Annotated in this window: 58 protein-coding genes (2 of these 58 only partly in view); 35 read left to right on the top strand and 23 right to left on the bottom strand. The window is 72.1% G+C overall.

The features are described from left to right. Window positions 1–670, bottom strand: the 5' portion of a protein-coding gene (locus BS80_RS29105; protein WP_035803648.1) for a PP2C family protein-serine/threonine phosphatase. Its footprint begins 509 nt before the window's first position; only the first 670 of its 1179 coding nucleotides appear in the window; its start codon is at window positions 668–670; the stop codon falls past the left edge of the window. An 83-nt stretch (window positions 671–753) separates the two neighbouring features. Here BS80_RS29105 and BS80_RS29100 point away from each other — a divergent pair, with 83 nt between their 5' ends. Together BS80_RS29100 and BS80_RS38195 are read left to right on the top strand one after the other, a co-directional pair. Continuing rightward, the gene (locus BS80_RS29100; protein ID WP_051967339.1) at window positions 754–1245 is read left to right on the top strand and encodes a MarR family winged helix-turn-helix transcriptional regulator; all 492 of its coding nucleotides are present in this window, start codon (window positions 754–756) and stop codon (window positions 1243–1245) included. A gap of 191 nt (window positions 1246–1436) precedes the next feature. Further along, a complete protein-coding gene (locus tag BS80_RS38195) occupies window positions 1437–1907 on the top strand; it encodes an STAS domain-containing protein (RefSeq protein WP_051967338.1) in 471 nt (156 codons plus the stop codon). 39 nt (window positions 1908–1946) lie between these two features. Here BS80_RS38195 and BS80_RS29090 read toward each other — a convergent pair whose 3' ends face one another. From BS80_RS29090 to BS80_RS29065, 6 genes are all read right to left on the bottom strand, one after another. Further along, entirely contained in the window at window positions 1947–2237 is a 291-nt protein-coding gene (locus tag BS80_RS29090; protein ID WP_035803646.1) for a hypothetical protein, read from the bottom strand. Between the two features lie 91 nt (window positions 2238–2328). After that, a complete protein-coding gene (locus BS80_RS29085) occupies window positions 2329–2769 on the bottom strand; it encodes an ATP-binding protein (RefSeq protein WP_051967337.1) in 441 nt (146 codons plus the stop codon). A gap of 169 nt (window positions 2770–2938) precedes the next feature. Then, complete coding sequence (locus BS80_RS29080) at window positions 2939–3253, bottom strand: STAS domain-containing protein (protein WP_035803632.1); 315 nt, start codon at window positions 3251–3253, stop codon at window positions 2939–2941. After that, entirely contained in the window at window positions 3250–4605 is a 1356-nt protein-coding gene (locus BS80_RS29075; protein WP_051967336.1) for a PP2C family protein-serine/threonine phosphatase, read from the bottom strand. Before BS80_RS29075 ends, BS80_RS29080 begins: the two co-directional genes overlap by 4 nt. Beyond that, window positions 4605–5420: an alpha/beta fold hydrolase gene (locus BS80_RS29070; RefSeq protein WP_035803630.1), complete on the bottom strand. Its 816-nt coding sequence runs from the start codon at window positions 5418–5420 to the stop codon at window positions 4605–4607. Before BS80_RS29070 ends, BS80_RS29075 begins: the two co-directional genes overlap by 1 nt. Before the next feature lie 108 nt (window positions 5421–5528). Further along, a complete protein-coding gene (locus BS80_RS29065; RefSeq protein WP_035804236.1) occupies window positions 5529–5936 on the bottom strand; it encodes a hypothetical protein in 408 nt (135 codons plus the stop codon). Between the two features lie 193 nt (window positions 5937–6129). Here BS80_RS29065 and BS80_RS29060 point away from each other — a divergent pair, with 193 nt between their 5' ends. The 3 genes from BS80_RS29060 (at window position 6130) to BS80_RS42095 (ending at window position 7344) form a co-directional block, all read left to right on the top strand. Then, window positions 6130–6321 carry a hypothetical protein gene (locus BS80_RS29060; protein ID WP_157536661.1) on the top strand — a complete coding sequence of 64 codons (192 nt, stop codon included), beginning with the start codon at window positions 6130–6132 and terminating at the stop codon, window positions 6319–6321. A 134-nt stretch (window positions 6322–6455) separates the two neighbouring features. Then, window positions 6456–7115: a hypothetical protein gene (locus BS80_RS41220; RefSeq protein WP_051967335.1), complete on the top strand. Its 660-nt coding sequence runs from the start codon at window positions 6456–6458 to the stop codon at window positions 7113–7115. A gap of 73 nt (window positions 7116–7188) precedes the next feature. Next, a complete protein-coding gene (locus BS80_RS42095) occupies window positions 7189–7344 on the top strand; it encodes a DUF6131 family protein (protein WP_198045647.1) in 156 nt (51 codons plus the stop codon). Window positions 7345–7525: 181 nt separating this feature from the next. On the opposite strand, the gene BS80_RS29050 is transcribed toward BS80_RS42095, so the two are convergent. From BS80_RS29050 to BS80_RS29040, 3 genes are all read right to left on the bottom strand, one after another. Further along, window positions 7526–8440, bottom strand: coding sequence for a SigB/SigF/SigG family RNA polymerase sigma factor (locus BS80_RS29050; RefSeq protein WP_083975500.1), 915 nt, complete (start codon window positions 8438–8440; stop codon window positions 7526–7528). Between the two features lie 84 nt (window positions 8441–8524). Then, the gene (locus BS80_RS29045) at window positions 8525–8917 is read right to left on the bottom strand and encodes an STAS domain-containing protein (RefSeq protein WP_035803625.1); all 393 of its coding nucleotides are present in this window, start codon (window positions 8915–8917) and stop codon (window positions 8525–8527) included. Between the two features lie 420 nt (window positions 8918–9337). Continuing rightward, window positions 9338–9703 carry a PRC-barrel domain-containing protein gene (locus BS80_RS29040; protein WP_035803623.1) on the bottom strand — a complete coding sequence of 122 codons (366 nt, stop codon included), beginning with the start codon at window positions 9701–9703 and terminating at the stop codon, window positions 9338–9340. A gap of 262 nt (window positions 9704–9965) precedes the next feature. Between BS80_RS29040 and BS80_RS29035 the strand changes: the two genes are divergently transcribed. After that, the gene (locus BS80_RS29035) at window positions 9966–10178 is read left to right on the top strand and encodes a hypothetical protein (RefSeq protein WP_035803620.1); all 213 of its coding nucleotides are present in this window, start codon (window positions 9966–9968) and stop codon (window positions 10176–10178) included. 260 nt (window positions 10179–10438) lie between these two features. Here BS80_RS29035 and BS80_RS29030 read toward each other — a convergent pair whose 3' ends face one another. Continuing rightward, window positions 10439–11143, bottom strand: coding sequence for a TetR/AcrR family transcriptional regulator (locus BS80_RS29030; RefSeq protein ID WP_035803618.1), 705 nt, complete (start codon window positions 11141–11143; stop codon window positions 10439–10441). Between the two features lie 341 nt (window positions 11144–11484). On the opposite strand from BS80_RS29030, the gene BS80_RS39810 reads away from it, so the two are divergent. The 5 genes from BS80_RS39810 (at window position 11485) to BS80_RS42090 (ending at window position 13914) form a co-directional block, all read left to right on the top strand. Then, window positions 11485–11658 (top strand): CsbD family protein, encoded by a 174-nt coding sequence (locus tag BS80_RS39810; RefSeq protein WP_083975498.1) that lies wholly within the window; start codon window positions 11485–11487, stop codon window positions 11656–11658. A gap of 52 nt (window positions 11659–11710) precedes the next feature. Continuing rightward, window positions 11711–12058 carry a hypothetical protein gene (locus tag BS80_RS29025; RefSeq protein WP_035803616.1) on the top strand — a complete coding sequence of 116 codons (348 nt, stop codon included), beginning with the start codon at window positions 11711–11713 and terminating at the stop codon, window positions 12056–12058. Between the two features lie 280 nt (window positions 12059–12338). Beyond that, window positions 12339–12608, top strand: a complete 270-nt coding sequence (locus tag BS80_RS44160; RefSeq protein WP_408607441.1) for a hypothetical protein — start codon at window positions 12339–12341, stop codon at window positions 12606–12608. A 40-nt stretch (window positions 12609–12648) separates the two neighbouring features. Then, on the top strand, window positions 12649–13611 hold the full coding sequence (locus BS80_RS29020) for a phosphotransferase family protein (protein ID WP_035803614.1): 963 nt from the start codon (window positions 12649–12651) through the stop codon (window positions 13609–13611). Between the two features lie 135 nt (window positions 13612–13746). Continuing rightward, window positions 13747–13914, top strand: a complete 168-nt coding sequence (locus tag BS80_RS42090; protein WP_198045646.1) for a hypothetical protein — start codon at window positions 13747–13749, stop codon at window positions 13912–13914. Between the two features lie 169 nt (window positions 13915–14083). Here BS80_RS42090 and BS80_RS29015 read toward each other — a convergent pair whose 3' ends face one another. Then, a complete protein-coding gene (locus BS80_RS29015; protein WP_035803612.1) occupies window positions 14084–14800 on the bottom strand; it encodes a G1 family glutamic endopeptidase in 717 nt (238 codons plus the stop codon). Between the two features lie 507 nt (window positions 14801–15307). Between BS80_RS29015 and BS80_RS29010 the strand changes: the two genes are divergently transcribed. The 18 genes from BS80_RS29010 to BS80_RS28925 all read left to right on the top strand — a co-directional run bounded on the left by BS80_RS29010 (window position 15308) and on the right by BS80_RS28925 (window position 33502). After that, complete coding sequence (locus BS80_RS29010) at window positions 15308–15553, top strand: hypothetical protein (RefSeq protein WP_198045645.1); 246 nt, start codon at window positions 15308–15310, stop codon at window positions 15551–15553. Between the two features lie 96 nt (window positions 15554–15649). Continuing rightward, the gene (locus BS80_RS29005; protein WP_035804232.1) at window positions 15650–16039 is read left to right on the top strand and encodes a cupin domain-containing protein; all 390 of its coding nucleotides are present in this window, start codon (window positions 15650–15652) and stop codon (window positions 16037–16039) included. 292 nt (window positions 16040–16331) lie between these two features. After that, window positions 16332–17462 carry a hypothetical protein gene (locus tag BS80_RS29000; RefSeq protein WP_035803608.1) on the top strand — a complete coding sequence of 377 codons (1131 nt, stop codon included), beginning with the start codon at window positions 16332–16334 and terminating at the stop codon, window positions 17460–17462. Beyond that, a complete protein-coding gene (locus BS80_RS28995; RefSeq protein ID WP_035803606.1) occupies window positions 17459–18424 on the top strand; it encodes an ABC transporter ATP-binding protein in 966 nt (321 codons plus the stop codon). Before BS80_RS29000 ends, BS80_RS28995 begins: the two co-directional genes overlap by 4 nt. Then, window positions 18421–19233, top strand: a complete 813-nt coding sequence (locus BS80_RS28990; protein ID WP_083975496.1) for an ABC transporter permease — start codon at window positions 18421–18423, stop codon at window positions 19231–19233. The genes BS80_RS28995 and BS80_RS28990 overlap by 4 nt, the downstream gene beginning before the upstream one ends. Further along, complete coding sequence (locus BS80_RS28985) at window positions 19230–20033, top strand: ABC transporter permease (RefSeq protein ID WP_035803605.1); 804 nt, start codon at window positions 19230–19232, stop codon at window positions 20031–20033. Before BS80_RS28990 ends, BS80_RS28985 begins: the two co-directional genes overlap by 4 nt. 407 nt (window positions 20034–20440) lie before the next feature. Further along, a complete protein-coding gene (locus tag BS80_RS28980) occupies window positions 20441–21709 on the top strand; it encodes a M16 family metallopeptidase (protein ID WP_035803603.1) in 1269 nt (422 codons plus the stop codon). An 8-nt stretch (window positions 21710–21717) separates the two neighbouring features. After that, a complete protein-coding gene (locus BS80_RS28975; RefSeq protein WP_198045644.1) occupies window positions 21718–22662 on the top strand; it encodes a hypothetical protein in 945 nt (314 codons plus the stop codon). After that, window positions 22659–23813: a nucleotidyltransferase family protein gene (locus tag BS80_RS28970; RefSeq protein WP_083975492.1), complete on the top strand. Its 1155-nt coding sequence runs from the start codon at window positions 22659–22661 to the stop codon at window positions 23811–23813. Before BS80_RS28975 ends, BS80_RS28970 begins: the two co-directional genes overlap by 4 nt. Further along, entirely contained in the window at window positions 23807–24667 is an 861-nt protein-coding gene (locus tag BS80_RS41215) for a polysaccharide deacetylase family protein (RefSeq protein ID WP_035803597.1), read from the top strand. Before BS80_RS28970 ends, BS80_RS41215 begins: the two co-directional genes overlap by 7 nt. Next, window positions 24664–25617: a hypothetical protein gene (locus BS80_RS41210; RefSeq protein WP_157536659.1), complete on the top strand. Its 954-nt coding sequence runs from the start codon at window positions 24664–24666 to the stop codon at window positions 25615–25617. The genes BS80_RS41215 and BS80_RS41210 overlap by 4 nt, the downstream gene beginning before the upstream one ends. A gap of 59 nt (window positions 25618–25676) precedes the next feature. Beyond that, window positions 25677–26630, top strand: coding sequence for a hypothetical protein (locus BS80_RS28955; RefSeq protein ID WP_051967331.1), 954 nt, complete (start codon window positions 25677–25679; stop codon window positions 26628–26630). Then, a complete protein-coding gene (locus BS80_RS28950; protein WP_051967330.1) occupies window positions 26627–27400 on the top strand; it encodes a hypothetical protein in 774 nt (257 codons plus the stop codon). Before BS80_RS28955 ends, BS80_RS28950 begins: the two co-directional genes overlap by 4 nt. Continuing rightward, window positions 27394–28488 (top strand): glycosyltransferase, encoded by a 1095-nt coding sequence (locus BS80_RS42085; RefSeq protein WP_035803595.1) that lies wholly within the window; start codon window positions 27394–27396, stop codon window positions 28486–28488. The genes BS80_RS28950 and BS80_RS42085 overlap by 7 nt, the downstream gene beginning before the upstream one ends. Beyond that, window positions 28475–29515, top strand: a complete 1041-nt coding sequence (locus tag BS80_RS28940; protein ID WP_083975486.1) for a phosphotransferase — start codon at window positions 28475–28477, stop codon at window positions 29513–29515. The genes BS80_RS42085 and BS80_RS28940 overlap by 14 nt, the downstream gene beginning before the upstream one ends. Window positions 29516–29565: 50 nt before the next feature. Then, window positions 29566–30669, top strand: coding sequence for a Gfo/Idh/MocA family oxidoreductase (locus BS80_RS28935; protein WP_035803593.1), 1104 nt, complete (start codon window positions 29566–29568; stop codon window positions 30667–30669). 82 nt (window positions 30670–30751) lie between these two features. After that, on the top strand, window positions 30752–31792 hold the full coding sequence (locus BS80_RS28930) for a phosphotransferase enzyme family protein (protein ID WP_035803591.1): 1041 nt from the start codon (window positions 30752–30754) through the stop codon (window positions 31790–31792). Between the two features lie 42 nt (window positions 31793–31834). Next, window positions 31835–33502, top strand: a complete 1668-nt coding sequence (locus tag BS80_RS28925) for a Rossmann-fold NAD(P)-binding domain-containing protein (protein ID WP_051967328.1) — start codon at window positions 31835–31837, stop codon at window positions 33500–33502. Here the strand turns inward: BS80_RS28925 and BS80_RS38185 are convergent. After that, window positions 33499–34209, bottom strand: a complete 711-nt coding sequence (locus BS80_RS38185; protein ID WP_051967327.1) for an HAD family hydrolase — start codon at window positions 34207–34209, stop codon at window positions 33499–33501. The genes BS80_RS28925 and BS80_RS38185 overlap by 4 nt on opposite strands. Before the next feature lie 278 nt (window positions 34210–34487). Here BS80_RS38185 and BS80_RS28915 point away from each other — a divergent pair, with 278 nt between their 5' ends. Further along, window positions 34488–36827, top strand: coding sequence for a discoidin domain-containing protein (locus BS80_RS28915; protein WP_232246684.1), 2340 nt, complete (start codon window positions 34488–34490; stop codon window positions 36825–36827). A gap of 46 nt (window positions 36828–36873) precedes the next feature. Here BS80_RS28915 and BS80_RS41205 read toward each other — a convergent pair whose 3' ends face one another. Beyond that, a complete protein-coding gene (locus BS80_RS41205; RefSeq protein ID WP_408607440.1) occupies window positions 36874–37035 on the bottom strand; it encodes a hypothetical protein in 162 nt (53 codons plus the stop codon). A gap of 133 nt (window positions 37036–37168) precedes the next feature. On the opposite strand from BS80_RS41205, the gene BS80_RS38180 reads away from it, so the two are divergent. Beyond that, a complete protein-coding gene (locus BS80_RS38180) occupies window positions 37169–37915 on the top strand; it encodes a class I SAM-dependent methyltransferase (RefSeq protein WP_157536657.1) in 747 nt (248 codons plus the stop codon). Between the two features lie 71 nt (window positions 37916–37986). Here BS80_RS38180 and BS80_RS28905 read toward each other — a convergent pair whose 3' ends face one another. The 5 genes from BS80_RS28905 to BS80_RS28885 all read right to left on the bottom strand — a co-directional run bounded on the left by BS80_RS28905 (window position 37987) and on the right by BS80_RS28885 (window position 44297). After that, complete coding sequence (locus tag BS80_RS28905) at window positions 37987–39213, bottom strand: ATP-binding protein (RefSeq protein ID WP_051967325.1); 1227 nt, start codon at window positions 39211–39213, stop codon at window positions 37987–37989. An 84-nt stretch (window positions 39214–39297) separates the two neighbouring features. Then, window positions 39298–40248, bottom strand: a complete 951-nt coding sequence (locus BS80_RS28900) for an NAD-dependent epimerase/dehydratase family protein (RefSeq protein ID WP_035803586.1) — start codon at window positions 40246–40248, stop codon at window positions 39298–39300. A gap of 94 nt (window positions 40249–40342) precedes the next feature. Further along, window positions 40343–42526: a tetratricopeptide repeat protein gene (locus tag BS80_RS28895; protein ID WP_051967324.1), complete on the bottom strand. Its 2184-nt coding sequence runs from the start codon at window positions 42524–42526 to the stop codon at window positions 40343–40345. A gap of 101 nt (window positions 42527–42627) precedes the next feature. Next, window positions 42628–43596 (bottom strand): LysR family transcriptional regulator, encoded by a 969-nt coding sequence (locus BS80_RS28890; protein WP_051967323.1) that lies wholly within the window; start codon window positions 43594–43596, stop codon window positions 42628–42630. A gap of 17 nt (window positions 43597–43613) precedes the next feature. Further along, entirely contained in the window at window positions 43614–44297 is a 684-nt protein-coding gene (locus BS80_RS28885) for a hypothetical protein (protein WP_035803584.1), read from the bottom strand. A 298-nt stretch (window positions 44298–44595) separates the two neighbouring features. Here BS80_RS28885 and BS80_RS28880 point away from each other — a divergent pair, with 298 nt between their 5' ends. Then, the gene (locus tag BS80_RS28880) at window positions 44596–46092 is read left to right on the top strand and encodes an IMP dehydrogenase (RefSeq protein ID WP_035803582.1); all 1497 of its coding nucleotides are present in this window, start codon (window positions 44596–44598) and stop codon (window positions 46090–46092) included. Between the two features lie 75 nt (window positions 46093–46167). Here BS80_RS28880 and BS80_RS28875 read toward each other — a convergent pair whose 3' ends face one another. Then, window positions 46168–47304: a glycosyltransferase gene (locus tag BS80_RS28875; RefSeq protein ID WP_035803580.1), complete on the bottom strand. Its 1137-nt coding sequence runs from the start codon at window positions 47302–47304 to the stop codon at window positions 46168–46170. A gap of 428 nt (window positions 47305–47732) precedes the next feature. Between BS80_RS28875 and BS80_RS28870 the strand changes: the two genes are divergently transcribed. Beyond that, window positions 47733–50480 (top strand): SdrD B-like domain-containing protein, encoded by a 2748-nt coding sequence (locus tag BS80_RS28870; protein ID WP_232246683.1) that lies wholly within the window; start codon window positions 47733–47735, stop codon window positions 50478–50480. A 119-nt stretch (window positions 50481–50599) separates the two neighbouring features. Then, on the top strand, window positions 50600–51424 hold the full coding sequence (locus tag BS80_RS28865; RefSeq protein ID WP_035803575.1) for a hypothetical protein: 825 nt from the start codon (window positions 50600–50602) through the stop codon (window positions 51422–51424). A 25-nt stretch (window positions 51425–51449) separates the two neighbouring features. Here the strand turns inward: BS80_RS28865 and BS80_RS28860 are convergent, their stop codons facing one another. After that, window positions 51450–52808, bottom strand: coding sequence for a right-handed parallel beta-helix repeat-containing protein (locus BS80_RS28860; protein WP_232246682.1), 1359 nt, complete (start codon window positions 52806–52808; stop codon window positions 51450–51452). Window positions 52809–52861: 53 nt separating this feature from the next. Between BS80_RS28860 and BS80_RS28855 the strand changes: the two genes are divergently transcribed. After that, a complete protein-coding gene (locus BS80_RS28855; protein ID WP_063772098.1) occupies window positions 52862–54076 on the top strand; it encodes a Dyp-type peroxidase in 1215 nt (404 codons plus the stop codon). Window positions 54077–54124: 48 nt separating this feature from the next. Here the strand turns inward: BS80_RS28855 and BS80_RS28850 are convergent, their stop codons facing one another. Both BS80_RS28850 and BS80_RS28845 read right to left on the bottom strand, forming a co-directional pair. After that, entirely contained in the window at window positions 54125–55216 is a 1092-nt protein-coding gene (locus BS80_RS28850) for a vWA domain-containing protein (RefSeq protein ID WP_035803573.1), read from the bottom strand. A gap of 183 nt (window positions 55217–55399) precedes the next feature. Beyond that, window positions 55400–55746, bottom strand: partial view of an SDR family oxidoreductase gene (locus BS80_RS28845; RefSeq protein ID WP_035803571.1) — the 3' end only. Its footprint extends 403 nt past the window's final position; the window shows 347 of its 750 coding nt (coding positions 404–750); its start codon lies off the right edge, out of view; its stop codon occupies window positions 55400–55402.

Genomic DNA, 55746 nt, shown 5'->3' with positions numbered 1-55746 from the left:
GGGCATTGATGGCGAGGTTGGTGAGCAGCGACGCGTCGATGCCCTCCCCCATGCCGTTGGTGACGGTCAGGGTGAGCCGGTCGCCCGTCGCCGACCAGTCGAAGTTGTCACCGTGGATGGCGTAGGCGGGCTCCAACTGGGCACCGATCGCGTACTCCTCGCCGGCACAGGCCCTGGCGGGGAGCAGCTGCCACTGCATCTCGGCGGCGAGCGTCAGGCGGTCCTTCCGGCGGGCCTGGAGGTAGAGGTCGGTGTCGCGCTCGGCCACCACGATCTGGTGGCCGAGCATCTCGGCGATCTCCGCGAGCGCGTCCCGCAGTTCGGGGGTGAGGTCGTCCTGTGCGACACCGACGCTGAGAATGCCGAGCCGGTCACCCCGTACGGTGACCGGAAGGTGCAGGACCGTCCGGCCGGCGTCCTCGCCCGGTTCGGCGAACGGCTGTTGGGATCCGAACGCCCGGCCGGGGGCGCTGCCGCCCACGGCAAGCGGTGCGGACGTGTGCGGCAGGTCGGCGACGGGCTGCAGCACGGTCTGGCTGTAGTCGGCCATCAGCAGTCGGACGTCCCGAACGGGGAAGTGCGCGAGCAGGGCGGCACGGAGGGCGTCGAGCAGAGCATGCGGAGCCGCGGCGCGCAGTGCGCGCTCCACGGTCGAGATGTTCGGTGCCATGGGGGTCGGTCTTTCCGTTCGGGAGTCCACTGATAGGGCTGCCAGGTCATTGACCCGATCTCCTCAGGTGTCAGACTGGCTTCATGGATATCGTCTCCCCGCTTTCGGGCCGCACAGACGCAGCCGCCGCGTCCTCCGTGGTGGAGCTGCTGGAGGTGCTGTGGGGCGGTGGCCGGGACCTGTCCTCCGTTCCGGTGTCGGTGTCCCAACTGCAGGTGCTGTACGTCCTGGAGAAGAACGAGGGAATCAACCTCCGCACACTGACCGAGACACTGGACTCCCGCCCGTCCTCGGTGAGTCGGCTGTGCGACCGGCTGGAGGCTGTGGGATTCCTACGGCGGTCGGCGAGCCCGAGCAGCCGCCGAGAGCTCGAACTGCATCTGACGACCCAGAGCCGCACCTTCCTCGCGGAACTGCGGGCCCGTCGCGAAGCCGGACTGGCGCAGGTACTCGACGCCATGCGGCCTGCCGACCGGAAGGCGCTGGTCACCGGTCTGCGGGCGTTCGGCGCGGCCGCCGACCAGCGGGTGGCCGACGGGGACGGTGGCGCGTCCGCCGTCCCCCACATCGCCTAGTCCGCGTCAGACACGGCCCAGTGCCGCGTCAGGTACTGGCGGCCGGTGGGCGGCGGCCCCGAGGTTCACCGCCAGAACCTTTGCCGGATGTGGATTGTTGTCTCTTGGCAACTGTTTCCCCTATGGTGGACCGTACCGCAGCTTGCGGTCCCGGGTGACCTTTGGGCCTACCCGGCGAAGGGAGGCCTTTCATGGCCGAACGACCGTCCACTTTTCGCGCCTCGGAGGGCGCCGGACCGGCACTCTCCGCCCCGCAGGACGATCACGGGGCGCCGACGGACCTGCTCACCGTTCGCGTCGCCGTGCACGCAGCCGTGGCTCACCTGCGGCTCAGCGGTGAACTGGACCTCGAGACCGCGCCCGGCCTGGCCTCGGCAGTCGAGAAGTCCCTGCTCGGCCGTCCGCGCATCGTGGTCCTCGATCTGCGAGAGGTGTCCTTCTGCGACTGCGCCGGACTGGGGAGCCTGCTCCGTGCCTACCGCCGCATCGCCGACAGCGGAGCCACCTTCCACCTCGAGCGCGCCTCACAGGTGGTGCTGCGACTCCTCCACCTCACCGGAACGGCACCGGTACTGGGACTTCCGTCAGCACGTCCGGCGGCCCGCAGCGAGGCGGTGCCCGAGCCGGCCATGGCCGCAGTGGCGGGCCACCAGAACGACTGATACGCCCCCGCGCGCGCCGGACCTCATGGTCTGCGGCCGTCAGAGCTGGACGGCCGCGCCAGGCCGCGACTCGCGCGCCACCGTCAGGCAGAGTGCCTGGGCCGTACTCCCGGCGCGACGCTCCCAGCGGACGGCTCGAACGGTGTATCCGCTCGGCCCCTCCCGCATCCAGTCGGCCGCGGCCCGAAGCAGGAGGCTCGGATCGTCGCCGCCGAACACCACTGTGCACTCGGCCTCCACGGACACCCACACCTCTGGGCAATCGTTGACGAACGCCCCGGCATGGGAACGGAGTTCCTCCAGTTCCGGGGTGTACTCGATGAAAGTCATCACGTCGGTTCCTCTCTGCCGGGTCGCATCCACTGCGCGCCTGCCCCGGTTCGGCATCTCCACACGGCGTGCCGCGCCGGACGAGGGCGTCTCAGCGAGCGGCGCGGAACGGGGTGTCGATCTCCAGCCACACCGACTTGCCGTCCTCGCGGGGGTCGGCTCCCCAACGGTCGGCGAGCTTGGCGACGATGGTCAGGCCGTGCCCGCCCGGGAGCCCCGCTGCCTGCGGCGCCCGGGGGCGCGGGAGGTTCGGGCTGGCGTCCGTGACCTCGATCCGGAGCCGGGCGGGGACGGCGTGCAGCAGCAGTTCCCGGGCTCCGCCGGCGTGCAGGACGGCGTTGGCCAGGAGTTCGCTGACGAGCAGCAGGACGTCGTCGCAGTCCTGGGCATGCCAGTCGTCGAGGGCCCGGCGGGTGAACTCCCGCCCGCGGGAGACCTGGCCGGGGACGCCGAGCAACCTCAGGCGGCGCACCTGCCCGCCAGGGGACGGGCCCGCCGATTCCGCCCCGGAGAGGCTCACGTCGCTAGCCATCTACCATCCCTCACAGATCGGTCGAAGAGGAAGAAGCGGATCGGATCTTCTACAGGCGCGTTCCCTCGGAACGCCGGGAGACACCTCGACTTCACTCCCGATGCCCGACGGACGGCGGCACGTGAGGCGATGGCGGCGGGACGCTTCTCAGGGCTGCGGCGGGGTGTCTTCAGGCCTGGAGGGTGAAGACCCGGTCGAGGCCGACGACCGAGAAGATGCGCAGGATGTTGGCCGGGACGGCGGCCAGGGCAAGGTCGGCACCCTTGGCCTGGGCATGGCGCAGGGCCGCGAGGAGGGCAGTGATGCCGCTGGAGTCGCAGAAGTCGAGGCCGGAGAGGTCGATGACCAGGCACTGGCCGGGCACGAGGATCAGCTCCTCGACGCGTCGGCGCAGCGCCGGGGCGTGTTCGTAGTCGAGGTCGCCGGTGACGCGCAGGACGGGTCCGGCGGCGGTGTCGTGACAGCTGGTGTTCAGCGGGCTCATCGTGCTGGATTCGTCGGATTCGTCGCCGGAGGAGTGGTCGGAGCAGTGGTCGCACGGGTGGCGGGGACGCCCAGCGCCAGGAGCGCGGTGTCGTCGTCGAGGCCGTCGCCGAAGCTCTTCAGCAGTCCGGTCAGGGCGGTGATCACTTCCTGCGGGCCGGCGGGGGCATGGTCGGTGGCAAAGGCGTGCAGGGCGTCGTCGCCGAAGAGGCTGGTGCGGGTCGGGCCGGTGCGGGCTTCGGTGAGGCCGTCGGTGTAGAGCAGCAGGGTGTCGCCGGGGGCGAGGGTGGTCTGCGCGGTGGTGAACGGGGCGTCGGGCAGGATGCCGACGAGCAGGCCGCCCGGGGTCGCCAGGAACTCGGCGCGGCCGTCCGCGCGCAGGACCAGGGCCGGCGGGTGGCCGCCGGAGGCGAGGCGGACCGTTCGGTGCTGCCGGTCGTGTCCGGGTTCGATGGTGCCGAAGACGGCGGTGCAGTACCGCGGGTCGCCGGCCGCCGTGTACTGCTCGTGCAGGACGGTGTTCAACGTCGCGAGGGTGGTGGCGGGTTCGGGATCGTGCAGCGCCGCTGCCCGCAGGGTGTAGCGGGTCAGCGAGGTGAGGGAGGCGGCCGCCGGTCCCTTGCCGCACACGTCGCCGAGGAAGAACGCCCACCTGTCCTCGTCGAGGGGGAACAGGTCGTAGAAGTCGCCGCCGAGCCGATCCGGGGACGCGGTGTGGTAGTAGACGGCCGACTCCAGGTCGGGCACGGCCGGCAGTGAAGTGGGCACGAGCGACTGCTGCAGGGCGGCGAGGGCCTCGGTGAGCCGGGCCCGGTCCGACTCGGCCTGCCGCAGGGCGTCCTCGGCCCGCTCGCGCTGCCGCTCGGCCTCGGCACGGGCCTGCTCGGCCTCCTGTCGACGGCGCAGGAGTTGGGCTTCGTAGGCGCGCCGGTCGGAGGCGTCGAAGACGGTGGTACGGATCAGCAGCGGCTCGCCTCCGCTGCCGTACTTGACCACGGAGGACACCAGCACCGGCAGCCGGTCGCCGCTCCCGGTCCTCATCTCCAGTGCGATGCCGCCCAGTTCGCCCTGCATGCGCAGCAGTGGCGCGAAGTGCGTCTCGTGGTAGAGCTTGCCGCCGACGGTGAGCAGGTCGGTGAAGCGCATCCGGCCCACCACGGCTTGGCGCTCCAGACCGAGCCAGCCCAGCAGGGTCGCGTTAGCCTTGGCGATGGTCCCGTCCATCAGTGTGGACAGGTAGCCGCACGGGGCCTGCTCGTACAGGTCCTCGGCGCTGTCCTCCAGCAGGGCACTGAAGGCGGCGTCGGTGCCTCGGTCGGCATCGGGTTCCGGTTCCTCGGCGGTGCGGCACATCACCGGGCCTCCTGGAGGAAGGCGAGGATCGCCTGGACGGTGGCCTCGGGCGCGCTGAGCTGCGGGCAGTGGCCGGTGGCGTCCAGGGTGACCAGGCGGGAGGTGGGGATCGCGGCGTGCACGTAGGCGCCGACCTCGCGCGGCGCGATCACGTCCTGGGTGCACTCCAGCACCAGCGTCGGGAGGTTCACACTCTTCAGGCTCTCGCGACTGTCGGACAGGAACGTCGCGCCGGCGAACACCCGGGCGATGTCCGGGTCGGTGGCGCAGAAGCTGTTCGTCAACTCCTGTCCCAGTTCGGGCCGGTCCGGGTTTCCCATGATCACCGGTGCCATCGCGGCGGACCAGCCGAGGTAGTTGGCGTCCAGCGACGCCATCAGCTCCTCGATGTCCTGCTCGCTGAATCCGCCCCGGTAACCCTCGTCGTCGATGTAGCGGGGCGACGGCGCCACCATGACCAGCGAGCCGATCCGCTCCGGCGCGCTCTGCGCGGCCAGGACCCCGACCATCGCGCTGACCGAGTGCCCCACGAACACGGCCTGCTCCAGGCCCAGCTCGTCGCAGACCTCCACGACGTCCTGGGCATAGCCCTCCAGGGAGGAGTACCGCTGCTCGCTCCAGGCCGACAGGTCCGAGGCGCCGGAGCCGACGTAGTCGAACAGCACCACCCGGTGGTGGCGTGCCAGGGCCGGGAGAATCAGGCGCCACATGTTCTGGTCGCAGCCGAACCCGTGAGCCAGGACCACCACCGGGCCGTCGCCCTCGCCGCCCTCGGGGCCGGTGAGCGTCACGTTGTTCCTGCGGCGAATGTCCATGCCAGGCATCCTGCCACGCCGAACGGCCGCCCCCGCACACCGCGAAGGCAGCGGGGATCGATCACGGCGACCGTTCGGCACATCGGCGGGCCCGCACCGGACGGGGCGTCACTGGTCGGAGTAGCTGAGGTCCCCCACCGTCCAGCTGCTGACGTCGGCGATGGCGATGCGGTACATGCCCCCGGTGTGGGGCAGGCCGTAGCTGCCCTGGAGGATGCGGGCAACGTGCAGATGCAGGTGGGTCGGTGGCGCGGCGGGTGGTGCCACGTCTTCGCCGCCCGCTGTGCCCCCCGCTTCGCCGCCGGCGGTGACGGGCGCCGTGAACAGCGCGGCGAAGGGCTTCAAGTGCTCGGAGGCGGCGAGAACTTCGGCCACCCGTTCGTGCCACAGGCTCTCCGGCGCAAGGCGGCCGGTGATGACCGCCCCTGGGACGACCACGGTCAAAGGCATCTGGTTGCTGTGCTCGGACTCCACCATCGCGGCGATGTCGACGAGCAGCCCATCGGGGTTCGACATGAACCCGAGGATAGTGCCTGCCGCAAGCCGCGCGCACCGACGTCCCGACCTGCGGCCGGCCCACGACACCGCCGGACGCGACGCGGCGTGGAAATTCCACCAACTGTGATCGCGGCATGGAAAAATGTGGGACGGCTGAGAGAGATACCGGGCGCGGCTCGGCCGCCGCCCGCCTGATCGCAGAGGGGTGGCCGTGATCCTCAACGTCTCAGGTCTGGTGTTCTTCGGCGTAGTCCTCGCCGTTCTGGTGCGTCAACGCCAGTCGACCGGGTTCACGGCCTGTGTCGCCGTCGTCTTCGGTTTCCTGCTCGCCTCCAGCTCGGCCGCGCCCGCCGTCCACGACGTCCTGGCAGCCGCGCTCAGCGCCTTCGCACCCACCCGCTGAGGAGCGCGGCCTTTCGGGCCTCGGCCCGGGGCCCGCGGCTGGAATCTGCCCGACCTGCGCCTGTAGGTCTACGGTGTTAACCTTGCTGATATTGAGATCTTCAGCGTCTGTCTACATCGTAGATTGGAGGCGTCATGATCGTCCTCCTCGGTCTCATCATCCTCATCGCCGCTGTCGTCGTCGCGGTGGCCGGAGTCGTCAGCAACACCGGCGCGTCGCACGCGATCGGCAACACGTTCTCGGTCTTCGGCTACCACGTGACGGGATCCAGCGGGGTCCTCTTCCTCTACGGGCTCGTGGTCGGGGCTCTGGCCGTCCTCGGCGTCGCCCTTCTGCTGGCCGGAGCGCGCCGCGCCACACGCCGCAGTCGAGACGCCCGGGCCGGTCTCGGTGAATCCCGGCGCCACGTGGCCGCGGTACGCCGCGAACGCGACGAACTGGCCGGTCAGCGCGAAGAGGCGCAGAGCCGGACGGCCGACGCGCAGGCCAGGGAAGCAGAAGCGCGGGTCGAGGCGGCGAACGCCCGCGTGGAGGCGGCCGATGCCCGCGCTCGGGCAGCCGAGACCCGACGCGCCTCCGCCGGCGCCTCCGTCTCTCCGGACGCCACGTCACGCAGCACGCCTGACATGCTGCCCGCCGACGACCGCGGAGCCGTTGACAGCGGAGCCGTTGACAGCGATGCCGCCGGCCCCGAACCGGTGGCGCCCGACGCGGAGTTCGGCAACCACGCCCGTCCTGCGGGCATCCACCGGTGGCGCCACCGCGTCCCCGCCGACCACAGCCCGCGCGGCTGACCACAGCCGAGCCCGCCCCGGTGTCCCGGGGCCGGGCCTCACCACCGCACACCCAGAAAGCCGGAAGATCGCCATGATCGCTCTCGGAATCATCCTTCTTGTCCTCGGAGTCCTGGTCCACATCCCGATCCTGTGGACCATCGGAGTCGTCGCCCTCGTCGTCGGCCTCGTGCTCGTCGCCATGGGCGCCACCGGACACGCTCTCGCGGGCCGACGCCACTACTGGTGACCCGCACCGCGGTTCCCACCGCGACCACCATGCCCGTGGCCGCCCCGTCCAGGACGGGGCGGCCACGGGCTGCGTACTGTCGAACCGGCGGCCACCGGCCGCACGGCGCTGGTGCACGGTGCTGGTGCTCGCAGCCCGGATCGCTCAGCTGGGCGGCACGCTGGTTCCCGAGTCCTGCGTGCTACTCCTCGATCGTCAGTTCCGCTCGGAGGCCGTTCAGGACGCGGCTGAGGATGCGGGAGATGTGCATCTGCGAGACTCCGAGCCGCTCGCCGATCTGCGCCTGGGTCAGATCCTCACTGAAGCGCATCGAGAGGATGAGTCGTTCGCGCTCCGGCAGGGCGGCGATGACCGGCTTGAGGGTCTCATGGTCGAGCGCGGCCTCGAATGCCTTCTCCTCGACGGCGAAGCGGTCGGCCAGGGTGCGCTCGCCGTCGTCGGCGTCGCCGGCCACATCCAGCGAGCGCACCGTCTGGGCACTGCTCGCCTTCTGGCCCTCGATGATCTCCTCCTGCGGCAGACCGAGGTGTTCGGCGAGCTCCGCCACGGTGGGCGCCCGGTCGAGCCGCTGCTCCAACGCATCGGAGGCCTTGGCCAGCGCCTGGCGCAGCTCCTGCAACCGGCGCGGCACATGCACCATCCAGCCCGTGTCGCGGAAGAAGCGCTTGATCTCGCCCGTGATGGTGGGCAGCGCGAAGGTGGAGAACTCCACCTCATAGGCCGGGTCGAAACGGTCGATCGCCTTGATCAGACCGATCGTGCCGACCTGCAGGATGTCCTCCGCCGGCTCGCTGCGCCCGCGGTAGCGGCGGGCGGCGAAGCGCACCAGCGCCATGTTCATCTCGATCAGCGTCCCGCGCACGTACGAGTACTCCCGCGTGCCCTCCTCCAGCCCGCGCAGCCGTACGAACAGCTCCCTCGACAACACGCGCGCATCGGCCGGGCTCACGGCGCCGGGGCCGCCCTCGTCGAGCAGCGGGGCGAACGGCTCGGGCCGGTGCAAGGGGTTCCGGTCCTGCTCGACAGCAGCAGTGGCGGGGATCGGTAGCGTCGCGCCCGGAAGGGTCGGCATGACCATCTCTCTCCTCCTTGACATCCGTGGTTGTCCGAGGCCCGTACCCGGGTTCCGTCAAAGGATGCAGAACGAAACACATCAGATCAGCTATTTCGCCCGCACGGGTCACCCCGGCACGCCCATCGGCTCCAGGCCGAGGGCGGCGATCGCCGACTCGACGTCGGCGTGGACCGGGTGGGTGAGATTGATCCCGGTCAGGCGGAAGAGCTGGTTGACGGCCGGGGTCGGGGCGGCGAGGGCCAGGCTGCCGCCGGCGAGTGTGGTCTCGCGCATGGCCCGGATGATGACGTTCAGCCCGGAGGAGTCCATGAACGGCACACCGCGCAGATCCACGATCAGGTGCCTGCGACCGTGGGCCAGTTGATTGGCCAGGTGGACGTGGAGCAACGGGCCGGAATCGGCGTCGAGTTCACCCGTGACCGACACCACGGCCAGCTCGTCCCGGCACACACAGGTCACAGTCAACTCGGTGGCGTCGTCGGAGATCGGTGCAGACATCGGTGGGCCTCCTGGGCAGTCGGGCAAAGGGCGCCGTCCGCCTGCCCGGGGCGCCGGGGATCATGCACGCGTCCGCGGGTCCGGCGGGCATGATCAGCGCAGGGCCTCCTCCCGCCAGGCGTCGGCCACGACAGCGGCCCCGGCTCCGACCCCGGGACGGGGAGGGAAGCCGGGGCCGAAAGCTGTGGCACCGAACCCGAAGGCCACACCGCGTCAGCCGCGACGCAGTGCCCTGACCACCAGAACGACAATCACGATCAGCACGACCGTGCCAAGGCTGATGTACATGGGCATTCCTCTCGTCGAAGAGATTACGAGGCCGGAGCGGAGTCCCCCGGAACTCGCGTCGTACCTGTCACCTCGTACCTGTCACCCGCACGGCGACTCTGCCCGGGCGAAGTGGCTTCGGCAGCGTGGGCTTCAGATGGCCGGGCCGCCGTAGAAGGGGGCGTAGTAGGAGCCGTAACGCTCCTTGTACTCGGTGTCCGTGTCGTGCGTCTTCGGGTCGAACTCCGGGCCGTTCTTGATCTCGTCCCTGGTCCGGTCGACATAGACCCGCTTGGCGGCGGGGTCGACCTGAATGACGATGCCGGCGGGCAGCAGGACGTGCTTGCCGAAGATCCACGGGCCGGTGTCGACCACGAAGTACGCGGCGCCGACCTCCTCGGAATGCTTGTCGACCTTGCCGATGGAACCGTCGGTGGCCTCGACGTGGAAGCCGACCAGATCGCTGCCGGCAACGTGACCCGACGTCGAACGGAACTCCCAGATCTCGATGGCGCTCATGGTGCCTCCCGTATTTCGTGGCGCCGCACCGGGCTGTTCCCGGAACCGCGTTTCCTCGTCACGGCGACTGCCCCGCCGTCTCGACTTCATCCCCCACAACGCGATCGGATCGACGCGATCGGATCAGCACGATCGGACTGACGCGATCGAAGCGGACGGACCGTCAGAGGCCGCCGCATCGGGGACGCCTGCGCATCGTATTTCGGGGCAGGCGAGGAAACAGCGGCCCGCACCTGGCAGGCCGTGATCGATCGGAGAAGCCATGTCCGAAGCAACGGCCGGCACCCACACGAACCGGCAGCACCTGCCCAGCGAGGTCTACGAGTCGGGCACGTACACCCGGAACGGCACGGACCCCACAGACCGCTCGGACCGCTCGGACCGCGAGAACCGCACCGACCGCGAGAACACCTCCGGCGCGACTCCCCGCCCCGGGGCCGACGAGCCGCCGGCCGCCGACACCGTGGCCCCCTGAACGCACCTGTTCCAGAACGGAGTTGTCGATGAGTATCAATCCCGGCCCCGCCGACCACCAGCCCCGGCAGAGCGGTCCCGCCCCGACCGTCAATCCGGGCCCTCCCCCGCACCGGAAGCAGGACGACCAGCGCCCCGAGGAGCCGGGAAAGCCCGCCCGACCCAGCAGGACGCCCGCACGCTGATCGGCGTCCGCCGACCTTGCTGCCGACCGGGATCACGCTCTTCCCGGTCGGTTCGCGATCGACGGTGCCTGCTGTCCTACGTGGTGGGGGTGAGCTTTGCGGTCAGGCCGTTGAGGAGGATGTCGAGGCCGCTTTCGAGCTCGGCGGCACCGTCGTAGGAGGCCAGAGCCGTCGCCAGTCCGCGCAGGAGGGGGAATTCGCCGATCGGCAGCCGGTGCAGTCCCAGGCGCAGCAGGTCGTCGGTCTCCTCCGGGTTGTCGACGATTTCCTGGAGCTCGTTGAGCACATGGCCGTGGAGCAGCCCGAACAGGGCCCGGTAGATGTGCAGGGCGTCAGGACCGCTGAAACCGGCCCCGGTGAGCAACGCGAGGATGGCTTCGAGTGGCCGCAGGGTGCCTGGGGGGCTCAGGGCCAGCGGGGTGGCCAGGGGGCGGGTGACCAGGAGGGGTACGACATGGGGGTGGGCCAGTGCCAGCCGGCGGTACTGCCGGGCAACGGAACGCAGTTGAGCGAGCCAGTCGGTGTCGCTGGGGTCCACGGTGAGCTGGCTGAGTACGATCTCGGCGACTCCGTCGAGCAGGGCCGCCTTGTTCGCCGCGTAGCGGTAAAGGCTCATCGGGTCGTGATGCAGCGCGCGGGCCAGACGGCGCATGGACAACTTGTCGATGCCCTCGCGGTCGATGATCTCCAGTGCGCAGGCGAGCATCCGCTCCCGGCTCAGCTTCCCACTCGGGGGTGGCTCGCACTCCTCGGCGACCGGCTCGGCCGGAGACGGGGACATCTCGCACCTTCCTACGCTGTGAGAGCAGCGATGAACATAAAGTTCGCAGACCTACGATGTAGACACCAGTCTAGTCCAGGAGTTCACTGTAGATATACGACGTAGATCGCTCGAAGATCGTCATGATCGTCGCTTCGGACCCATCATCCTGATCGCCGCGCCCGTTGTCACGCCGACTGGCAGCCCAGCGTCAGCGTCCCGGTACACCGGTGATCAGCAGCGGGCACCCCCCGGCCCGCACCTGCTCGGGCACGGCACCCGGCTCGCGTTGAACCAGCCACGGCGAGAGCACTGCACGCGCCCCGGGGCAGGACGACTCACGACACGAAAGGCAGTCAGCCATGAGCATCACCAAGAAGGTCGCCCACAAGGCAGAAGCGGCCAAGGGCGGCGTCAAGAAGACGGTCGGCCGCGCCACCGGCGACCGCAGCCTGGAGGCCGAAGGCCGCGCCGACCAGGTCAAGGGCGACACCAAGCAGGCCGGCGCCAAGCTCAAGGACGCCTTCAAACACTGACCGGCCCCCGGCTCAACCCTTCACACCCCAGGGGGATCGAAGGAGCAGCACCATGACCAGCATCTGGGGCTACAACCCCGAATCGCAGTACACACCCGGCATGAACCTCACCGGCTACAAGGTCGAGGCGAGCGACGGCCACATCGGCAAGGTCGACGACGCCACCGACGACGTCGGCTCCGCCTACATCGTCGTCAACTGCAAGCCGTGGCTGATCGGCAAGCACGTGATGCTGCCGGCCGGAACCGTCAGCCGCGTCGACCACGACGACCAGAGCATCCAGGTGAACCGCACCAAGGACCAGATCAAGGGCGCCCCGGAATACGACCCCGACGTCCACAAAAGCGACCCCACCTATCGTGAGGGCCTGGCCACCTACTACGGACCCCAAGGGCGCTGACCCGCCGATCGTGGGGGCGACCGCCCCGCACCGGCCGCCCCCGCACCATCCCGGCGCCGACAAGGAAGCCGACACCGAGCAGGGCGCCCAGAAGAACCCAGAGGACCCGCAGGACCTACCCGCCACTGCCCGGCACAGGGGCTACTGAACACCAGGCCGCGCCCGGGCGCAGCGGCCGACCGGACGTGTCCCGTCGCACTGGACCTGCTCGGCTGAAGCCCGAACTCGTCCAGGCGGCCGCCCGGTTGATCTCGCTGGCGCTGGTGCTCTCGCCCTGACGGTGGGCTCGGCGCTGCTGCTTCTGCTGGACGTGGCCGTCCGCGCGCCGGCCGCATGGATCATCACCGGCGCCGTGTTGGCCTGGTTCGGGATCTGCTGGCTCGCACTGCCCTGGACGGTACTACGCACGGCGGAGCGCCACCAACAGTCCGGCCACCACGGCGCGGAGAGACCACCACCACGTTCCCGTCCTTGCCGCAGGGTCGTGCGCATGTGTCACGTTGCGGTCACCCATCACCTGCGCGCGCTGACTCGCGGACGGGCGGCTTAAGGGTTCGCGCGTGCAGCCGTCCGGATGATGAGGTGGCACGGTGACCAATCATGATGAAGCGGCGGCTGTCCGACCGTTGACACGGGCCTGGGTGAGCCGGCACCTGGAGGCCGGCGAGCGGATCGTCGGAGCCGAGGTGCTGCACGGCGGTGCCACCGCCGACATGCGGAGGCTGACCATCGGCACGCGGGACGGAGGCACCCGGCACCTGGTGCTGCGCTCGTTCGTCGGCCCGACTCGGCAGGGGCCGGCCGAAGACCTCCTGCACAGGGAGGCCGACGCCCTGACCACGCTCACCGGAACCGGCATGCAGGCTCCCGGACTCGTCGCCGTCGATCCGACCGCCGCGCACTGCGAGTACCCCTCGCTGCTCATGACCCACCTGCCGGGCCGGACGGTCCTCGACGACGAGGGGCTGGAGTCGCGCCTGCCCCTGCTGGCCCGTCAACTCGTGGCGGTCCACGCGGTGCGGCCGGCCGTCCGGCCCCGGGAGTACGTGGCGCTGACGACCGCCGATACGGTCGTGACCCCCGCGGACGCCGACGCCACGGTCTGGGCCGCCGCGATCGACGTGATTCGCAGGCCCGCGCGGCGTTACCAAGGGCGGTTCCTGCACCGGGACTTCCAGCCCGGCAACGTGCTCTTTGACCTGCCGCCCGAGGACCCGGCCGGTGCCCGGATCACCGGCGTCGTCGACTGGGCGGCGGCCTCCTGGGGCCCGGCGGACCTGGACGTGGCGCACTGCTCCACCAATCTCGCGCTGCTGCACGGCCCGGCGTGGGGCCTGCGCTTCACCGAGGCGTACCAGGAGGCCGGCGGGATGCTGGCAGCAGCCTCGGACGAGCGGCTGTACTGGCAGGTGCGGGCGCCACTGGCGTTCTCGGAGGAAGTGCAGTCGGTGGCGCAGCCGTGGAGGGAGACAGGACGGACCGAGCTGACGACACGAGCCGTGGAGGAGCGGCTGGACGCCTATGTCACCTCCCTGATGGACGCACTGGGCTGAGCCAAGGAGGAAGAAGTGGCGCGCGCGAAGGCCGTTCTGGTCTGTGGCCCGGCACTCGTGGGGCCTGCTGCCTGCGGGCGGAGTGGAGGTGGTGCGATCCTGGTGGCTACGCACAGTGCATAGTAGAATCCAAGAATGGGAAGACAGGCGACCGTCGTGCTGTATGTGCTCGCCATGGCAGCCGTCGTGGTCGGCGTGGACGTCCTCTTCTTCAGGCACCATTTCTGGCCGAGACTGACGGTGAACGTCGGGATCGTCCTGGTGTTCGGGGCGTTCTATGTGAGGTTCTTGAAGAACCCTTGAGCGCGCTTCTCCCGCCAGGTCCGGTAGATGTCGAAGTCGCCGTTGACGCGCGGGGCGTGGAGTCGAACGACCCGGCACCTGCGTGTGCCGCAGGCCCATCGACGGCAACTCGGCGTTCGGGAGCCCGCGTGCGCTGGGGCGGCTGTGCGCCCCAGCGCACGTGCGAGTACTACTCCCGCAGGTACGTGTCGCTGAAGCTCGTGCCACTGGAGCCGAGCGCGCTGGTGCGGGCCTCGTAGGCGCCGTTCGACGGGTCGAGCGCGACCGGGTTGACGGATCCGAGCGACTTGCCGTTCACCATGGCCGAGGTGAAGTTCAGGGTGCCGAAGTTGGGATAGGCCCCGGTCGGCGACTCGATGATGACCTCGGCGCTGGCACGGCTCGCGGAGAGGGTCTTGCTCGTGCTGTAGGTCCAGCTCCGCGTGGAGTTGGTCAACTTCAAGGTGTACTTGTTGCTGCCGGCGTAGGTCACCGAGGCGGCGATCTTGTCGCCGGCCGCCACCGGGTACGAACTGACGCTCAGGTAGACCGGGTTCGCCGGGTACATCTCGTACCAGGCCTGGTGCACAGCGCTGCCGCTGGAGCAGTCGGTCGCCACCCCGGTCTGCTCCACGCTGGACGAGCCGTACCCGTCGATGCCGACCCACGGGGCGTAGAGGTCGTTGGTGGAGTTGCAGGTCGCGTTCGCCTCGGTCCAGCTCGCCGAGACGGAGGTGAAGCCGCTACCAGTGGCGGCATAGCCACCCCAGTTGTAGCCGTTGGTGTTGTAGCTCAGAGGGCGGAACGACAGCCCCTGTGCGGCCGCCACCGTGGTCGACGCGGCGGGAGCGGCGATGGTGGCTGCGGCTGCCGCGAGGGTGGCGACGCCTATCAGGAATTTGCGCATGCTGGCTCCTTCGTGGGGGACGGTCAGGATGCTCACACGCCGATCCGAGCCGTGGGGGTGGCTGGGATGAGTGGGAATACAGGATGGCCGACTGTCATGAGTCCGTCAATAGTCCTGACAGCGTTGGGGCTTGGGCGAATCGTCGTGCCAGCTCGGAGGCTTGATGAGCGCATCAGGCGTCCGGCGGCACCGGCGGTTCAGTGGACGGCCGTGGGGACGGGCAGCGGGTCAACGGTGCCGCCCGCCGCCCCTGGCCCACGACGTCCCGGGCACCCTGACCATGCGGCACCGGACCGGTCGTCAGAACGACGACGGATGGCCCGCTCCACACCCCCGGTTCCACGCCACGCCACACGCCTTCGGCGCCCACCGAGCGAGGGCCCGCTCGTCCATGGCAAACCGGTGAACGTTGCCGGCCACAGCACTACCCGAGCTCTGGATGTCGACTGTCTCGGACTCCTCGGTAGGGTCTGGGTTGTGACAGGACATCGGGACCGCCGACCAAAGATGGACCAGGATGACGGCATCGAGGACGTGACACTCCTCATCCTGGAATGGCTGGGTGAGCAGGGCGTGAATGCCATGATCAGAGTGGACGCCGAAAGGGTGGCAGACAACGCGCCGGCGTGGACGTTCGCCGCCAGCGGGGGTCCCTTGGAGCACGGCATGCGTGCTGACGGGAGGACAGTGCAGCACTGCATGTCCCAAGCCCTGTCCCAGTTGCGCAAGGCCGGACTGTCGGTTCCTTTTTGATCTTCGCCTTCGCTGCCTCAGGCTTGGATCACGGCGTTGATCCGCTTCACGCTCGCCGACGGCCACGCCGCGGTTGGCGGTTCTATCGTGAGACGCATGACCGAACGATTCACAACTGCACGTCTCGACGCCGCCCCTGAGATCACCGCGCCCGACGGTTCGGCGGTACGGCCGCTCTGCGTGCTTCCCGGGGTGGCGAGCTTCGCCCAGTTCGAGCTCACGCCGGGGCAGACCGCGAAGGCGGTGTCCCACGCAACCGTGGAGGAGATCTGGTTCGTCGTCTCAGGGGCAGGCGAGATGTGGCGCCGCCAGGACGGACGGGAGGAGGTCACCGGGCTGGAGCCCGGGGTCTGCCTGACGATCCCGCTGGGCACCACGTTTCAGTTCCGGGCAGGGCTTCAGGGACTGCGGGTGGTCGCGGCAACTGTGCCGGCGTGGCCCTCGGACAGCCCTCATGAGGCCAGATTCGAAACCGGTCGCTGGTGAACATCGCCGGAGCGAGCTCTCAATACGACGCACCATCATACATTTATCATATAAGGCATTATGATCAGTTGTCATCATGCCTTATAGCGAGAGGCCTTGACTGAATTTTTACGCCCCCAACGAAATAACAGCAGCCGCACCCTATCCATGCAAATAGTACGTACACTAGCATTGTGGCGAGTTGGGTCCCTCTTCGGATATTGAGGCCGCAATGAGCAACCGCCTTGCCACGTGCGATTCGGACGGCACATCAGAATCCTCCCCGGGGAGCGAATCCCTGTTCGGTCTGAGTGTGGCCGGCGCCTCCATCAGAGTGGAGAGCGAGATACCCGAACTCGCTGCCTGGGCCGCCCGGTTGCTCAGCCCCACCTTCACCTTCACGTCGGATCCGGGCACGGACCTGTTCACCGTCCGGGTCGTGGCGGCGGGGCCCGGTGGCGTGCCCGCCGTCGATCCTCGGGCGCCGCGGCTCCTGCTGGACGAGACGCGGGTGTCCGTCCTGGAGTACCGCGCCGAGCGGGTGGTCGTCGTCCAGGACGACGGGGAGCACCCTCCGATACTGATCAGCGCGGTCCCGGGTGTCGCGGGCGTCGAACTGGCGGTGCCCTGTGCCGAGTCCGTCGCCGTCAGACCCGTGGTGCGCTTCCTCAAGTTCGTACTGGCCGCCGGGGTGCTCGCGGGCGGGGCGGTCTTCCTGCACGGTGCGGCGATCGCCCGCGCCGGCCGGGCGTTGATGATCATGGCGCCGAGTGGAGGCGGCAAGTCCTCGCTGAGCTTCCTGGCGGGCAGCCGTGCGGGGTGGGACGTCCTTTCGGACGATCTGGTCTTCCTGGCCGGGGCACCGGGGCGCGCCGACCGGTCGATGCGCGTGCACGGGTGGCCGCACCGCCTCGGGGTGAGCACCTCCGCGCTGATGGGCCATCCGGCGCGGGCCCGCTTCGAGGAGGCGGCCCTGCGGCGGCACGGTGCGCCGGCCGGATCGTTCGAGGGGGCACGGTCACTGCCCTGGGGGAACCGCACCAGGAAGCGGATCTACCTCGATCTCGACGAGTTCAGGGGTTTGACGGGGGCGACGATGGTCGCGGAGGCGGTGCCCGCAGCGGTGGTACTGCCGCATCCGGAGCAGGAGCGGCGCGGCTGGACCATCGAGCGGGTGTCCGGCCAACCCGCCGGGTGGAGCCGGCGGTTCCTGGCGAACGCGGGCGAGCTGAAGTTCATGACCGACTTCCTCGGGTTGATCGACCGGTCCCTGTTCCCGGCCCGCGAGGCGGACGGCGGCCAGAGCTCCGACGACGATCCCTGCCGGGAGTTGGAGAGGCTTCCCGTGGTCAGCGTGCGGTACGGGCCCGACGCCAACGAGCACATGCCGCGGTTCTGGGCCGAGGTCTGCGACGCTCTGGGACTGGCGGAGGCGGCGCGGTGACCGCCGTGGAGGCCGTCGCCCTGCGGCGCACCTACGACCTCGGGCGGGGCCGGGGCGGCGGGCAGCGCGAGGTCGTGGCCCTGCACGCCCTGGACTTCCGGGTGGACGAGGGCACCGTGCACGGGCTGTTGGGCCCGAACGGAGCCGGCAAGACGACGCTGTGCAAGATCCTCGCCACCGTTCTGCTGCCCACCTCCGGCGGCGTCCGGGTGTTCGGGAACGACGTGGTGTCCCGGACCCGGCAGGTACGTCAGTCGGTCGGCGTCGTCTTCGGCGGGGAGCGCGGCCTGTACTCCCGGCTGACAGCCCGTCAGAACCTGCACTACTGGTGCGCCCTGTACGGCCTGCCGCGCCGCGCCCTGCTGGCCCGTACCGAGATGCTGCTCGCGCGGGTCGGCCTCTCCGAGCGCTCCGACGAGAAGGTCGACGGCTTCTCCCGGGGCATGAAGCAGCGACTGCACCTGGCCAGAGGCCTGGTCGGGGATCCCCGGCTGCTGCTGCTCGACGAGCCGACCACCGGCATGGACCCGGTCGCCGCGCGCGACTTCCGGCTGCTGGTGGCCGAACTGCGCGCCGAAGGCCGCACCATCCTGCTGACGACCCACGACATGGCCGAGGCCGAGGCGGTCTGCGACCGGGTGACCCTGATCGACGGCGGGCGCGCCCTGGCCACCGAGCACCCGCGGGCGCTGGGTGCCCTGGTGTCGCGCAACGAGCGGATCGAATTCGACAGCCCCACCGCCGACGCCCTGCCGGGGTTGCCCGCCCTGCCGGGGGTGGTCGCCGTGACCACCCTCTCCCCCGGCAGGTACCGGGTGGAGACCACCGCGACGGAGGCGACCAAAGCGGTCATCGGTCTGCTCCTGGACCGGGGGGCGACGTCCCTGACGACGACCCGGCCCGGCCTGGAGGAGGTCTACCTCAAACTCATCGGGAACCGCGGCATGGAGGTCGGCCGGTGACGACGGTCAGGACGATGCACATGGCGGAGCTGGTGCGGGCCGTGCGGACGTTCGCAGCGTCCTTCCGCCTCCAGTGCCTGATGATGCGCCGCTCGCCCGGCGACCTGGCCGTGCTGGTGACGGCTCCGTTCTTCAGCCTGATGTTCCTCTCCATGACGGAGCAGGCGGACCGTTCCGCCCTGGCCCCGTACGCGGTGGCGGCTCCGGTGCTCATCGCCGTCTGGAGCATGTCGCTGTTCGTGGCCGGGGACCTGATCAGCAAGGAGCGCGGCAACGGGACCCTGGAAGGCCTGGTGGCGACGCCCGCCTCACTGTCCGTCATGGTCCTGGGCCGGATCTGCGCGGCCGTCACGTTGAGCGTGTTCGCCTTCGTGGAGACCTGGCTCGTCGCCTGGCTCTGCTTCGGCGTCGTCGTACGCCTCCCCCATCCGCTCGCGCTGCTGGCGACGCTGGCGACCACCCTCCTCGCCATGGCGGGAACGGCCACCATGATGGCGGCGGTGTTCGTGCTGGCCCGCTCCGCCCGCATCTTCCAGAACACCCTCAGCTACCCGGTCTACCTGCTCGCCGGAGTGCTCGTCCCGGTGAGCTTCCTCCCGGGCTGGCTGCGGCCGTTCACCCGGGTGGTCTTCCTCTCCTGGTGTGCCGGGCTGCTACGGGACTCGCTCGCCCGGCCCGACATACCCGACCTGCCCGGCCGGCTGACGGCCGTGCTGGTGCTGGGCGCGGCCGGGTTCGGAGCCGGCCGGTTGCTGATGCGGCGGGTGCTGTGGCGGGTGCGGGTGCTGGGCACCCTGGGGCAGGCATGAGTGCCCTGGTGCAGTCGCTGCGCGTCGTCGGCTACAGCGCGCGGAACGCGGCGGCCGACTTCGCGGCCACCTACACCTGGAGGTCGTGGACCTTCGGCTGGGTCGGCCGGATGCTCTCCCAGGTCGTCTTCTTCACCCTGGCCGGGCGGGTGCTGGGGGCACCCGACCAGGCGCGTTCCCGGTTCATCGGCAATGCGGTGATGACCTGCGTGGTGGAGGCGATGATGGTCGTCGCCTCCAGCGTCTGGGAGCGCCGGGCGGGAACGCTCCCGCTGCTGGTGGCCTCGCCGGCCGACCTCGCCCCCGTGTTCTTCGGCAGGAGTCTGCAATGGATTGCGAGCGGCGTGGCGACCTCCTCGATCGCCCTGCTGGCGCTGGGTCCGTTGTTCGGTATCGACTGGACCGCCGTTCAGATCCCGGCGGTCGTCCTGCTGCAACTGCTGACGGCGGTGGGGAGCTACTGTTTCGGTCTCGTCCTCGGCGTCCTGGTGCTCAACGCCCCCCAGCTACGGAATATCGCCTCCAATGTGGCGTACCTCGCCATGATGTCCTTCTGCGGCATCCAGGTGCCGGTGGACTACTGGCCCGCGCCGATCCGCCTGCTGGCGGCGGTGCTGCCGGTCACCTACGGGGTTCGGGCGATGACGGCGCTGTCCGCCGGCGGACCGGCCGGCGCGGTCTGGCGTCCGGCGGCGGCGGTTCTCCTGCTGGGGGCCGGGTGGCTGGCCGCAGCCTTCGTGGCGTTCCGGGTATTCGCCGAGCGGGGGCGCCGTGACGGCTCCCTGGAATTCGGTCAATGATCCCACAGTGAGCCCGCGACGACCTGGCCTGAATGATAAACAGGAAAACGGAGACCGTTCTTCACCGGCACTCACCACTGACTTTCGGCTGCCATTTTTCAGGGATTTCCGAACGTCCAAACAATCTTCAACAAGACCCTTGCACGGGAAGCAGTCAGCATGCTTACCATAAAGCGTCCGCTGAATACGCGACTGCTACCAGCCGCGCATTTCACCGGTCATTTCCCACGGGAAGGAGGAGAAATGGAGCGCAACCACAAGGTCAGCCTGCGTCCGCGCCTGGAGAAGATCACGATCAAGTCCGGCACCTGACGGACCGCTCCGCCGGGGAGGGGGCCGGCCATCCCTCCCCCTCCCCGGCGGGGCGTCCACCACGCCCGCACGACGTTGTCCAAGAGAGGTGTCCCGTGCCCCAGGTCGTCGAAAACTCCCGGCGCCGCGGTCTCCCGGTCTCCGACCGGCTGACGGTGCTCAGCCGCCCCGACGAGCGTCTGCGGACGACCTCCTTCTGTCTGGCCGTGGGCTTCGGCGCCCGGCACGACCCCGCGGGCGGGAACGGGGCGGCCCACCTCCTCGAACACCTGCTGATGACCGCACCGATGGCGGGAGCGGGCTCGCTGAGCGAGTACACCGAGCGCGGCGGTGGGGAGTCCAACGCCGTCACCGGCCTGGAGACGATGCTCTTCGAGGCGCGGGTGCTCACCGAGGACGCTCCCGCGGTGCTCGAACGGCTGCTGCTCGCGGTCGCGGCACCGGCGCTCACGCCCTCCGTCCTGGCCGCCGAGCGCCAAGTGGTGCTTCAGGAGCTCGCCTCCGCTGCGGCGGACCCCAGCGACGTCGTCCAGGACGCCTTTCTCGCACGGCTGTTCCAGGGCCATCCGCTCGGGCGACCGGTCGGCGGGAGCGTCGAGGAGCTCAACCGGATCGACGCCGGGGGCCTGGCGGCGGTGCACAGCGGGGACTTCCTACGCCGTGACATGGCACTGGTCAGCGTGGGCGGGATGTCCGAGGAGGCGGTGCGGGCAGTCGTCCATGCCTCGGAGCTGGCCGTGCGGGCGGGCGGACCCCCACCGGAACAGCCCCCACCGGAACAGCGCACCGGCCACCAACTGCCGCTGCTGCGCCGCGATCTGGACGTCAGCTGGCCGCAGGACGACTTCTGCTGGCTCGCCCTGGGCGCGCGGGCCCCCCACAGCACCGCTCCACAGCGCCACGCCTTCGTCGTCCTCGCCCAGTTGCTCGGGTCGAGCCCCTCCTCCCGGCTCTACCGGGCACTGCGCGGGGAAGCCGCCTTGGCCTACGCCTTCGCCGCCTGGTCGCGCGGCTACCAGGAGTCCGGCGCCTGGCGCGTCCTGGTGGGCACCGAGACCCGCAACGGCCCGCACGTGGTGGCCGTCGTCGTCGGCCTGCTCGAACAGCTCGCCGCCGACGGACCGGACGAGGCCGACCTCGACGCGGCCCGCAGGCAGGCGGCGATGCAGCTGACCGTACGCAGCGAGAGCCCGCTGGAACACGCCCGCCTGCTGGCGCAGCGCGCCCTGGACCGGACCGCGCCGGCCTGCGTCGACGAGGAGACCGCGGCCCTGCGGCGGGTCACTGCCGACGACATCCGCCGGGCCGCAGCCGAGTTGCTCGCGGAACTGAACCTCGTCGTCCGGCCGGAGGCACGCCGATGACGCCGCCGATGACGCCGCCGGGAATCTGCGAGGAGTACCGGCAGGCCGCCGAGGAGGCCGGCCTGATCATCGACGTGGGCGGACACCCCTGCGTGGCCGGGGAGTACCTGGAGCCGCTCAGCGGCGAGCGCCAGTGCCTGGTCGAGTACGCGGACCCCGCCCTGCTCAGCGCCGCCGACGGCGCGGGCCGGCTGGCACGGCAGCTGGCCGCGCGGTTCCCCGACAGTACGCTCGCGGTCGTCCGCACCCCGGGCGACGTCCACCTGCCCGCCGGCTGGGCCCGTCACCTGACCTACGTCCAGCGCACCCGGGCCGCCTGCGCACCCGCGCGCGCCGCGCGGGGCGGCATCGTCGTCACGGCGGCCGAGGAGCGGGACGACGAGCAGGTGGCCCACTGGCTGGTGCAGGCCTTCCAGAACGCCTGCACCAGCCAGAGCGGGACCTTCGACGACGGTGCGGCGCGCGCGCAGACGCAGGGGATCCTCTCGGCCCCCGACCGGCGCTCGCTGATAGCGCGCTCCAGCGCGACAGCGACCAGGACGGCGAGCGGGACGGCAACCGCGACGGCAATCGGGACGGCGACGGCGACGGCGACCGGGACGGCGATCGGGCACGCGACGCTGCTCTGCGCCGCCCGCGACGACGTCCGGGGTGAGTCGTTCGTCGAGCTGCTGGACATCCTGGTCGACCCCCCGCAGCAGCGCAGGGACGCCACCGCCGCGCTGGTCGACGCCTGCCAGGCGCTCGCCGACGGCTTCGGCCTGCCGCTGGTCGGTCACGTGGTGCACCCCCGGCCGTCCCGGCAGCGCGCCGAGGGCCAGCGGGTCCTGGAGTCACTGTTGGACAACGGGTGGCAGCTGCGGCACTCGTACTGGTGCCGGCCGCTGCGGCCCGCAGGCGCGCGGCGGCGCGGCGCGCAGCAGCGGCACAGCGTCCCGGGTGGTGCCCGATGATGACCGAAGGACCGCTCGCCACGTTCACCCTGGACCTGGACATCCTGCGCGGCATGCTCGGCCTGGACGAGGAGTCCACGCCACGCGCGGTGGTCCGCGCCGCCCGCGCGGTCGCCCCCGGATTCGCCGCGGTGGCCCTCTCGGTGGCCGCCGCCGAGGGACACACCCTCGGCAGCGGCTCCCAGGACGAGGTCCGCCGGGCCCGCGACCGCATCGCCTACTACGAGCAGGTGGCGGCCCGCGCCGCCCGCTCGGCCACCGCCCGGATCGTCAAGGGGCCTGCGCTGGCCCGCCGTTACCCCTCGCCGCTGGTGCGCTCGATGTGCGACCTGGACCTGCTGGTGCCCGACGAGGCGGCCCTGTGGCGCGTGGTGCGCGAGGTCGCCGCCGCTCACACCCCCGACCTCCTGCATGTCTCGCTGCTGACCCGGGGAACGGACCGCGACCTGGTCGCCACCCTGTGCTGGCCCGCCCCGGACCCCCTGCTCGACCCCGACCACAAGATCGAGGTGGCGACCGTGGTCCACGCCGGCGACCTGGAGCGGATCCCGGTCCGTCGCGGGGCGCCGGCCGATCCGGCCGTCGCCGACCTGCTCGCCCTCGCCGAGGAGCGGTTCCAGCACCCCTTCGGGGTGAAGGACGCCATCGACGTGGCGGTCCTGCTCGGTTCCCCCCGGGCGCCGCAGCCGGCCGCCGTGGTGGCAGCGGCCCGCGCCTACCTGCTGGCGCCGGAGCTGCTGGAACTCGTCGACTACGCCTGCTCCCATCCCGGGCTGCTCAGCGCGCCCTCCCCCCGGCTGATGGAACCACTGCGGGCGGCGGCCCGGGCCGAGACCGCACGCCGGGCCACCACGCCGGCCCGGCCGGCAACCCCCGTCAACTCCCCCGTCAATGCCGCCGACGGCGATGTCCGCCAGCGGATGGCGCAGGGCCTGCCCGTGCACGGGCTGTACCTGCGCGCCGTGCACGGCACCGACCAGGCGGACCAACTCGTCTCCCGGATCGAGGACTTCGCGTCCGGGGTGCTGCTCCGCAGCCCGGTCGCGGACTTCCTGCTGGTCGGCCGGGAACGGGTGGACCAGCGGCTCTACCAGGCCGCGCTGAAGGCCCTGGAACCGTCCGCCGGCGAACCGGCGGGCCTGTCGTGGTGACCCTGTGCCTGCGGCTGGACGACGTCCACGGCCGCACACCGCTCACCGTGCTGCGTGCACTGGACGACCGGGTCTGGGCGGGGCGCCCGGTCGTGTTGGGGACCATCCCGTTCCCCGCCCACGGCTGCCTGGGCCCGGCCGCCTCCCTCCGCGAGATCACCGGCGGCCGCTCCACCGCCGCGCGGCAGGCCCTGCTGGACTACCTGGACGACCGCCGGGCCCAGGAACGCGCCGAGATCGCCCTGCACGGCCTGACCCACGCCGACCACCGCTCCCCGGCCGGTCCCGCCGTCGCCGAGTTGGTGGCCCCCTCCCCCACACGGGTCGCCCGGCTGACCGACTGCCTGCACAGCTGGCGGGCCCGCTTCGGCACCCGCACGCTCATCCCGCCGCACAACCACCTCGACCCCGCGCTCCGGGAGCACTGCCTGGCCCAGGGCTTCCACGTGTCGCGCGCCGTCTCCGACGGCGAGGTCGCCGCGCTGGGCCTGGACCCCGCCCGGGCGGACCACCGCGCCGAGGCCAAGCGCCGCCGCCCGCTGCGCGTCGTGGGCGGGGCGCTGGACGTCTACCAGACGACCGGGGTGTCCTACCAGCGGGTGCGACGGCACGGACCGTGCGCGGAGGAGCTCGCCGACGCCGTCATGGCGATCGCGGCGCCCGCCGGCGTGGGCGTGCTGACCTTCCACTGGTGGGACTTCCTGCAGGCCGACGGCACCTGGTGCGAGGACTTCGCCCACTTCACCACCCGGCTGCTGCGGCGCTGCGAGGAGCTCGGCCCGGTGGAGTTCAGCACCGTCGCCGGCCTCGCCGACCGCCTCGTCCAGTGCCTGCCGAAGGGCGGCGCGCGATGACCCCGGCAGCGCCCGCGCCGTCCGCCGTGCCCGCGCGGGGCGCCTGGGACATCGCCACCGTGAGCGGCCCGCTCCACGTCCGCGCGCCCGGCTCGCTGCACGGCGCGTGGCCCGGCATCACCGCGAACCTGCCTGGCGCAGCGGTGAGTTGCTGCGGTTGCGGCCGCCGGCCGGCCGACGACCCGTCGGCACCGGGGACCGCGGGGTTCCGGGCCGCCGCGGACTTCGCCAGCGTGCTCCTGCCGGACACCGCGCAGCCGGACGACGTGCGCCGGTTCCTCAACGCAGTGCTGCACTGCCGTCATCTCGGCCGGCGCGTCCTCACCCTGCACGCGGTCGCCGTCGCCCGCCGCGACCAGGTGGTGCTGCTGCTCGGCGGGCACGGCGCGGGCAAGACCCTCACCGCGCTGGCCCTGCACCAGCGCGGCTGGCAGCCACTCTCCGGCGACGTGTGCCTGCTGCGGGTCCCGCCGGACGGCCCGCCGCAGTACCTCGGCGGCACCTCGGCCTTCGTGGTACGCAGCGCGGAGGTGGTCCGCTACCTGCCCCGCACGGCACTCCGCTACCTCCCGAGAACGGCCGCCGCCGGGGAGACCACCGACATCGGCCCCCTGCTCCCGCCCGCGCCCGCCGGGCCGTCCGGCAGCCGCACGGTGCGGCTGGTCCACGTACGGGTGGACCGGCGCAGCCGGCCGGAGCTGCGGCAGGTCGACCGCCACCTGCGGCACTCCTGGCTGTACCAGGCGAGCGGCCATCAGCTGGACCGGGTGCTGCGCCGCGACGACACGCCGCTGCGCTGCCTGGAGCCGCCGGAACTGACCCGCACGCGTCTCGCACTGACCACCCGGCTGACCGACCAACTCCTCGTGCTCTCCGCGCTCGGCACGCCCACCCAGATCGCCACCCGCATCGAAAACGTCATCGAGCCCGCCGCCCGGTCGGGGCGGTGACACCGGCCCCGCCCCGACCAGCGACCGCGAGCGTCCCTCCCACCGAGCGAAGGCAGGACATGCCACCACCCCCACAGCAGCGGGGCCGGCCGGGCGACGGTGAGCCCCCGGCCCACCACGGCACGGACCAGCGCCCACCGGCCGGTGCGCGCGTCTGGTTCCGCGACGGCCAGGTGCTCCTGGCCCCGCCCCAGCCCGCTGCCCGGACCGACCGCCCGACCTGCACCGCGAGCCTGGTCAGCCCAGGTACCGAGCTGCGCCAACTGCTCACCGGACGCCCCGGCGTGGCGAAGGCCGCCGGCTACATGGCGCTGTCGGCGTCGGCCACCGGCGGCGTCCGGATCACCCCCGATCCGCACGGCGGCCGGGTCGATCCCACCGACCCCGACACTCTCGCCACCACCCACGGGACACAGATCGCCGCCGCCGCACGATTCCAACTGATGGCGGCCATCGGCCTGGGCGAGCGCGGACTCGATCCGGCGGCCCCGGCCCCCGTGGTGCTGGGCAGCGGTCCCGTCGCCCTCGGCGCCGTCCTGGAACTCCTGCGGCGCGGAGCACCGCGGGTCGACGTCCGGTCGGCTCGGCCGTGGCCCGCCGTGGCCGCGCTGGCGGGGGTCCGGGTGGTCCCGGCGGTGGCGGACGGCTCGGCCGCACTGGTCCTGGAGTGCACCGGCCGACGGCTCGCCCAGGCGCTGGCGGCGGCCGCACCCGGAGCGACCGTGGGGCTGTTGGGCACACCGCAGGCGGACGAGCCGCTGGACGCCCCGCGCGTGCACCGCGGGGCCCTCCACGTCCTGGGCATGCACGAGCTGGCCGGTCGGCGCTGGGCCGAACGACGGGCCCGGTTCCAGGAGATCGGCGACTGGCTGGCGGCGCACTTCGCCCCCGAGCAGCTCGCCGCCTGGTGCCACGTCACCGCGGGCGACCGCGCCCCCGAGCTGTACCGGGCGCTGCTGGCCGGCCGCCGCCCACAGCCACCGCTGCTCCTGCTCGACTGGAGCCGGTCATGAGCACGGCGCCGCCGGCGATGGGCCTCTACAGCATCGGGGTGCGCGATCTGGCGCCGGAGCAGCTGCTGCCCTGGGCCCGTGACCACGCGATCCCCTTCCTGCACCTGCGCGGCGGGGCCCGCGGTCACCGCCTGTCGCAGCGGACCGCCGCGCAGGTGGGCGGCTGGCGGGCGCTGGCCGACCGCACGGTGCCGGTCACCGCGGTCACCGCCGACGTCGAGCTGGCCGACCTGCTGGCCGGCGACCCGTCCGCGGCAACCGAGTTGGCGGCCGTCGCCGAGCACGGCAGGTCACTGGGCGCCCCGGCGGTGCGGGTGCTGGCGACGACCCCTCCCGCTTCCTGGTCACCACCCGGCCGCACGGCCGAGCTGCGCGGGCGGCCGCTGCTGATCGAACTCCACTCCCGGGACTGGTTCACCCCCGAGGCGCTGGGCTACGTCGACCGGCTGCTCGGCTCGCTCCCCCGGGCCGCGCTGCTGGTCGACTCCCTGTGCTTCGAACGCTGCGCACCGGCCCCGGACCGCGCGCTGGCGGACTGGCTGATCGACCGGTCCATCGTCGTCCATCTCTCCGACCACGGCGAGGGGTTCAGCGCTCCCGGCCACCGACTGCTGCTGCGCTCCCTGCACGGATCCATGCACCGGTCCCTGCGCGACGGCACCGGTCCGGGCCCCGAGCTGGCCTTCGAGTGGACCGGCGCGGACCGCTCCCCGGCCGCCTGCCTGGCCCGCTACCGGCAGGCCGTCGCCTGGGTGGAGGCGACATGGTGAGCGCCCCCTGGGTGGTGATCAGCGACTACCCCCGCTGGCCGAGCCCGTACTTCGCCCAGTTCGAGCGGGCGGTCGGCGACCGGCTCGGCCTGCGATTCCAACCCGGGCTGGACGGGCTGGAGGCGCAGGAGGCGGGCGTCCTCAACCTGCACCGGCTCAAGCGCCTGTACCGCGACGGCGACGGCACGGCCGACCCGCAGCTCGCCGCCGAACTGACCGCCCGGCTGCACCGGCTGCGGCGGCGGGGCTGGCGGATCGTCTGGACACTGCACAACCTCTACCCCATCGACGTGCCGCAGCTGGTGGACGCCGACCGGGCGGTCGTGGCGGGCCTGCTGGAGGTGGCCGACGCGGTGCTGTGCCACACCCGGGCGGACGCGGCGCACATGCGCGGCCTGCCCGGGCTGCGCGCCCGGGTCGAGGTCTGCGGCTGGGCCGGTCTGCCGGCCCCCGCGTCGGCGCCGCTGCCGCCCGGCCCCGCCCGGGTGGCGGCGGCCATGCGGGACAGCCACGCGTTCCTGCTGCTGGGCAACATCAGCGCGTACAAGGACGTCCCCGGCCTCATCGAGGCGTTCCTACGCACCGAGGTCGCCGACGGACGGCTGTTCGTCGTCGGCCCCTGCCGCGACCACCACCTGGAGGCCGAGGTCTCCCGCCTCGCGCGGCGCGGCGGACGCGTGCACCGGCTGCCCGGCCGGGTGGACCCCGCGCACGTCACGCACCTGCACGACGCGGCGGCCGTGGCCGTCTGCAACTACCGCAGCGCCGGGGCCCAGCGGTTCTTCGCGCAGACGATCCACCCCGCCTCGGTCGGCACGGCCGTGCTGTGCGGGGTGCCGCTGGTCGCCCCCGCGCTGCCGGGCATCCGGGAGATGACCGACGGCCACCCCCGCTACCTGCACGAGTCCCCACCGGAGTTGCCGCACTGCCTCGCGCTCGCCGCCGCCCATCCGGACACCAGGGGCCGCCGTCCCGAACCGGACGCGGCCGCCGGGTGGACGGGGATCGCCCAGGCGCACATCCGCCTCGCCGACCGCTACCGCGCCGATCCGCGAGGCGAGGGGGGCCGCGACCGTGGAACCGGCTGATCCGCAGGAGGTGGCCGCCACCGTGAGCGCCGGGTACGGGTTCGCCGTGCACGCCGTGCGGCGGCTGCACGCCGGGCACGGCACCAGCAACTACCTGGCCGAGGGGCCGAGCGGGCGACTGTTCGTCAAGCAGTACCCCGCCGGCGCGGACGTCCGGCGCGAGGCGGCGGCGATCGAGCTGTCCTCGCTGGCCGCCGGCGCCGGCGTGCCGGTCCCCCGGGTGCTGCACGCCGCCGACGGACGGACGGTGTGCGACCTGGGCCGACGACCGCTGTCCGTCTGGGAGTACGTCGAGGCGGGCCGATCTCGCACCCGCCTGTCACCCGGACAGCACAGCGCCGCCGGGACCGCCCTGGCCCGCATCCACCGCCGGTTCGCCCGGCACCCCCGCGCCGCGGACCCCGCGCCGCAGACCCGTGCCTGGCTGGCGTTCGACCAGGACGCCGCCCGGGACCGGATCGACCGGCTGCTGCTGCACATCGCCGACCGGCCCGCCCTCAGTGCCTTCGACCTCCGCTCGGCCGAGATCCTGCGCCGCCGCCGGGAGTTGATCCGCCAGGTCCCCGGCCTGCTGGCCGGCCTGCCGCCGCTCTCCAGCCAGCTGCTGCACGGCGACTACAGCCCGCCCAATCTGATGTTCGATCACGACCGGCTGGTCGCCGTCGTGGACTTCCGGCCACCCGACCCGTTCCTGACCGCCTACGAGCTCGGCCGGATCGCCTTCGCCCCCCAGAGCGTGGCCGAGTCACCCGGCTGGCCGGCGGACGGCTGCCGCCTGGTCGCGGCGTACGCGCGGGAACACCCGGCGGCCCGCGCCGAGGACCTCGTGCACAGCGCCCGCGTCTGGCTGGCGCACCTGCTGCGCAGCCTGTACGGCGTCAAGGAGCACTACCTGGACCCCGGACCGCTCCAGGCGGATCTGGACGCCTTCTGGATCTTCCGGGACCGTGCCGCGCGGATCCTGCTCGGGCGCCTGGCGGAGATCGAGGAGGCCCTGCGCACCGCCGTGACAGGTCTCACCCGCTGACGGACCCCCATCCACCCGCCCACGCACCCACCACGGACATCGGAGCGACGTTGACGACACCCCTGCGCGCATGCCTGGTCGGCTTCGGCGTCGCGGGACGGCTCCACGGGACCGTCCTGCGCGGCATGGGGGCCGAACTGACCGTCGTCGACCCGCAGTCCGCGCGGTACCTGCCGGGCGGCGCCGGCTGGAGCGCCGTCGAGCGGCTGCCCGACCGGATCGTCGACCGCACGGACGTCTGGTCCGTCTGCTGCCCGACCGCCGAGCACCTGCCCGTGCTGCGCGCCCTGCTGGCCAGGCAGCCGGCCGCGCGGGTCCTGCTGGAGAAGCCCGCCTGCCCGAGCCGGGAGATCGCGCAGCTCCGCGACCTGCTGGCGCTGCACCCCCGGGCCCGGGTGGTGGTCATCGACCAGTACGCCCACGCGCGGGCGCTGGACGTCCTCACCGAGGCCGTCCGCGCTCACGGGCCGCAGCGCGAGGTGCCCGAGTGGCTGCGCATCGTCTTCACCAAGGACCGCTCCTCGGACATCGCCGCGGGCCGGTTCGTCGATCTCGACTACGGGGTCCTGGGCTACGAGTGGCTGCACATGCTGGCCGTGCTGCGCCGTCTGCTGCCGCCGGGGGCGGTCCGGGGATACCTCAGCGGGCGGGAGCCCGCCGGCGAGCTGCGCGCCCGCTACCACCCGGCCCTGTTCACCACCGCGTTGGAGGAGCGGACGGCGCTGGCCTGCGGGACCGCGTTGGAGCTGTACTCCGCCGTCCTCGCACCCTCCCGGGCAGCCGTCGGTCCCCCGCCCACGGACACCGCCGGCTGGCTGGCACCGTCGACCGGCTCCGAGCACCGCCGGCGGTACGTGCTGCTGCGCTCGGGCGCCACCGCCTTCCGGCTCGACCTCGACCCGGTCGGCGCGGCGGCCGGCTGGCGCCTGCCCCGCAACGCGCACCGCCTCACCGTCGAGCGCGACGGACGGCTGCTGGAGGACCGGGTCATCCACGACTCCCCGCTGGACACCGCGATCCGACGGGGCGTCAGCGCGCTGTTGGCCCCCGGCCGACCACCCCGGCTCGACCTGGAACCGCTCGAACTCATCGCCCGCACGGCCGAGCGGCTGCGCACACCGTGCCCGGTCCGTTCGACCGAGCCCGCCGCGTGAACGCCCCGGCCGGGGATCGCCCGGGGTGTTGCCTAGGCTGTCGTCGCAGGACGAGAAGCAGCGAGCAGACCGAGGAGACGTCGTGTCGGACCCCAGGGTGCAGCCCGCTCCCAGCACGGTGCTGGCCCGCGCCTACGGCCTGCCCGGCGCCGTGCTGGAGCGGCTTCCGGTCGGCCAGGTCACCGTCAACTACCGTGCCCGGGTGGCGGACACCGTGCTGTTCGTCAAGCAGTATCCGGGTGGCGGCGGCGACCTGGAACGCGAACGGCAGGCGGTCGAGCAGAGCCGGCTGGCCGGCCTGCACCAGGTGCCGGTCGCGTCGGTGCGGCCCTCGACCGACGGGCAGAGCGTCGTCGAGCGGGACGGTGTCGCCCTCTCGGTGTGGGAGTGGGTGCCCGGCGCGATCGTCGACGGTGCCTTCAACCGCGCCCAGCAGCGCGCCGCCGGAGCCGCCCTGGGCCGCATTCACACCGCCTTCGCCGACCACCCGGCCGGGCGCGGTCCGTCGGCGAAGCTGGCGCGCTGGCTGCACCCGGACCTCGGGCACCTGGACGCCACCGTCGGCAAGCTGCTGGCCGTCGCCGGCGAACGCGCCAGGCCCGACGCCTTCGACGCGCAGGCACTACGGACGCTGGCCGAGCGGCGCGCGGTGCTGCACCACGTCCCCGCGCTGCTGGCCGGGCTCCCGCCGCTCACCTGCCAGGTCCTGCACGGCGACTACTCCGCCGTCAATCTGCTGTTCCGGGGCGACGAGCTCACCGCGGTCCTGGACTTCCTGCCACCCGACCCGTTCGCGGTCGCCTACGAACTGGGCCGGATCGCCTTCGACCCGCGCACGGTCGTGCTGGACCAGGACTGGATCGCCTCGGGGGTGAACCTGGTCCGCGCCTACCTGGAGACCGGCCCGCGACTGCCCGCGGCCGACGTCACCGCCTGCGCGCGGGTGGCACTGCTCCAACTGCTGACCAGCCTGTACGGCGTCAAGCAGCACTATCTCGCGCCCGGCCTGCTCCAGGACGACCTGGACCGGTTCTGGCTGCTGCGGCACGCCGCGGCCCAGCGCCTGCTGGAGCGCCTCGGCGAGGTCGAGAGCGCCTTGGCCGAGGCCGCCCACCGGCACTGACCGCTCCCGCCGGGGCGGCGCACCACGAACGAAGGAGTGACGATGTCCACCACGGCCACAGCCGAGGACGAGTGGGCGGTCCTCAGCGGACCGATCAGCGGTGAGGCGGTCACCGCCGCCGTCACCGCGCTGGCCACGCGCCATCAGCTCCGGTGCGTGCGGGAGAGCGCCGGGACGCTGCGGCTGGCCGACCCGGTCACCTCACACCCGCTGGTCACCGTGCGGTTCCGGAGCCTGCCGCCCCAGGCACCGCGCACGCTGGGCTTCCACCTGCCCCCGCCCGCCGCCGTGGACATCCTGATCGACCCCGGCCCCGGCAGTGGCGGCAGACGGCTCGCCGCCGAACTGCGCGACACGCTGGCTGCCCATGCGCTGCCCTACACGGACGGCGAACTGGACGGCATCCGGGCCGCCATGCCGCTGCTGGAGCGCTACAGCGGCGCTCAGCCGGCCTTCGAGAACTGGGCGCTGATCTTCCGTGACCACTACCTGGAGCACAGCACGGGATTCGTCCTGGCGATGGAGCGGGCCGGCATCCCCGCCGAGTGGATCTTCGCCCTGGACAAGGGCGACCGGACCTGGAACCGGGACCGGGTGCACGCGACCTTCCAGGCCCGCGGCTACCGCAGCGACGTCCTGGACAACACGGCCGTCAACGACCCGGCCGCCCATCAGGGTGAACTCGCCCGGGTCGGCCGCGACATCGACGCGTTCCTCGACGCCGCCCGCGCGGCCGGCCGGCGGGTCCTGGTGGTCGACGACGGCGGGCTGCTGGCCCGCGGCTACGGCGCTCTCGGCGCGCCGCGCCGGGTGGACGCCGCGCTGGAACTGACCGTCAGCGGCATCAAGCGCATCGCCGCCGCCGGAGAACTCGCCATCCCGGTGCTCAACCTGGCCCGCTCCCAGGTCAAGTCCCGTCTGGGCTACCGCGAGATCGCCGACTCCTGCCTGCGCCGGCTGCGCGCCCTGCTGCCGGACCGCAAGATCATCGGTCGCCAGGTCCTGCTGCTGGGCTACGGGACCCTCGGCTCCCGGCTCGGTACCCAACTGCGCGATCTGGGCTGCCGGGTCGACGTGGTCGACACCGACCTGCCGGCCCTCATCGACGCGGCCGAGAGCGGCTTCACCACCTACCGCACCGCCGGCCAGGCGCTGGCCGCCGGCACGCCGTTCCTGGTGATCGGCACCACCGGCGAAGTCGCCCTGACCGAAGCCGACCTGGGCCGACTGCCCGACGAGGTGCTGCTCGCCCCGTTCGCCACCCGCGACTTCTCCGTCCTGACGGAAGGCGCCCACCGCGCGGGCGCCACCGAGATCCCCGGGGTGGGCCTGCGCTTCGAGCTGGCCTGCGGCCGGGCGGTCACCGTGCTGGGCAACGGCCGCTCAATGAATCTCTTCGAGGCCGACTCCATCCCCAGCCAGGGCTACGACGCCTACCGCGCCGGCACCCTGATCGCCGCCGCCGCCCTGTGCGCCGACCCCGGCCGGGTGCCGGCCGGACTGCACACCGCCCCGGCCGACGCCGCCATCACCGAGGCCGGACTCTGGGACGCCTACTACGACTTGTACGCCGCACCGGGCGCCGGCGGCCGGCTGGAGCCGGTGCCGAGCCCTGACCACCTGAGCCCCGACCAGCCGAGCCCCGACCAGTTGGGGCTGCGGCTGCCCAACCGGCGGACCGCTTCGCTCAGTTGCACTCCGGGGGGTTAGCTTCGCAGCAGCCGGGCCAGATAGCCCGGCAGCTCGGCGAAGTGCCCGATCACACCGATCTCCTGCGGCAGACCGTCCGGGCGCGCCGCCGGGGTGACGAGAACTGCGCGCATGCCGTACGCGTGCGGTCCGATCGCGTCCTTGGCCGGGGTGTCCCCGACGAAGAGAATCTCCTGCGGCCGGCAGCCCGCCGCGTCCACCACCGCGTCGTAGAACCGGCGGTGGGGCTTTCGGGCCCCCACCGTGCTGGACAGGACCAGGGCGTCGAAGCAGTCGGCGAGGCCGGCCGCCCGGAGCGTGCGCCGGCGTACGCTCTCGGGGCGCTGGGTGTCACAGGCGAGCACGCACCTCAGGCCGCCGTGGTCACGCCGCACCCGGCGCAGCGCGTCGGCCGCCGCCGGGTCGACCTCGGCATCGGGCACCGCGGTGAACAACGCCTCGATGGCGCCCGGCAGATCGGGGAGCACGGCGCCGCACTCCCGCGCCGCCCGGTGCAGCTGTTCGGCGAAGAGGCTCTGCACACCCCGGGCGCGGTCCTCCCGTCGGATGCGTCGGCCGACGGCGTCGAAGACGGCGGGGAAGCCGTCCGGGACGACGGTTCCCGCCAGTCCACGCAGAACCTCCGCGACGATCGCCCCGTCGGGGCGCGGCCCCGGGCGCGCCAGGGTGCCGCCGAAGTCGAGGGCCAGCGCGCGTACATCCACCATGGGTCGATCTGACCACCCTCGGGGGCCGGCCTCGCCCGGATCACGTTTCGAGATCGAGTCCTCCGCTTTATGCACTCCACTGTACGTCACATATGCCCACTGGCCTGCTCTTTTCAAACGTTACTGCTAATAGGTCTAGACCTGTATAGCTTTGACGCGCGTCTTGACAGTGCATTGCGGCAGTGGAATAACTGCCGGAAAGCCCCCACCCCACACCCCAGGTATGTCGAGCAGGGGCCACCCTCACTCATAAGGTCGTCATGCGCATGCCCACACCCATGCCGATTTCCCGTCGCTCACTGCTCGGTGGCGCACTCGCGGCCGCCGCCTCGGCCTCGCTGCTCGACCCCGGCCGGGCGAACGCCGCCCCGGCCGCCGCCAATCCGGCTCCGGCCGGGGTGGTACCGGCGCTCCAGGAGTGGACCGGCAGCACCGGAACACTCAAGCTCAGCCCGGCCGCCCGGGTGGTCACCCCAGCCGGCGCCTCGGCCCGGCTCACCCAGATCGCCGGTCAACTGGTCAGCGAAGCAAGGGAACTGCTCGGCTGGACGCTGGCCGCCGCCACCGGCGTCCCGGGCGCCGGGGACATCGTGCTCACCGTCGACCCGGGCGCGTCCTACGGGGGCGCGCTGAGCTCGCTGAAGGGCGAGGCGTACCAACTGGCCGTCTCGGACCGCGTGGTGATCACCGCGGGTGCGGAGGCGGGTGCGTACTACGCCACCCGCAGCCTGCTCCAGGCCCTGCTGTCGGCCGCCGACCGGGCGAGCCTGCCGCAGGGCACCGCCGTGGACTACCCCAACTACCCGGTGCGCGGCTTCGTGTTGGACGTCGGCCGCCGATGGTTCACGCCGCAGTTCATCACCGCGTACATCAACTGGATGGGGTGGCTGAAGCTCAACACCTTCCATCTGCACCTGAACGACAACGAGATCGGCGGGACCGACTGGTCCACCCAGTACCACGCGTTCCGGCTGCGCAGCGACAACCCGGCGTTCGCCGGGCTCGCGGCGGCCGACGGCTCGTACAGCCGCGCCGACTGGGACGGCTTCGAGAACGCGGCCGCGGCCAACTCCCTCACGATCATCCCGGAGTTCGACGCACCCGCGCACGCCGGAGCGTTCATCGCGTTCAACCCGTCGATCGGCCTGAACGGCGGCAAGTCCGACCAACTCGACCTCGCCAACCCGGCCGCCACCACCTTCATGCGGTCGGTCTTCGACGAGTTCGCCCCCTGGTTCCGCGGGCCCACCCTGCACCTGGGCGCGGACGAGTACAGCGGACCGGCCGCGCAGTTCCAGACCTACGTCAACACGATGGCCGCGCACATCCGCACGCTCGGCAAGCAGCCCGCGATGTGGGGCAGCATCGACCAGATGTCCGGCTCCGCCGCCGGTTACGACCGGGCGATCACCATGGAGAGCTGGAACAACGGCTGGTACGGACCCAAGGAGGCGCTCGGCGACGGCTACAGCGTGGTCAACACCAACGACGCCTACCTGTATGTGGTGCCGTTCGCCACCTACTACCACCCGCAGGGCCTGGATCCGGCCTGGATCCTCGCCTCCTGGGAACCGCACGTCTTCCCCGGCAGCGAGACGCTCACTCCGCAACAGGCCGGCCTGCTGGGCGCGATGCCCGCAGTCTGGAACGACCTCGTGCACGCCACCTACACCGAGTTGGACGTCCACGGCCTGGTCGGCAGATACCTCGCCGCGGTCGCCACCAAGACCTGGTCCGGCACCAAGGCAGGCACCGACGCCGGTGCGTTCCTGCTCACCGCCGCGGCGGCCGGCCAGGGCCCCGGCACCTCCTACCTACCCAACCCGCTGACCGTCCCGTCCGACCCCGACCTCGCCCGGGGCAAGCCCACCGCCGCGTCCTCCACCGAGACCCCGGCCTTCCCCGCCGCGAACGCCACCGACGGCAACCCCACCACCCGCTGGTCCAGCGCCTACAGCGACGACCAGTGGCTCGCCGTCGACCTCGGCGCACCCCAGTACCTGGGCCGGGCCCGGCTCACCTGGGAGGCGGCGTACGGCAAGGACTACGACATCCAGACCAGCACCGACAACACCACCTGGACCACCGTCGCCTCCCGCCGCAACCTGACCGCCCCCGGCACCGACGACCTCGTGTTCACCCCGGTGACCGCGCGGTACGTCCGGATGCACGGCATCACCCGCGCCACCGGGTACGGCTACTCCCTCTACGCCTTCGAACTGCGCGCCCCGGCCGACCAGGCCCAGGGCAGGCCCACCACCGCGTCCTCCACCGAAACCCCGGCCTTCCCCGCCGGGTACGCCACCGACGGCTCACCGGTCACCCGCTGGTCCAGCGCCTACAGCGACGACCAGTGGCTCGCCGTCGACCTCGGGCCCACCCCGCGGGCCTACGGCAGCGCCCGGCTCACCTGGGAGGCCGCCTTCGGCAAGGACTACGACATCCAGACCAGCACCGACAACACCACCTGGACCACCGTCGCCTCCCGCCGCAACCTGACCGGCGCCGGCGCCGACACGCTGGCCTTCACCCCGACCGGCGCCCGCTACGTCCGGTTCCACGGCATCACCCGCGGCACCACCTGGGGCTACTCCCTCTTCAGCCTCGAAGTGCGCTGAACCGACAGTGGGCTAACGGCGGGGCGGTCGCGGCACTGCCCCCGCGCTAGCGCGGGGGCAACGCGCTGTCGTAGCTGTTGTCCGGGGTCACGATCGCGGTGATGGCCCGGGCCAGCAGGCTGGAGGGCTCCTGGCCCTGGGAGGAGATGTCCGTGTTGATCTGGATCACCAGGGTGGCCCGCTGCGAAGGCAGGACGAGTCCCCCCATACGGACCCACCACACACCCAGCCCCCGGTTCCAGCCGGGCCACCGGGGGCGTGCGTCAGCCCGACCCGCACGGCGCACGATGATCCAAATCCAGCGGATCGGTCGATAACTCCGTTGCTTGTGAAGGTGGTTGGTGAGTAGCGTCTGGGTTTTGATGACTGACACCTGGAACACCATCGCCGACTGGTACGCCGAGCTTCTGCGCACCGGCTCCGCCATGAACGAGTTCAGCCGTGACATCCTCCTCGACTGTCTGCCCGTCGAGCTGTCCGGCCGGAGCATTCTCGACCTCGGTTGCGGCGAGGGGATCATCACCCGCGCCCTGGCCGCCCGCGGTGCGCGGGTTACGGGGATCGATCCCTCACCGCGCATGATCGAGCACGCCCAGGCCGCCGAGAGAAACCTGTCGACCGGAGCCTGCTACGCGATCGACGACGGATGCGTTCTGGCCACGGTGGCCACCGACTCCGTCGACTGGGTGACAGCCGGGCTCTCCCTGAACAACGTTCCCGACCTCGATGCCGCACTGACCGCCGCGCAACGCGTCCTGTCCCCGGGCGGTCGCCTGGCCTTCACCATCCCGCACCCGTGCTTCGAAGCACCGCATGCGGCCTGGACCGATTCGGCACAAGGACGTCCGCGCCGCGTGGTGGGCGACTACGTGAGCGAGGGATTCTGGCGCTCGGACAACCCCCAGGGCGTGCGCCGAGCCGGAAACCAGCACCGGCAGCTGTCCACCTACCTCAACGCGCTGGTCGCCCACGGGTTCCTGCTCGAAGCAACGGCAGAGCCCGCCGCCGGCCCGCAGGTCGCCGCCGAACAGCCGCAGAGGGCACAGCTGCCGCCATTCCTCCTCGTTCTGGCGCGCAGGAGGACGTGAACGTCCATGAGCGCCGGGAAACCGCCGTCGCGCCTACGTGCGGGCCGTTCGCGTCGCACCGCGGCCCCGCGTCAGGGTTGCTCGATGGCTTCGGCGGTGGCGCGGTAGTGGGCCAGGAGCCTGGCGTGGGCTGCTGCGCGCCCGTCGGTCTCGGCGGTGCGTCGGCCGTGCTCGTCGGCGTGCAGGCGGACGAGGCTGTGCATGGTCCAGTACGGCTGGTCGTCGCGCGGTGGTTCGAGCAGGTGGGCCAGTTCGCGCAGGAGCCGGTGGGCGGTGCGCTGGTCGGTGCCGAGGAGGGCGGCGGCGGCTGCGACGGACACCGACGGGGTGGGGGTCAACGGCAGCAGCCGGTACAGGCGTGCCTGGTCCGCCGTCAGCTGCCGGTAGGAGCGGTCGAAGCCGATGCGCAGGGTCGCGGCCGGTTGGCTGAGCTCCTCGAGCCGCGTGCCGGGATCGGTGAGGTCGTCGGCCAGTGCCGACAGGGGCCGTGCGGGGTTCTCCGCCAGCTGCGCGGCGGCGGTGCGCAGCGCGAGGGGGTGGCCGCCGCACAGCTGGGTCAGGCGGGTCGCGTGGCGGGGCTGGTCGGCGACGCGGGTGTCGTGCGGATCGGCCAGGGTCACTGCGAGGTGCAGCAGGCGGGCGGAGTCCTCGGGGTCCAGTGGGTCCAGGAGCAGTCGGTGTCGCGGTGGGACGCCGGGCAGGTGGGGCAGCGGGAACCGCGAGGTGATGATCGTGCGGGTGCCGGGTCCGGTGGGCAGGAGCGGCAGGAGCTGGTCGTGGCCGCCCGCGTCGTCGAGGACGACGAGGAGGGTGCGGCGCTCGCGGTGGAACGCCGCGACGACCGTGGACATGAGCTGGGCCCGGTCGGTGATGCCGGGCGGGATGCGGTCGCCCGGGACTCCGAGCGCGCGCAGGTGACCCCCCAGCACATCCGCGCTGCGCAGGGGTGGTTCGTCGTGGTGGCCGCGGAGGTCGGTGTAGAGGACGCCTGCGGGGAACCATCCGCGCCGCCGGGCGGTGTCGGCGGCCTGCAGGGCGAGTGCGGTCTTGCCGATCCCGGCCAGGCCGCTGAGCACCACAACGGTGGGGTCGCAGTCGACGTCGGGTGCGAGGGCGTCCAGCAGAGCGGTCAGTTCCGCGCTGCGGCCGGTGAACGCCGCTGTCGCGGCGGGCAGTCCGGACAGCGCCGGGTGCACCTGGGCGGGCAGCCGGACCCGCAGGTCGCGGCCCTGGACGACGGCGGACAGGAAGACGCCCGCGCCGACGTGGTTGGTGGTGGCGTCGTCCGGTGGTGCCATCGGCCCTCGTTTCGGGTCCGGACGGGGTCCGGACGGGGTCCGCAGAACCGCGGACCGGCACCGGTTCCCGGTCAGCAGCGGGTGTCAGACGGCGGCGGTGGTCGCCACCCACTGGTCGAACACGATGTCCTCCAGGGCCGCGCGTGCCGGTTCCCAGCCCAGGTCGGTCCGGATCTCGGTGGTGTCGGCGGTCAGGACCGGGGCCTCCCCCGGGAGTTCGGGCCCGTGGAGTCGCGGGACGCGGCGGCCGGTGACACGTTCGACGGTCTCGACGATGTCGGCGACGCTGGCGGGGGTACCGCCCAGGTTGTACGTGCGGGCGTGGCCGGGGCGGTTGCTGTGCAGGGCCAGGACGAAGGCGCGGGCGACGTCCAGGACGTGGACGAAGTCGCGTACGGCACCGCCGGTCCCGTTGATGTGCAGCTGCCCGTCGCCGCCGGCCGCGCCGTTGACCGCGACGTTGACCGCGCGGGGCAGGATCCGGGACGCGTCGCGGTCGCCCCGCCCCGCGTACGCGCCGGCGGCGTTGAAGATCCGCAGCGCCGTCGAGCCCAGGGCGCCGGTCTCGGCCTGCCATCGCACCGCGTGCTCGCAGGCGATCTTGGAGTCCGCGTACGGGTTGGCGAAGACCTCCGGGCTCTGCTCGCTGATCGGCTGCCGGGCGCGGTCTCCGTAGACGGCGCTGGTGGAGGCGAGGACCAGGCTGCCGGGGTGGCCGGTGCGCCGGGTCCGGTCCGCCATGGCGTCGAGGACGTTGACGGTGCCGCCCACGTTCAGGCGGAAGTAGCGGGTCGGGGTGGCGGCGTGGGACCTGACCCGGGCCAGGGCGGCGAGATGGCAGACGCCGTCCGCGTCCGCCGCGGCCTCCCGGACGAAGTCCGCGTCCGTGACGTCGCCCCGCCGCACCTCGACACCCGTGGGGAACACTGCTTCGGTGGCGTGGACGAGGGCGACGACCTGGTCGCCGTTCTCCAGCAGTTGCCGCACCACCGCCCCGCCGATGTAGCCCGCCGCGCCGGTCACCAGAACCCTCATGCGGTCATCCAAGCAGAGTGCCGCCCCCGGCGGTGGCGCAATCGGCCTGCCGGGTGTTGCTCGCGGACGGGCCTCGCGCGGGGCCGCTGGCCGGTCAGCCGTCGGCCTCCAGTTCCCGGATCTCCTGGACCAGTTGGGCCGCCGCGTCCTGGTCGCCCAGCTTCTGGAAGCCGTCGAGCGCCTGGCGGAGATAGCCGAGGGCGGCCTCGACGCGGCCGCCGGCGGCGCAGACGGCCCCCAGCCTGCGCAGGGCGTCGGCCCGGCCCCAGTCGTCGTGGATGCCCTCGAAGACCTCCAGTGCGGCCAGCAGGTCCGTGGTCGCCTGCCCGGCGTCGCCGCGGCGTCGGGCGATGTCGCCCAGCACGACCTTGCAGCGGGCCCAGGCGCGGTCGTCGCGGGTACCGTCCAGGTCCGCCCAGATCGCCAGCGCCTGGGCCCCCGCGCCCGCGGCCTCCTCCAGACGGTCCAGGTGGGCCAGGCACACCCCGATGGTGTCCAGGGTCGAGGCGGTGCCCGAACGGTCCGGCACCGGCAGGATCCGCAGGATCTCCAGGGCCTGGTACGACAGGCGCAGGGCCTCCTCCCAGTCCTGCCAGACCCGCGCGGCCATCGCCATGTCCTTCAGGGAGTCGGCCTGACCGTGCAGGTCTCCCAGCTCGCGGCGCACCCGCAGCCCTGCGGCGAAGGCCTCCTGGGCCTCCTCGCGCCGGTCCAGGACGCGGTAGCCCGTCGCCAGGTTGTTCAGCAGCCAGCCCTGTCCGGACCGGGCGCCGCAGCGCTCGGCGGCGGCCGCCGCCTCCAGGTGGGCGTCCACCCACAGGTCCCAGGACAGGTTCTGGGTCAGGAAGCCCCACATGCTCAGCGGGATCGACCACACCAGGTGCCCGAGGTCCTCGGCCGCGCCCGCCTGCACCACTGCCACCAGGTTCGCCTGCTCGACCCCGCACCACTCCAGTGCCGCGTTGCGGTCGTCGAAGGCCACGAGTTCGGCGCCTCGGTAGGGGCCCAGGTCCGGCCGCACCCGCCCCGGCCGCATGGCCTGGTCGGCGACGTCCACACAGTGGGTGTACCAGCCGTAGAGCGCCTCCAGCACGCCGCGGCGCTCGACGTCCTGCTCGGCCAGGCCGTTGCCGTAGGCGCGTACCAGGTCGTGCATCCGCCAGCGCTCGTACACCGGGCTCGGATCCAGCAGGTGGGCCCGTCTGAGCGCGGCCAGCCCGTGCGCGACCGCCCGCTGTCCGGCGCCGGCCAGCACCGCGACGGCCCGGCTGGACACGTCCGGCCCCGGGTTGAGCGACATCAGCCGGAACAGCCTGGCGTGCTCGGGCGCCAGGTGGCGGTAGGACAGCTCGAAGGCGGCCTGCACGCCCGCGTCCTCGTAGTTCAGTACGGCCAACCGCTCCCGCTCGACCGACAGTTCGGTCGCCAGCTGCGCCAGCGGCTGCGCGGGCCGGTCCGCCAGGAGGGCGGCGATGAGCCGCAGCGCCAACGGCAGCCCACCGCAGAGCCGGGCGATCCGCTGCGCGTCCGCAGGCTGGTCGGTGACCCGGGTGTCGCCCGGGCGGGCCAGCCGCAGCACGCGGTCGAGCAGGTGCACCGCGTCGTCCATACCGAGGATGTCCAGGTCCAGGAGTCGGGCGTCGAGCATGGCCAGGGTGTGACGGGACGTCACGATCGCCCCGGTGCGCCCGTCCGTCGGAAGGAGGTCCCGAACCTGGGCGACCGAGGACACGTTGTCGATCACCACCAGGATACGACGGCCCTCCTGTGCATAGCGGGCCAGGATGGAGTGGTAGAGGCGGGCCCGGTCCTGCAGCGCGGGAGGGATGTGATCCGCCGGCACACCCAGGGCGTGCAGGAAACCCTCGATCGCCTGGGCCGGCTCCAGCCTGCGGGCCTCGTCGTAGCCGAACATGTCGACGAACAGGGCTCCACCGGGAAACCATCCCCGGGTCCCCGCCCGTCGGGCGGCCTGCACGGCCAGTTCCGTCTTCCCGATGCCCGCGAGGCCACCGACCGCCGTCACCACCACGGTCTGCGGCCGGCCCGCCGCGGGCGCGAGGCCCGCACTCGCCTCGCCACCGCCGGCCCGGGGCGGGGCCAACTGCTCCAGGAGCTCTGTCAGATGCCCCTGACGGCCGACGAAGACCGACGACGCGGCAGGCAGCCCCTGCAGGGCCGGAGTGACCTGCTGGGGCAGCTCGATGACGATGTTTCGGCCCTGGACGACGGCCGAGAAGAATATCCCGCCAGAGATCTCGTTCCTCGCTCCGGCCACCGAACCGCCTCCAGGCCACGGGGCGTCCCGGCGACGTCACCCCCCACTGCGCCTAAGGTCACCACAGAACCCTTGTCCTGTCAGGCACTTGGCCGCACTCACTATCGCTCCCAGAGCGAGGACTTGACGACCGGATCGCGCTCCAGCACGCCCCGCGCGGACAGCTGCTCGGCCGACTCCAGCACCGCCCGGCGCAGCGCGAGCAGCACCGCGCCCACCGCGGGCGACGGCCCGTCGGCCGAACTCCGGTACAGCACCCGGGTTTCGAACATGCCGGTGACCGGGATCCCGGTCACCGTCCGGCGCTCCTGCTGCGCGGCCGAGCTGGCCGGCACGATCACCGCCCCCAACTGGGCGGCCAGCATGGCGCGGACGGCGGGAGCAGTGACCGCCAGGTGCTCGCGCGCCGGCTCGATGCCGTGCTCGCGGGCGAACCGGGCGAAGGCGTGGCCGCGCGCGGAGTCCGCGGGTGCGCTGATCCACGGCCGCCCGGCCAGCTCGGCGACCGACGTCGGCACCGGGGACCAGCTTTCGGGCACCACCAGCCGGTACTCGTCCTCCATCGCCACTCGGCACTGCGCGCCGGGCGGGACCTGCGGGGCGTGCGCGCGGTCGGCGGTGAGCACGACGACGTCCAGCAGGCCGCGACGCAGCTCCTGCAGGCTCACCGGGTACTCGACCTCGCGCAACTCCAAAGCCAGGCCCGGGTGTTCGGCGGCCAGCAGCGGAACGGCCGCGGTGCCCACGGCGGTCAGCACACCGAGCGTGACGCCGAGCGTCACCCGGCCGGCGATCTGCTGCCCATGCTCGGCCAAGTCACGTGCCGCAGAGGCTAGTTCGTCCGCGATCCGATGACCCCGGGCGGCCAGCGCCCGGCCGGCCCCGGTGAGCTCCAGCCGGCCGCCCGTCCGGTCCACCAGGGCGATCCCGGCCTGCTGCTCCAGCCGGGCCAGCGCCTGCGACACCGCCGAGGGGGTCACCGAGAGCCCGCGCGCCGCGGCGGCGATCCCGCCGGCCCGGGCGACGGCGTGCAGGACCAGCAACCGCCTGGGGTCGAGCTCGAACTCCACGGCCCCGCCTCCTCGCCCTACAACGGCTGCTCCACGTCCGCGCGGACGGACACCATCAGGTTAACGGCGTCGGTCGTGCTGAATCCCCGGAGCTGACGGTCGTTGAAGCCCTGCGGGTAGAAGGTGACCTCACCGAAGGTGGCGGCGGTCATCCAGAGGCAGGCGCTGTCCTCGGCGGCGAGGGTGCCGGACTGGTCCAGGGTCTGCGAGCAGATCCCCCGGCCGCCGTGCGGGCCGGGGTCGGCGTCCGACCACGAGGTGGTGACCCGGTCGCCGGTGCCGTCGTCGTGCGTGGCCGGCTGCTGCCAGAGCCGGGCGTGCAGTCGGGAGGGGTCGAAGGGCGTGCCGCCGGTGTTGTTGATGCCGATGAAGACGACCCACTCACCCTCCGCCGCATCGTCGTACAGCGCCTCTACGGGGGTGCCGGAGATACCGAGCTGCTGGGCGCTCTGCTGCTCGGCGGCGGCCATCTTCTGCTGACTGGCGCTGCTCGCCTGGTGGAAGGGGAATCCGCCGGCGCTGGCGGGGGCGCTGAGCCGGTAGGCGGGGACGCGGGGCGCGGAGGCGGCGGCAGGGGCACTGAGCCGCTGGACGGGCGCCCCGGGAGCGGGGGCGCCGGACGAGCAGCCCGCCCCCGCGAGGCCGAGCGCCAGCACGACGGCGCCCGTCGCGACCACGCGCTTGTTCTGGTACCTGGTCATGCGGCCACCCTGCCCGAGCGCGCCGACCCGTGGAAGCAAGCTCTGCTTAACCCTGACACCAGCTCAGCTAACGCCGGCGCACGGCCCCGGGGCCCCGGTGGTGGGTCGGGTACCGCTGTCGATAGAGTGCCTGGTCACGACCGCATCCGGTTCGCACCACGGGCGGGTCAGGGCTCTGCCGCAGTTCGTGGCACCTCCACAACTGCGATGACGGCACCTGTCTGCCCGGACCTCGGGGCACGGGGGCGGTCTTCACGACCGGGCAGTCGGGCCCCGGTCGACGGGTCAGGAGGAACGCGTGGCACAGATCATCGCCGAGGTCTCAAGGACGTTCAACGAGTTTCTGCTCCTGCCGAACCGGACACGGACCGACTGCTCACCCGCGACGGTCGAGCTGCGCGCCCCCCTGGTGCGGCACCGCGTGGGCGAGCGGTCGGCGATCGAACTCGGTTCCCCGTTCACATCGGCGATCATGCAGGCCGTCAGCACACCGGATCTCGCCATCGCGCTCGCGCGCAACGGCGGCCTGAGCTTCCTGCACCACAACCAGTCGATCCAGGACCAGGCCGCAGCCGTGCGCCAGGTGAAGAACTTCAAGGCCGGGTTCGTCACCAGCGACACCAACGTCCGCCCCGACGACAGCCTGAGCCACCTGGTCGCCGTGATGCAGCGGACCGGCCACAGCACCGCTGCGGTCACCCACGACGGCAGCGCCACCGGCCGGTTGCTCGGCCTGGTGACCTCCCGCGACTTCCACCCCCAGCGCCACGACCTCGACGGACCGGTCAGCGGCCGGATGACCGCGATCGCCGACATGCCCCACACCGGGGCCGACACCACGCTCTCCGAGGCCAACGCGCAGCTGTGGGAGCAGCGGCTGGACTGCCTGCCCGTGCTGGACGTCGAAGGCCGCCTGCAGTATCTGGTGTTCCGCTCCGACTACGCGGACAACAAGCGCTTCCCGAACCAGGCCGTGGACAGCGCCAAGCGGCTGCGGGTGGGCGCCGGCGTCAACACCCACGACTACCAGGAGCGCGTCCCGGCGCTGGTGGAGGCGGGCGCGGACGCCCTGTGCTTCGACTCCTCCGACGGCTACAGCGACTGGCAGGCGCAGGCGCTGACCTGGGTGAAGAAGCACTACCCGGAGATCCCGGTCGGTGGTGGCAACGTGGTCGACGGTGAGGCCTTCACCTTCCTCGCCGAGGCCGGAGCGGACTTCGTCAAGGTCGGCGTGGGCGGCGGCTCCATCTGCATCACCCGCGACCAGAAGGGCATCGGCCGCGGCCAGGCCAGCGCGGTGCTGGACGTCGCCGCGGCCCGGGACGCCTTCCGCGAGCGCACCGGCGAGTATGTGCCGATCTGCTCCGACGGCGGGCTGGTCCACGACTACCACGTGGCCCTGGCGCTGGCGATGGGGGCCGACTTCGTCATGATGGGGCGTTACTTCGCCCGCTTCGACCAGGCGGCCGGCGCCAAGCTCCCCACCCGGGACGGCTTCGTGAAGGAGTACTGGGGCGAGGGCTCGAACCGTGCCCGCAACTGGCAGCGCTACGGACAGGGCGGCCAGGGCCTGATCTTCGAGGAGGGCGTCGACGGCTACGTCCCCTACGCCGGTGACCTCAACGAAGGGCTCGCCCTGACCATCGCCAAGCTCAAGACCACGATGGTGTCCTGCGGCTCCGCCACTCTTGCGGAGTTCCAGTCCACGGCCCGGCTCACCCTGGTCTCCGACCAGAGCTTCCAGGAGAGCCACGCCAACGTCACCCTGCGGGACGCCCCGGCGACCATCGCCTGAGAAGCCGTCAGGAACCACGCCTCGCCGCCCGTTCCGCCCCGCTCACGGAACGGAACGGGCGGCGAGGCGGGCGCCTCAACCGCGGTGCCGCTGTTGATGGAGCCGTTCGATCTGGGGGACTGTCATCTCCACGCCCGGGAGAGCGTTGATCTCGTCCCGGACTCGCCCGGCGGCGTGTCGGTAGGCGTGATCGGCGAGGACGGCTGACACCGTGTCGCGTACGGTCTCCGGGGTGACGGTGACCGGATCGAGTGTCCGTCCCATGCCGAGTTCGACGCAGCGCCTGGCGTTGTGCGGCTGGTCGGCGCCCATCGGCAGCAGGACCGACGGCAGGCCGTGGGCGAGGGTTCCCATCAGGCTTCCGGAACCGCCGTGCGAGATGACGAGGTCGCAGTGCGGGAGGACCTCGTCCTGCGGAATGAACCTCTCGATGCGGATCCGGCCCGGCTGCGGTCCGAACTCGGCGGGATCGATGTGCTCGCCGACGGTCATGACGATGTCCGCGGGCAGGTCCCGGAGTCCGGCCAGGACCCGCGTGTGCAGGTCGGGGTCGTTGTAGACGGTGCCGAGGGTGAAGTAGACGGTCGGCGTGCGTGAGGTCGCCCCCGGCGACGGCTCGACTGTCGGCCGGTACGAGAACGTCGTGGCCGGCAGCGGGGCGTCAGGAGAGCGGAAGTTCGGCGGGAAGGGCGACAGGACCAGGCCCCGGTCGAGCATGGTGAGCGCCGGGTCCGATGGAAGGCCGAGCTCGGACCGCAGTTGGTGCAGCGGGTCCGCGACGAGCTCCTTGCGCAGGAACGTCCCGGCCGCCAGGACGAGCACGGTCGCGCACGGCAGGCCGAGCAGCTCAGCCGCGACTGCCGTGCCGAAGTCGACCTCGTCGCGGACCAGTACGTCGGGCTGCCAGGCACGGACAATGTCCGGAATCACACTGGCGTACCGCCGCGCCCCGCGACCGGCGAACCCGTCGCGAAGCTGTCGGTCCTCGCCCTCGGGATCGACGGGTTCCAGCGGCACGCGTTCCGGTGCCGGTGGCCTGGGCCGCGGCTCACTCGTGGCGAACGCGGTGAACCCGGCCGCCTCGATCGTCGAGACCATGCTGCCGCTCCCGGCCACGGCGACCGTGTGCCCGGCCGCTTCGGCGGCATGGGCGATCGGAACGAGGGGGTTGAAGTGGCCGCTGCCGCCGATGAAGGTGAACAAGATCCGCATCGGGGGAAGGTATCCCAGACCGACCCGGTGATCCGAATCCGCTGGGGTGCCGTCGCAACCGCCCGCGTGCGCGTGTCCGGCCGCCTGCGGGTGAGGCTTCTGAACCGTGGTCATGAGCCGCGACACGCCCAGGTCCCGGCCGGCCACCCGGCACGAAGAGCTTAAAGATCACGTTGCACACCGTTGGATCAACGAGAACCCACACCGAGGTCACACCTCGATGCAGCTGCACATTAATTCTCCGTTCCCGCACGATCTTGCCTAAATCCCCCTTAAGCTCGCCCGCAAGGCGGTTATCCGCCATGTCCATGCACTCCCTCATGAAGTCGGTCAGCCGACCATCTGAACGATGAGAGCAGGGGATGACACGCACAACTGAACAAACGAACGGCATCACTCAAGGGCCCGGCGCGGGGCGACGATCGGGGGTGTTCGGCCTACGCACCCTGGGCGCTCTCGCGGCCCTCACGGTGGGGCTCGGCAGCTGCTCGCTGCTGTTGGCGCCGTCAGCGTACCCGCAGGCCGGGGACGGCACGGTGACGGTCCGGGTGATCCGGGCCGTGGACGACACCGGCGTGTGGACACCCGGACTCGAGCCGGGCCTCGGCGGTGTCACGGTGACCCTGACCGATGACGCCGGCACCACCGTCGACGGGGTCACGGCCGCCGACGGTACGGTCACTCTGGCGCCGGCGCAGAGCAAGGCCACCGGCGGCAAGTACCGTGTGCAGGTGGTGAATCCGCAACCCGGTGTGCTCTTCCCGGCCTTCGCCTCGCGGCAGGGCCTGGACGGCGCGCCGACCCAGCTGAGCAGCAACGAGGAGTTCGTCGACCTCTCCGGCCAGAAGAACGCCTCCTACACCACCGGTCTGTGGAGCCCCGGCGACTACTGCCAGAAGAACGCACCGCTGGTGACGACCTGTCAGCCCGCTACTCGGGAGGGCGGATCCCAGCGCACGCTGGTCTCCTTCCCCTACGACACGCGCGGCCAGGACGGCGCGGGTGGTGTCAACGTCACCGACATCGCCACCAACGCCGACACCGGAACGCTGTACGGCATCGCCTGGAACAAGGCCGACAAGCGGGTCTTCTCCTCCGCGGTGGCCAAGCGCACCACGGACTACGGTCCGGGTGGAGCCGGCGGCATCTACGTGACCGACATCGCGGCGAAGAAGACCTCGCTCTTCACCGTGGTCCCGGACGCGGGCACCACGGCGCACAGCCCGGGCACCGATGACGCCTTCCTCGCCGCGCCCGGCAAGGAGAGCCTGGGCGGCATCAAGGTCACCGACGACGGTTCCTCCCTGTTCGTCGTCAACCTCGACAACCGCAAGCTCTACGAGTACGACGCCACCGCCACGACCGCCGCGGCGCCCAAGGCCGCCTTCGGCATCCCGGACCCGGGCTGCCCGGCGGCCGTGGACTGGCGACCGTTCGGCCTCGGCATGCAGGACGGGCTCGGCTACGTCGGCGGTGTCTGCTCCGGCGAGTCCACCGGCAAGACCTCCGACATGCGCGTGGTGGTCATGCCGTTCAACCTCGCCACCGGGGCCTTCGGCAAGCCGGTGCTGGACCAGCCGCTGAACTACCCCCGGCAGTCCACGGTCGGTTCGGGCGCGTGCGACGGCGGCACGGGGTGGTGGCCCTGGACCAACACCTGGCCGACCTCGCAGAACGGCCAAGCCTGCACGAGCTACCTGGCCCAGCCGGAACCGGAGTTGGGCGAGATCAGCTTCGAGACCGACGGCTCGATGCTGCTGGCCTTCCGCGACCGGTTCGCCGACCGCGCACCGGCCGGCCCCACGCCGGGAACCCCCGGGCTGGTGCTGTCGGGCGGAGACCTGAACAAGGCCTGCCTGTCGGGCGGGACGTACGTGATGGACACCAACGACGGCTGCGGGCTCTCCCCCCGGGGTACCCGGTTCTTCGACAACAGCCGGCTGGGGGCCCACCGCAACGCCGCGTTCGCGGGGATGGCGCTCTCCAAGGTGGAGGACAGCATCGCGGTCTCCAGCTTCGACCCCAACAGCACGGCCTTCGGGACCGGCACCGCCTTCGTCGGGCGGGACGGCAAGCAGCACCCGCCGGACGGCCTGCGGCTCAACCCGGCGGGCGCCAACTCGGCGTTCGGCAAGGGTGCCTCGATGGGCGACCTGGAGGTGCTCTGCGACCAGGCGCCGCTGCAGATCGGCAACCGGGTCTGGTACGACCCGCAGCGCACCGGCATCCAGGACCCGGGCCGGCTGCCCGTGCCCGGTGTGACCATCCACCTGTACGACGGGGCGGGCAAGCTGGTCGGCACGACGAAGACGACGGCGCGAGGGGAGTACTACTTCGACGACTCCGACGTCACCGGCGGGCTCAAGCCGAAGACCGACTACACCATCAAGCTCGACGCGCCGGCCGACTACGCCAAGGGCGGACCGCTCTACGAGTGGGTGCCGACCGACGCGGACGTCGGGACCAACCACTTCATCGACTCCAAGGGCACCGTGCCGCCCGGTACGGCGTACCCCGTGAAGGCGCTGACCACGGGCGGCCCCGGCGAGAACAACCACACCTACGACTTCGGTTTCCGTCAGCAGGAGGGCGTGCTTCGCGTGGTCAAGCACGACCAGGACGGCAACGCGCTGCCCGGGGCGACGTTCCAGCTCTGGAAGGAGAGCAACGGCACCACCGGTCTGCAGGCCACCGGGTCGAAGCCGGACACCAAGGTCGGCAGCCCCTGCACCACCGGGGCCGACGGCATCTGCCAGGGCAACGGCACGGTGGGAACGTACTACTGGCAGGAGGTCAGCCCGCCAGCCGGCTACAGCGCGCCGGACTCGACGGTCTTCGGTCCGCTGGTGCTGGACGCCGACGACCTCTCCACCGGCGTCTCGGTGACGGCGGTCAACCAGAAGATCGTCACCCCGACACCGACCCCGACGCCCACGCCGAGCCCCACGCCGGCACCGACCCCGACACCGACGCCGGACCAGCCCCCGACGCCGACCCCGACCACACCGGGACCGGTGGCGCCCGGCCCGGGCACCCCGCCCGGCTCGCACCTGGCCTTCACCGGCATGAGCGAGGCGGTTCCGCTGGCCCTGGCCGGCGGTGCCGCGTTGACCGGCCTCGGCGCGGCGGTGCTCGTGGTGATGCGCAGGCGCAGGACGCCGGCGCAGCAGGACTAGGGCCCAGGAGTCCTGGAGCGGATCGGGCGGGTTCCTCGGCCACCGGCCGGTGGGCCCGCCCGACTGTGTGACCGATCGACCGACTGCAGCTCCTAGGACCGACGAGAGAAGGCGACCGGATGGCTCGCAAGACCAGGATCGACGCCCCTGCGCCACGCCGGACCGGCCGGCTCCGGGCGCTGGTCGCGCTCGCGGTGTGCGGCGCGGTGGTGGGTGGCGTGGCCGCCTACCGGGGCCTGTCCGGCGGCGGCGGCGGTGAGCGGCCGGTGACGATGGACGAGGCGTCACGGCTGGCGCTGTCACGACTGGACCTGTACCAGGCGAGCCCCGTGACGGTGACCCTGACGGCCGCGGAGGGCGGCGGCGTGGTGCTACGGGTCAGCGGGGTGGTGGACTATCGCACGCACCACGCCGTCGGGAGCTACCGGACCACCGGGGCGTCCGGCTCGTCCGGCTCGTCCGCGTCGCCCTCCGGCCAGCTCGACCACGGCCTGATCGTCTGGGACACCGACGGCCTCGGCCTGGCCCCCGCGCTGGACGGCAGCCCGCCCTGGCAGCAGGCCGAGCACATCCCCCGCTCCGGCTGGTCGCCGCGCTCCTACACGACCGATCCGCTGGACGCCGGGCTCCAACTGCTGCTCTCGCTGGGCGCGGACCGCCCCGACAACCCGCTGCTGCTCGCCCAGTCCGGAGCCCGCTGGCTGGGCCGCGACCGGATCGACGGCCGCGACTACGACAAGCTGTCCGGCCCGCGTGCCGAGGGCACCACCCCCGGCACGGGCCCGGACGGCGGGAAGTCCCCGCTGACCTACTGGGTGGACGGCAACGGCGGACTGCGCAGGGTGACGATGCGGATGCCGGGCCTGGGCACCCCGACCACCCTGGAGTTCGCCGGGCACGACGCCGCCGCCAAGCTGCCGGAAGCGCCGTGGGCCACCGACTGATGACCCGCCGTCGACCGACGACCGGTCAGCGTGCCCGCGGCACGGCTGTGGCGTCCGTCGGGAGCGGATAGGCGTCCGGATCCACGGTCCCCGGCAGCCCGGTCGCCGGCACGGCCGGGACCGTCGCGTCCGGCATCGACGGCTGCGCGGGCGGCGCCGGCACCTGGCTGAACGGCACTCCGGGCGGCGCCTGCACCGCGGCCGCCCGGCCCGTCGGCAGGGTGCCCCGGACGCCCGCCCCGCAGGCCGCGAGGTGCTCCAGGCCGTCCGGGCTCTGGATGACGGGCTGGTTGCCGTCGAAGCAGTTGCTGGGGTCGGCGGCGGCCAGCACCAGGTCGGCGCCGTTGCCGGTGACCCGGTTGCCCTCGACCCGGTCGTCGCTCGCCGGGTGCCCGGGCGGGTCGGTGACGACCACGCCGACCGCCGTGTTGCCCTGCACCAGGTTGCGCTGCACCCGGTCCCCGGTACCACCGCCGATGCCGATGCCGATCCCGAAGCCCCCGTCCGCCTGTTCCGGCGTGTCGGCGGCGTTGTTGTCGGCGACCACATTGCCCGCGATCACCGCGCCGTGCTGCGGGGCGAGCGCCTCCTGGTCGTTGGAGTTGACCGTGACGCCGACCCGGTTGCCGGTCACCAGGTTGCCGAGCACCGACAGGCCCTCGGAGGCGTTGGTGAGCTCGATGCCGACCGCGTTGTGCTCCATCGTGTTGCCGCGCACCAGGGTGTCGCACGGCCGGCACTGGCCGACGTAGATGCCCGAGTCGGCCTGCCCCGAGGCGTAGGAGTCCTCGATCACGCCGCCGTGCGCGTCGAAGGCGTAGATGCCGTACAGGCCGTTGTCGTAGGAGGTCACCCGGCTCGCCCGGAAGCCCTGGACGGCCGGGAAGCGGGCGGTGTCCAGCGGGTTGTAGGCCGAGCCGCCGGCCCCGCGCTGCTGCAGCTTCTGGTCGGTGACGCCGGTGAACAGCACGCCGTTGGCCAGGTACCCGTGCACGGTGAGGTTCTCCACCACCGAGCCGGCGCCGGTCACCGTGATGCCGTTGACCAGGCGCACGCCGCCGTCGAAGACCACCGTGTTCCGGTCGGTTCCACGCAGCACCACGTCGGGCTTGGTGAGTTGCACGCTCTCCTGGTACACACCCGGGCCGATCAGCACGGTGTCACCCGGGCGGGCCACCTCCACCGCCTGCTGCACCGTGTGGAACTCCTGCGGCACCCGCAGGACCGTCCCGTCCGGGTGCCGCGCGTCCGCGGAGCCCGAACCCGCCGAGGAGCACCCGGCGGCCGCCAGCACCATCGCCGCGACCAGGACCGACAGGCGCACCGCCGCCCGCGCCGCCACCGCCCGCGGCCCCGCCGGTCGGATCTGATGGCGAATCAACACGGGCTCAGCACACAGCATTTGCATGACAGGTTTCTATCGTCTCCAATAGCCCTATGCCCGCCGAACCGGAAAACGCGCAGGATCCGCTGCCACCCGCCGCGACCGTTCTGGGCCGGCGCGGCGCGCTGCTGGCCGCCGGCGCGGTGCTGGCCGCCGGGATCGGCGCGGCCGCCGACGAGCTGGCGCACAAGGAGTTGACGGCCCGTCACGGGCGGTCGGCCGCACCGCCACCCGAGGGTGCGGCGGTCCCCTTTCACGGGCCCCGGCAGGCCGGTGTGACGACCTCTCAGCAGCCGGCCACCCAGCTGCTCGCCTTCGACCTGCCGCAGACCACGGTCGCCGCCGGCCGGCAGACCCTGCGCGGCGTCCTCGACGCGCTGACCCGGACGCTGGCCGACGCGGGCTCCGAGGCCCCGTCGGATCTTCGGCTGGCTGGCGGTGGCACGACCCGGCTCAGTTCGTTGGTCGGCGTCGGCCCCGCGCTCGCCACCCGGCTCTCGCTCGACGTGCCCGCCGGGTTCGCCGAGCTGCCGGCCTTCCCCGGCGACCGGCTGGACCCGGCGCGCGGCGGCGGCGACCTCCTGGTCCAGCTGTGCGCTGCCGACCGTTGGACGCTGACCGTCGTCGCCGAACTCGTCGGCACGGCAGCGCGGTCGGCCGGGGCATTGCCCCGCTGGACCCAGTCCGGCTTCCTGTCCCCGACCGCACCCGGCACCACCCCGCGCAACCTGTTCGGCTTCAAGGACGGCACCGCCAACCCCGACGCGGCACAGGACGAGCAGTTCGTCTGGGGCCCGCCCGGGGCGCACCAGAACGGCACCGTCCTGGTCTACCGCCGGATCCGGATGGACGTCGCGGGTTTCGCCGCCCTGCCCGGCGACCGGCGCGAGCGGATGATCGGCCGCCGGGCGGGCGACGGCGTCCCGCTGACCGGCACGGCCGAGCACGACGACCCGGACATCTACGCCAAGAACCCCGACGGCTCCTACGTCATCCCCGCCGACGCCCACGTCCGCCTCACCAGCCCCCGCCTGGACGGCGGCGCGCGGATGCTCCGGCGCAGTTACAGCTACGACGACGGCCCCGCCGACCGGGGTCTGCTCTTCTGCGCCTTCATGCGCGACCCGGGCCAGTTCGTCCGGGTCCAGGACCGGCTGGCCACCCGCGACGCCCTCGCCCCCTTCCTGCAGCACCAGGCCTCGGCCGTGGCCTATGTGCTGCCCGGCGCCGCCGACGGCGGGTCGCTCGGCGACCGGCTCTGGACCTGACGGGGTCGCAGGCCCGGACCACCGCAGCAACCCGCACGCCGTTCGCGCCTACAGGAGGACGAGCAGCTTGGTGCCCGGCACCAGCTTCCGGTTGACGGAGGTCGACTGGACGAACACGGTGTACGACGGGTTGTCACCCGGCTTCACCGTCGCCTCCGACGTCGGCAGGCCGAGGAGGCGACGGGCCGCCGGGCCCGAGAACACGTTGCCCGTCATCCGGCCGGTGGCCGGGTCCTTCTCCGCCACGGCGAGTTGCTTGTTGCCCTGGATCTTCTCGCGCTTGGACAGCTCGTAGAAGGCGCAGCCGGTCTTGTACAGGTGCCCGGCGGTGGTGACGAACTCGCGGATCGGCAGCTGCTGGTCGACCGGGACCAGGATGTACTTGCCGCTGTCCAGGGCGTCGAGGTTGGCCGTCACGTCGGCGGCGCTCAGGTCCTGGCCCATGGCGAACAGGTTCCTGGTACCGCGCACGCCCTGTTCGCGGCCGCGCAGGAAGCTCGTGGCAGCCGCCTTGACGGTGCCGATGGCCTCCTCGACGCCCTGACTGGAGTCCGCGTCCCAGATCGCGATGTTGCCTGCGGGGAAGCCGTACTCCTGGGCGGTGCGCTTGGCCAGGGAGTTGGGGACCAGGATCGCCGAGGTCCAGTGGTCCGGCAGGTTGTCCATGGCGCCGTGGATGCGGTCCATCCAGCTGCGCAGGACGGCGGTGCCCTGCTTTCCCTTCATCCGGGTGTGCATCTGGCCGGTCTCCGAGCAACCGGAGGCGTTCTCCTCGCCGTCGGTGACGACGACCTGGAGGAAGGAGTGTTCCCCGTACCCCTCCCAGATGTTCGTCAGGTCGTCGACGGACTTCACGGCCGCCTCGATCAGCGCCGTCGCACCGTTGTCGACCTTGTAGAGGCCCTGCAGGGACGGCAGGTGCTTGACGTCCATGTCCCAGACGAGGTTCTGCACCTCGTGGTCGAAGGCGTAGAGGCTGATGCGGGTCTCGTGACCGAGCCGGTCGGACTCCTCCTGGAGGCCCTTCACGAACTCGTCCACCACGCGGACCAACTGCGCCTCGTGCTGACGCATCGAGCCGGACTTGTCGACCACGAGCGAAACGTGGTTGACCTTGTGGTTGATCCTGTTCGCAGACATGGTTCCACCCCTTTTTCGGCGCCTTTCCGGCGTCCCCTCCAGCGTTGTTTCCACACTAGGGGGCAGCACTGACAGTCGGCCCTGACCTGGGCTTCCCCGGGCACCGACCGCTCGCGCTCCAGTGGAATGTGTACTGACAGACGGTCAAAAGGCTTGAGTACGGCCCGGACGGCCATTCAGCCTTCACTCCGGCACGGTGAACGCTTCGGTGATACCGCCATCGAGTGGCAGCGCGGCGCCGGTGATGAAGCCGGCGTCATCACCGGCGAGGAAGGCGATCGCCCCGGCGGCTTCCTCCAGTGTGCCGAATCGCCCGGTGGGCCAGTGCACCAACCGCTTGTCCAGCGCGCCCGGATCGCGGTCGAAGACCGCTCGTTGGGCGGGGGTTTCGATCGGCCCGAACAGCACCGCGTTGACGCGGACCCCGCTCCGCGCGAGGTGAACGCCGAGGTCTCTGGTCAACTGCACCACGGCGGCCTTGGCGGAGGCGTACGCCATGGGAGCCGTCGCCGACCCGACGGCGGCCAGGA

Source organism: Kitasatospora mediocidica KCTC 9733, from assembly GCF_000744225.1.
GTDB classification, from domain to species: domain Bacteria; phylum Actinomycetota; class Actinomycetes; order Streptomycetales; family Streptomycetaceae; genus Kitasatospora; species Kitasatospora mediocidica.
The sequence above is the reverse complement of the archived record's forward strand: the minus strand, read 5'-3'. Positions and strand labels throughout refer to the sequence as shown.

Coding starts and splice junctions, on each gene's coding strand:
- BS80_RS29100 (WP_051967339.1), top strand. CDS start 754: ATGGATATCGTCTCCCCGCTTTCGGGCCGCACAGACGCAGCCGCCGCG.
- BS80_RS38195 (WP_051967338.1), top strand. CDS start 1,437: ATGGCCGAACGACCGTCCACTTTTCGCGCCTCGGAGGGCGCCGGACCG.
- BS80_RS29090 (WP_035803646.1), bottom strand. CDS start 2,237: ATGACTTTCATCGAGTACACCCCGGAACTGGAGGAACTCCGTTCCCAT.
- BS80_RS29085 (WP_051967337.1), bottom strand. CDS start 2,769: ATGGCTAGCGACGTGAGCCTCTCCGGGGCGGAATCGGCGGGCCCGTCC.
- BS80_RS29080 (WP_035803632.1), bottom strand. CDS start 3,253: ATGAGCCCGCTGAACACCAGCTGTCACGACACCGCCGCCGGACCCGTC.
- BS80_RS29075 (WP_051967336.1), bottom strand. CDS start 4,605: ATGTGCCGCACCGCCGAGGAACCGGAACCCGATGCCGACCGAGGCACC.
- BS80_RS29070 (WP_035803630.1), bottom strand. CDS start 5,420: ATGGACATTCGCCGCAGGAACAACGTGACGCTCACCGGCCCCGAGGGC.
- BS80_RS29065 (WP_035804236.1), bottom strand. CDS start 5,936: ATGTCGAACCCCGATGGGCTGCTCGTCGACATCGCCGCGATGGTGGAG.
- BS80_RS41220 (WP_051967335.1), top strand. CDS start 6,456: ATGATCGTCCTCCTCGGTCTCATCATCCTCATCGCCGCTGTCGTCGTC.
- BS80_RS42095 (WP_198045647.1), top strand. CDS start 7,189: ATGATCGCTCTCGGAATCATCCTTCTTGTCCTCGGAGTCCTGGTCCAC.
- BS80_RS29050 (WP_083975500.1), bottom strand. CDS start 8,440: ATGTCAAGGAGGAGAGAGATGGTCATGCCGACCCTTCCGGGCGCGACG.
- BS80_RS29045 (WP_035803625.1), bottom strand. CDS start 8,917: ATGTCTGCACCGATCTCCGACGACGCCACCGAGTTGACTGTGACCTGT.
- BS80_RS29040 (WP_035803623.1), bottom strand. CDS start 9,703: ATGAGCGCCATCGAGATCTGGGAGTTCCGTTCGACGTCGGGTCACGTT.
- BS80_RS29035 (WP_035803620.1), top strand. CDS start 9,966: ATGTCCGAAGCAACGGCCGGCACCCACACGAACCGGCAGCACCTGCCC.
- BS80_RS29030 (WP_035803618.1), bottom strand. CDS start 11,143: ATGTCCCCGTCTCCGGCCGAGCCGGTCGCCGAGGAGTGCGAGCCACCC.
- BS80_RS39810 (WP_083975498.1), top strand. CDS start 11,485: ATGAGCATCACCAAGAAGGTCGCCCACAAGGCAGAAGCGGCCAAGGGC.
- BS80_RS29025 (WP_035803616.1), top strand. CDS start 11,711: ATGACCAGCATCTGGGGCTACAACCCCGAATCGCAGTACACACCCGGC.
- BS80_RS42090 (WP_198045646.1), top strand. CDS start 13,747: ATGGGAAGACAGGCGACCGTCGTGCTGTATGTGCTCGCCATGGCAGCC.
- BS80_RS29015 (WP_035803612.1), bottom strand. CDS start 14,800: ATGCGCAAATTCCTGATAGGCGTCGCCACCCTCGCGGCAGCCGCAGCC.
- BS80_RS29010 (WP_198045645.1), top strand. CDS start 15,308: ATGGACCAGGATGACGGCATCGAGGACGTGACACTCCTCATCCTGGAA.
- BS80_RS29005 (WP_035804232.1), top strand. CDS start 15,650: ATGACCGAACGATTCACAACTGCACGTCTCGACGCCGCCCCTGAGATC.
- BS80_RS28985 (WP_035803605.1), top strand. CDS start 19,230: ATGAGTGCCCTGGTGCAGTCGCTGCGCGTCGTCGGCTACAGCGCGCGG.
- BS80_RS28975 (WP_198045644.1), top strand. CDS start 21,718: ATGACGCCGCCGGGAATCTGCGAGGAGTACCGGCAGGCCGCCGAGGAG.
- BS80_RS28970 (WP_083975492.1), top strand. CDS start 22,659: ATGATGACCGAAGGACCGCTCGCCACGTTCACCCTGGACCTGGACATC.
- BS80_RS41210 (WP_157536659.1), top strand. CDS start 24,664: ATGACCCCGGCAGCGCCCGCGCCGTCCGCCGTGCCCGCGCGGGGCGCC.
- BS80_RS28955 (WP_051967331.1), top strand. CDS start 25,677: ATGCCACCACCCCCACAGCAGCGGGGCCGGCCGGGCGACGGTGAGCCC.
- BS80_RS28950 (WP_051967330.1), top strand. CDS start 26,627: ATGAGCACGGCGCCGCCGGCGATGGGCCTCTACAGCATCGGGGTGCGC.
- BS80_RS42085 (WP_035803595.1), top strand. CDS start 27,394: ATGGTGAGCGCCCCCTGGGTGGTGATCAGCGACTACCCCCGCTGGCCG.
- BS80_RS28925 (WP_051967328.1), top strand. CDS start 31,835: ATGTCCACCACGGCCACAGCCGAGGACGAGTGGGCGGTCCTCAGCGGA.
- BS80_RS38185 (WP_051967327.1), bottom strand. CDS start 34,209: ATGGTGGATGTACGCGCGCTGGCCCTCGACTTCGGCGGCACCCTGGCG.
- BS80_RS28915 (WP_232246684.1), top strand. CDS start 34,488: ATGCCGATTTCCCGTCGCTCACTGCTCGGTGGCGCACTCGCGGCCGCC.
- BS80_RS41205 (WP_408607440.1), bottom strand. CDS start 37,035: ATGGGGGGACTCGTCCTGCCTTCGCAGCGGGCCACCCTGGTGATCCAG.
- BS80_RS28905 (WP_051967325.1), bottom strand. CDS start 39,213: ATGGCACCACCGGACGACGCCACCACCAACCACGTCGGCGCGGGCGTC.
- BS80_RS28900 (WP_035803586.1), bottom strand. CDS start 40,248: ATGAGGGTTCTGGTGACCGGCGCGGCGGGCTACATCGGCGGGGCGGTG.
- BS80_RS28885 (WP_035803584.1), bottom strand. CDS start 44,297: ATGACCAGGTACCAGAACAAGCGCGTGGTCGCGACGGGCGCCGTCGTG.
- BS80_RS28875 (WP_035803580.1), bottom strand. CDS start 47,304: ATGCGGATCTTGTTCACCTTCATCGGCGGCAGCGGCCACTTCAACCCC.
- BS80_RS28865 (WP_035803575.1), top strand. CDS start 50,600: ATGGCTCGCAAGACCAGGATCGACGCCCCTGCGCCACGCCGGACCGGC.
- BS80_RS28855 (WP_063772098.1), top strand. CDS start 52,862: ATGCCCGCCGAACCGGAAAACGCGCAGGATCCGCTGCCACCCGCCGCG.
- BS80_RS28850 (WP_035803573.1), bottom strand. CDS start 55,216: ATGTCTGCGAACAGGATCAACCACAAGGTCAACCACGTTTCGCTCGTG.